This is a genomic window from Aestuariimicrobium kwangyangense DSM 21549 (assembly GCF_000421525.1).
In the GTDB taxonomy this organism is placed as follows: Bacteria; Actinomycetota; Actinomycetes; order Propionibacteriales; family Propionibacteriaceae; genus Aestuariimicrobium; species Aestuariimicrobium kwangyangense.
On the sequence record NZ_ATXE01000001.1, the window covers coordinates 1,149,793 to 1,206,934 of the forward strand.

Annotated in this window: 54 protein-coding genes (2 of these 54 running past the window's edge); 26 read left to right on the forward strand and 28 right to left on the reverse strand. The window is 68.2% G+C overall.

Annotation, left to right across the window (positions count from 1 at the left end):
• The 3 genes from H507_RS0105095 to glnA form a co-directional block, all read right to left on the reverse strand.
• On the reverse strand, window positions 1–399 hold the 5' portion of the coding sequence (locus H507_RS0105095) for a hypothetical protein (RefSeq protein WP_022909643.1). The gene continues 30 nt to the left of window position 1, outside the view; only the first 399 of its 429 coding nucleotides appear in the window; it begins with the start codon at window positions 397–399; its stop codon lies off the left edge, out of view.
• 136 nt (window positions 400–535) lie between these two features.
• On the reverse strand, window positions 536–3,256 hold the full coding sequence (gene ppdK / locus H507_RS0105100) for a pyruvate, phosphate dikinase (RefSeq protein WP_022909644.1): 2,721 nt from the start codon (window positions 3,254–3,256) through the stop codon (window positions 536–538).
• 256 nt (window positions 3,257–3,512) lie between these two features.
• Window positions 3,513–4,934 (reverse strand): type I glutamate--ammonia ligase, encoded by a 1,422-nt coding sequence (glnA, locus tag H507_RS0105105; protein WP_022909645.1) that lies wholly within the window; start codon window positions 4,932–4,934, stop codon window positions 3,513–3,515.
• A gap of 154 nt (window positions 4,935–5,088) precedes the next feature.
• Between glnA and H507_RS0105110 the strand changes: the two genes are divergently transcribed.
• A complete protein-coding gene (locus tag H507_RS0105110) occupies window positions 5,089–5,505 on the forward strand; it encodes an RDD family protein (RefSeq protein ID WP_022909646.1) in 417 nt (138 codons plus the stop codon).
• Entirely contained in the window at window positions 5,502–6,665 is a 1,164-nt protein-coding gene (locus H507_RS0105115; protein ID WP_022909647.1) for a glycosyltransferase, read from the forward strand. Before H507_RS0105110 ends, H507_RS0105115 begins: the two co-directional genes overlap by 4 nt.
• A 22-nt stretch (window positions 6,666–6,687) precedes the next feature.
• On the opposite strand, the gene H507_RS0105120 is transcribed toward H507_RS0105115, so the two are convergent.
• On the reverse strand, window positions 6,688–7,737 hold the full coding sequence (locus H507_RS0105120) for a LacI family DNA-binding transcriptional regulator (protein ID WP_022909648.1): 1,050 nt from the start codon (window positions 7,735–7,737) through the stop codon (window positions 6,688–6,690).
• Window positions 7,738–7,963: 226 nt separating this feature from the next.
• On the opposite strand from H507_RS0105120, the gene H507_RS0105125 reads away from it, so the two are divergent.
• The 6 genes from H507_RS0105125 (at window position 7,964) to H507_RS0105150 (ending at window position 16,608) form a co-directional block, all read left to right on the forward strand.
• On the forward strand, window positions 7,964–9,274 hold the full coding sequence (locus H507_RS0105125; protein ID WP_022909649.1) for an ABC transporter substrate-binding protein: 1,311 nt from the start codon (window positions 7,964–7,966) through the stop codon (window positions 9,272–9,274).
• Window positions 9,275–9,347: 73 nt separating this feature from the next.
• Entirely contained in the window at window positions 9,348–10,295 is a 948-nt protein-coding gene (locus tag H507_RS0105130; protein ID WP_022909650.1) for a carbohydrate ABC transporter permease, read from the forward strand.
• Window positions 10,288–11,097 carry a carbohydrate ABC transporter permease gene (locus H507_RS0105135; RefSeq protein WP_022909651.1) on the forward strand — a complete coding sequence of 270 codons (810 nt, stop codon included), beginning with the start codon at window positions 10,288–10,290 and terminating at the stop codon, window positions 11,095–11,097. Before H507_RS0105130 ends, H507_RS0105135 begins: the two co-directional genes overlap by 8 nt.
• Window positions 11,094–14,165, forward strand: coding sequence for a beta-galactosidase, LacZ type (gene lacZ / locus H507_RS0105140; RefSeq protein WP_211217289.1), 3,072 nt, complete (start codon window positions 11,094–11,096; stop codon window positions 14,163–14,165). Before H507_RS0105135 ends, lacZ begins: the two co-directional genes overlap by 4 nt.
• 260 nt (window positions 14,166–14,425) lie before the next feature.
• The gene (locus H507_RS14870; RefSeq protein WP_022909653.1) at window positions 14,426–16,147 is read left to right on the forward strand and encodes an MDR family MFS transporter; all 1,722 of its coding nucleotides are present in this window, start codon (window positions 14,426–14,428) and stop codon (window positions 16,145–16,147) included.
• Window positions 16,144–16,608, forward strand: a complete 465-nt coding sequence (locus tag H507_RS0105150; protein WP_022909654.1) for a MarR family winged helix-turn-helix transcriptional regulator — start codon at window positions 16,144–16,146, stop codon at window positions 16,606–16,608. Before H507_RS14870 ends, H507_RS0105150 begins: the two co-directional genes overlap by 4 nt.
• Here H507_RS0105150 and H507_RS14875 read toward each other — a convergent pair.
• The 13 genes from H507_RS14875 to H507_RS0105215 all read right to left on the reverse strand — a co-directional run bounded on the left by H507_RS14875 (window position 16,583) and on the right by H507_RS0105215 (window position 29,944).
• A complete protein-coding gene (locus H507_RS14875; protein ID WP_022909655.1) occupies window positions 16,583–17,578 on the reverse strand; it encodes a DNA-3-methyladenine glycosylase 2 in 996 nt (331 codons plus the stop codon). The two genes, H507_RS0105150 and H507_RS14875, sit on opposite strands and share 26 nt — an antisense overlap.
• A 2-nt stretch (window positions 17,579–17,580) precedes the next feature.
• Complete coding sequence (locus H507_RS0105160) at window positions 17,581–18,231, reverse strand: alpha-ketoglutarate-dependent dioxygenase AlkB family protein (RefSeq protein WP_022909656.1); 651 nt, start codon at window positions 18,229–18,231, stop codon at window positions 17,581–17,583.
• Window positions 18,228–18,815 carry a methylated-DNA--[protein]-cysteine S-methyltransferase gene (locus H507_RS0105165; protein ID WP_022909657.1) on the reverse strand — a complete coding sequence of 196 codons (588 nt, stop codon included), beginning with the start codon at window positions 18,813–18,815 and terminating at the stop codon, window positions 18,228–18,230. The genes H507_RS0105160 and H507_RS0105165 overlap by 4 nt, the downstream gene beginning before the upstream one ends.
• Window positions 18,812–19,297 carry an RNA polymerase sigma factor gene (locus H507_RS0105170; RefSeq protein ID WP_022909658.1) on the reverse strand — a complete coding sequence of 162 codons (486 nt, stop codon included), beginning with the start codon at window positions 19,295–19,297 and terminating at the stop codon, window positions 18,812–18,814. Before H507_RS0105170 ends, H507_RS0105165 begins: the two co-directional genes overlap by 4 nt.
• Window positions 19,294–19,590: an MGMT family protein gene (locus tag H507_RS18360; RefSeq protein WP_281166921.1), complete on the reverse strand. Its 297-nt coding sequence runs from the start codon at window positions 19,588–19,590 to the stop codon at window positions 19,294–19,296. Before H507_RS18360 ends, H507_RS0105170 begins: the two co-directional genes overlap by 4 nt.
• A gap of 74 nt (window positions 19,591–19,664) precedes the next feature.
• Complete coding sequence (locus H507_RS0105180) at window positions 19,665–21,494, reverse strand: ABC-F family ATP-binding cassette domain-containing protein (protein ID WP_022909660.1); 1,830 nt, start codon at window positions 21,492–21,494, stop codon at window positions 19,665–19,667.
• Window position 21,495: 1 nt separating this feature from the next.
• Window positions 21,496–22,254 (reverse strand): DUF4191 domain-containing protein, encoded by a 759-nt coding sequence (locus H507_RS0105185; protein WP_022909661.1) that lies wholly within the window; start codon window positions 22,252–22,254, stop codon window positions 21,496–21,498.
• A 2-nt stretch (window positions 22,255–22,256) separates the two neighbouring features.
• On the reverse strand, window positions 22,257–23,204 hold the full coding sequence (lipA, locus tag H507_RS0105190) for a lipoyl synthase (protein WP_022909662.1): 948 nt from the start codon (window positions 23,202–23,204) through the stop codon (window positions 22,257–22,259).
• 113 nt (window positions 23,205–23,317) lie between these two features.
• Entirely contained in the window at window positions 23,318–24,031 is a 714-nt protein-coding gene (gene lipB / locus H507_RS14885) for a lipoyl(octanoyl) transferase LipB (RefSeq protein WP_022909663.1), read from the reverse strand.
• On the reverse strand, window positions 24,031–24,882 hold the full coding sequence (locus H507_RS0105200) for an undecaprenyl-diphosphate phosphatase (RefSeq protein ID WP_022909664.1): 852 nt from the start codon (window positions 24,880–24,882) through the stop codon (window positions 24,031–24,033). The genes lipB and H507_RS0105200 overlap by 1 nt, the downstream gene beginning before the upstream one ends.
• Before the next feature lie 163 nt (window positions 24,883–25,045).
• On the reverse strand, window positions 25,046–26,923 hold the full coding sequence (gene sucB / locus H507_RS14890) for a 2-oxoglutarate dehydrogenase, E2 component, dihydrolipoamide succinyltransferase (RefSeq protein WP_022909665.1): 1,878 nt from the start codon (window positions 26,921–26,923) through the stop codon (window positions 25,046–25,048).
• A 115-nt stretch (window positions 26,924–27,038) separates the two neighbouring features.
• Window positions 27,039–28,430, reverse strand: coding sequence for a dihydrolipoyl dehydrogenase (gene lpdA / locus H507_RS0105210; RefSeq protein WP_022909666.1), 1,392 nt, complete (start codon window positions 28,428–28,430; stop codon window positions 27,039–27,041).
• 2 nt (window positions 28,431–28,432) lie between these two features.
• Window positions 28,433–29,944 (reverse strand): leucyl aminopeptidase, encoded by a 1,512-nt coding sequence (locus H507_RS0105215; RefSeq protein ID WP_022909667.1) that lies wholly within the window; start codon window positions 29,942–29,944, stop codon window positions 28,433–28,435.
• A gap of 141 nt (window positions 29,945–30,085) precedes the next feature.
• Between H507_RS0105215 and gcvT the strand changes: the two genes are divergently transcribed.
• Both gcvT and H507_RS14895 read left to right on the forward strand, forming a co-directional pair.
• Window positions 30,086–31,207 carry a glycine cleavage system aminomethyltransferase GcvT gene (gcvT, locus tag H507_RS0105220; RefSeq protein ID WP_022909668.1) on the forward strand — a complete coding sequence of 374 codons (1,122 nt, stop codon included), beginning with the start codon at window positions 30,086–30,088 and terminating at the stop codon, window positions 31,205–31,207.
• Window positions 31,204–31,527, forward strand: a complete 324-nt coding sequence (locus tag H507_RS14895) for a hypothetical protein (RefSeq protein WP_022909669.1) — start codon at window positions 31,204–31,206, stop codon at window positions 31,525–31,527. The genes gcvT and H507_RS14895 overlap by 4 nt, the downstream gene beginning before the upstream one ends.
• A gap of 58 nt (window positions 31,528–31,585) precedes the next feature.
• On the opposite strand, the gene H507_RS0105230 is transcribed toward H507_RS14895, so the two are convergent.
• Complete coding sequence (locus H507_RS0105230) at window positions 31,586–31,804, reverse strand: hypothetical protein (RefSeq protein WP_022909670.1); 219 nt, start codon at window positions 31,802–31,804, stop codon at window positions 31,586–31,588.
• Entirely contained in the window at window positions 31,804–32,502 is a 699-nt protein-coding gene (locus H507_RS14900; RefSeq protein WP_022909671.1) for a DUF3043 domain-containing protein, read from the reverse strand. Before H507_RS14900 ends, H507_RS0105230 begins: the two co-directional genes overlap by 1 nt.
• A gap of 215 nt (window positions 32,503–32,717) precedes the next feature.
• Here H507_RS14900 and H507_RS14905 point away from each other — a divergent pair, with 215 nt between their 5' ends.
• The 8 genes from H507_RS14905 to H507_RS0105275 all read left to right on the forward strand — a co-directional run bounded on the left by H507_RS14905 (window position 32,718) and on the right by H507_RS0105275 (window position 40,246).
• Window positions 32,718–33,608 (forward strand): PspA/IM30 family protein, encoded by an 891-nt coding sequence (locus H507_RS14905; protein WP_022909672.1) that lies wholly within the window; start codon window positions 32,718–32,720, stop codon window positions 33,606–33,608.
• Window positions 33,605–33,895 carry a PspA-associated protein PspAA gene (pspAA, locus tag H507_RS0105245; protein ID WP_022909673.1) on the forward strand — a complete coding sequence of 97 codons (291 nt, stop codon included), beginning with the start codon at window positions 33,605–33,607 and terminating at the stop codon, window positions 33,893–33,895. The genes H507_RS14905 and pspAA overlap by 4 nt, the downstream gene beginning before the upstream one ends.
• A 54-nt stretch (window positions 33,896–33,949) precedes the next feature.
• Window positions 33,950–35,041, forward strand: a complete 1,092-nt coding sequence (locus H507_RS17210) for a glycerate kinase (protein ID WP_281166922.1) — start codon at window positions 33,950–33,952, stop codon at window positions 35,039–35,041.
• 98 nt (window positions 35,042–35,139) lie between these two features.
• A complete protein-coding gene (locus tag H507_RS0105255; protein ID WP_022909675.1) occupies window positions 35,140–36,573 on the forward strand; it encodes a phosphoglucomutase/phosphomannomutase family protein in 1,434 nt (477 codons plus the stop codon).
• A gap of 155 nt (window positions 36,574–36,728) precedes the next feature.
• Window positions 36,729–37,097 carry a HesB/IscA family protein gene (locus H507_RS0105260; protein ID WP_022909676.1) on the forward strand — a complete coding sequence of 123 codons (369 nt, stop codon included), beginning with the start codon at window positions 36,729–36,731 and terminating at the stop codon, window positions 37,095–37,097.
• Between the two features lie 136 nt (window positions 37,098–37,233).
• Window positions 37,234–38,073 (forward strand): aa3-type cytochrome oxidase subunit II, encoded by an 840-nt coding sequence (ctaC, locus tag H507_RS0105265; RefSeq protein ID WP_022909677.1) that lies wholly within the window; start codon window positions 37,234–37,236, stop codon window positions 38,071–38,073.
• A gap of 17 nt (window positions 38,074–38,090) precedes the next feature.
• Complete coding sequence (ctaD, locus tag H507_RS14915; protein ID WP_040437887.1) at window positions 38,091–39,791, forward strand: aa3-type cytochrome oxidase subunit I; 1,701 nt, start codon at window positions 38,091–38,093, stop codon at window positions 39,789–39,791.
• A complete protein-coding gene (locus H507_RS0105275; protein WP_022909679.1) occupies window positions 39,788–40,246 on the forward strand; it encodes a cytochrome c oxidase subunit 4 in 459 nt (152 codons plus the stop codon). The genes ctaD and H507_RS0105275 overlap by 4 nt, the downstream gene beginning before the upstream one ends.
• 96 nt (window positions 40,247–40,342) lie before the next feature.
• Here the strand turns inward: H507_RS0105275 and H507_RS14920 are convergent, their stop codons facing one another.
• The 6 genes from H507_RS14920 to ctaE all read right to left on the reverse strand — a co-directional run bounded on the left by H507_RS14920 (window position 40,343) and on the right by ctaE (window position 46,997).
• Window positions 40,343–40,864, reverse strand: a complete 522-nt coding sequence (locus tag H507_RS14920; RefSeq protein WP_022909680.1) for an NUDIX domain-containing protein — start codon at window positions 40,862–40,864, stop codon at window positions 40,343–40,345.
• Between the two features lie 6 nt (window positions 40,865–40,870).
• The gene (locus H507_RS0105285; RefSeq protein WP_022909681.1) at window positions 40,871–42,328 is read right to left on the reverse strand and encodes a GuaB1 family IMP dehydrogenase-related protein; all 1,458 of its coding nucleotides are present in this window, start codon (window positions 42,326–42,328) and stop codon (window positions 40,871–40,873) included.
• Between the two features lie 191 nt (window positions 42,329–42,519).
• Entirely contained in the window at window positions 42,520–44,232 is a 1,713-nt protein-coding gene (gene qcrB, locus H507_RS14925; protein ID WP_211217316.1) for a cytochrome bc1 complex cytochrome b subunit, read from the reverse strand.
• A gap of 71 nt (window positions 44,233–44,303) precedes the next feature.
• Window positions 44,304–45,347: a cytochrome bc1 complex Rieske iron-sulfur subunit gene (gene qcrA, locus H507_RS0105295; RefSeq protein ID WP_026377810.1), complete on the reverse strand. Its 1,044-nt coding sequence runs from the start codon at window positions 45,345–45,347 to the stop codon at window positions 44,304–44,306.
• Window positions 45,348–45,421: 74 nt separating this feature from the next.
• Window positions 45,422–46,225 carry a cytochrome bc1 complex diheme cytochrome c subunit gene (gene qcrC, locus H507_RS0105300; RefSeq protein ID WP_022909684.1) on the reverse strand — a complete coding sequence of 268 codons (804 nt, stop codon included), beginning with the start codon at window positions 46,223–46,225 and terminating at the stop codon, window positions 45,422–45,424.
• Between the two features lie 67 nt (window positions 46,226–46,292).
• Window positions 46,293–46,997, reverse strand: coding sequence for an aa3-type cytochrome oxidase subunit III (gene ctaE, locus H507_RS0105305; protein WP_022909685.1), 705 nt, complete (start codon window positions 46,995–46,997; stop codon window positions 46,293–46,295).
• Between the two features lie 167 nt (window positions 46,998–47,164).
• Between ctaE and H507_RS0105310 the strand changes: the two genes are divergently transcribed.
• Genes H507_RS0105310 through trpD form a run of 5 tightly spaced genes read left to right on the forward strand, consistent with a single transcriptional unit; the run spans window position 47,165 to window position 52,140 of the window.
• Entirely contained in the window at window positions 47,165–48,442 is a 1,278-nt protein-coding gene (locus H507_RS0105310) for a YncE family protein (RefSeq protein WP_026377812.1), read from the forward strand.
• The gene (locus tag H507_RS0105315) at window positions 48,439–49,518 is read left to right on the forward strand and encodes a Kelch repeat-containing protein (protein WP_022909687.1); all 1,080 of its coding nucleotides are present in this window, start codon (window positions 48,439–48,441) and stop codon (window positions 49,516–49,518) included. The genes H507_RS0105310 and H507_RS0105315 overlap by 4 nt, the downstream gene beginning before the upstream one ends.
• Window positions 49,519–49,576: 58 nt before the next feature.
• Window positions 49,577–50,656: a cytochrome c oxidase assembly protein gene (locus H507_RS14930; protein ID WP_022909688.1), complete on the forward strand. Its 1,080-nt coding sequence runs from the start codon at window positions 49,577–49,579 to the stop codon at window positions 50,654–50,656.
• Window positions 50,657–50,668: 12 nt separating this feature from the next.
• Complete coding sequence (locus H507_RS0105325; protein WP_022909689.1) at window positions 50,669–51,094, forward strand: hypothetical protein; 426 nt, start codon at window positions 50,669–50,671, stop codon at window positions 51,092–51,094.
• On the forward strand, window positions 51,094–52,140 hold the full coding sequence (trpD, locus tag H507_RS0105330; RefSeq protein ID WP_022909690.1) for an anthranilate phosphoribosyltransferase: 1,047 nt from the start codon (window positions 51,094–51,096) through the stop codon (window positions 52,138–52,140). The genes H507_RS0105325 and trpD overlap by 1 nt, the downstream gene beginning before the upstream one ends.
• Before the next feature lie 70 nt (window positions 52,141–52,210).
• On the opposite strand, the gene H507_RS0105335 is transcribed toward trpD, so the two are convergent.
• Window positions 52,211–52,903 (reverse strand): A24 family peptidase, encoded by a 693-nt coding sequence (locus tag H507_RS0105335; protein ID WP_022909691.1) that lies wholly within the window; start codon window positions 52,901–52,903, stop codon window positions 52,211–52,213.
• Between the two features lie 141 nt (window positions 52,904–53,044).
• Here H507_RS0105335 and H507_RS0105340 point away from each other — a divergent pair, with 141 nt between their 5' ends.
• The gene (locus H507_RS0105340; RefSeq protein WP_022909692.1) at window positions 53,045–54,325 is read left to right on the forward strand and encodes an O-acetylhomoserine aminocarboxypropyltransferase/cysteine synthase family protein; all 1,281 of its coding nucleotides are present in this window, start codon (window positions 53,045–53,047) and stop codon (window positions 54,323–54,325) included.
• Between the two features lie 194 nt (window positions 54,326–54,519).
• Here H507_RS0105340 and H507_RS0105345 read toward each other — a convergent pair whose 3' ends face one another.
• Window positions 54,520–55,434, reverse strand: coding sequence for a sunset domain-containing protein (locus H507_RS0105345; RefSeq protein WP_022909693.1), 915 nt, complete (start codon window positions 55,432–55,434; stop codon window positions 54,520–54,522).
• Between the two features lie 203 nt (window positions 55,435–55,637).
• Between H507_RS0105345 and H507_RS0105350 the strand changes: the two genes are divergently transcribed.
• On the forward strand, window positions 55,638–56,150 hold the full coding sequence (locus tag H507_RS0105350) for a peptidylprolyl isomerase (RefSeq protein ID WP_026377816.1): 513 nt from the start codon (window positions 55,638–55,640) through the stop codon (window positions 56,148–56,150).
• A 47-nt stretch (window positions 56,151–56,197) separates the two neighbouring features.
• Window positions 56,198–56,851, forward strand: a complete 654-nt coding sequence (locus H507_RS14935; protein WP_022909695.1) for a rhomboid family intramembrane serine protease — start codon at window positions 56,198–56,200, stop codon at window positions 56,849–56,851.
• A gap of 21 nt (window positions 56,852–56,872) precedes the next feature.
• Here H507_RS14935 and H507_RS0105360 read toward each other — a convergent pair whose 3' ends face one another.
• On the reverse strand, window positions 56,873–57,142 hold the 3' portion of the coding sequence (locus H507_RS0105360) for an Lrp/AsnC family transcriptional regulator (protein ID WP_022909696.1). Its footprint extends 9 nt past the window's final position; only the last 270 of its 279 coding nucleotides appear in the window; its start codon lies beyond the right edge, outside the window; it ends in the stop codon at window positions 56,873–56,875.

The following is a 57,142-nucleotide window of genomic DNA, read 5'->3' on the forward strand; positions in this document are numbered from 1 at the left end:
GGGCAACTTCAGGTGGCAGCGGGGGCAGGTTCCGTAATCGACGAACACCGGTGCCTTGGGCTGGACACCAGTGGTGGCGCGGGTGACGGGGTGGTCGACGCCCCACAGGTGGGCGCCTCGGTCGCTGGGCCACACCTTGGCACCGGGGCCGACGGCATCGCGGGCCTCCTCCTCGGAGTGGAAGCCGTTCGTCCAGCCGTAGTAGATCTGCAGGGCGGGGCCATCGACACAACGATTGGCCTTGATGTAGCCCGATCGCTTGTCGAAGGTCGACACCCCCACGCGGCTGCAGAAGGCACGGATGAAGGGTTGGTTGCCGACCGGGATCTTCTGGTCGGCGAAGGCTCGGTCGAGGCTTGAATAGCGTCGGGCCAGTGGGTCGGACGATGGTGTGGCCATGGGCTCGCTCTCGTGGATGTCGCGAAGACGCAGGTCGCGAGTCCGTACCTGCCACCCTACGCGCACAACCGAGGGCCGACGGACGTGGGGTCCGCCGGCCCACGGCCAGTCAGCTCGGCCAGGCAGCTCGGGGTGCTCAGCTCGTGCCGACACCTTCCTTGAGGACGACGGCGCGTCCGGCCTCCAGTCGGGCGACCGGCACCCTGAAGGGCGAGCAGCTGACGTAGTCCAGGCCGACCCGGTGGAAGAAGTGGATCGACTCGGGGTCGCCACCGTGCTCACCACACACCCCGATCTTGAGGTCAGGTCGAGTCTCGCGACCCTTCTCCACCCCGATCCGGACGAGCTCGCCGACACCCAGGGCGTCCAAGGTCTCGAACGGGCTGATGGTCAGCACCCCGTTCTGCATGTACTGGGGGAAGAAGGCCGTCTCGACGTCGTCGCGGGAGAAGCCCCACGTCGTCTGGGTCAGGTCGTTGGTACCGAACGAGAAGAACTCGGCCGTCTGAGCGATGCGGTTGGCGGTCAGGGCCGCCCGGGGCAGCTCGATCATGCAGCCGATCGGAATCTCCAGTTCCTGGTCGTTCGTCCGCGAGATCTCGGCGATGATTCCCTCGGCCTGACGCCGGACGATCACCAGTTCGCGGTTGGATCCCACCAGCGGCACCATGATCTCGGGACGGGGGTCCTTGCCCTCGGCCCGCAGCCTCACGACAGCCTCGGCGATGGCGCGGATCTGCAGCGCGAACAGGCCGGGGATCTTCAGTCCCAGGCGAACCCCACGCAGGCCCAGCATCGGGTTCTGCTCGTGGATCGCCCGGACGGCGTCGCGCAGGGCCCGGGTGCGGTCGACCTCGGGGCCGGTCTCACCCTTCGCCTCGGCCAGGGCCACCTCGACCGTGAGGTCGGTGAGGTCGGGCAGGAACTCGTGCAGCGGCGGGTCGATCAGCCGGATGGTCGCCGGCAGGCCGTCCATGGCCGTCAACAGGTCGACGAAGTCCTCGATCTGGGCGGGCAGCAGTTCGGCCAGCGCGGCTTCACGCTGCTCGTCAGTGTCGGCGAGCACCACCCGCTCGATCTGCTGGCGGCGTTCGCCGAGGAACTGGTGCTCGGTGCGGCACAGACCGATGCCCTCGGCCCCCCGGTCACGAGCCCGGCGCGCGTCGGTGCCGGTGTCGGCATTGGCGCGGACCCGCAGACGGCGACGCTTGTCGGCATGGGTGAGCACCCGATCGACGGCGCGGATCAGCTGCTTGGTCTCGTCGTCACCGTCGGCATGGGCCTCGGCCGCTTCCAGGCCCTCGGAGACGTAGGTCATGACGGGGGAGTCGACCACGCGCACGTCACCCAGGTAGACCTCGCCGGTCTTGCCGTCGATGGCCAGGGTGTCACCCTCGTGCACCACGTGCTCACCGACCCTGATCTGCTTGGCGGCGACGTCGACCACCAGGTCCTCGGCACCCACCACGGCACACTTGCCCATGCCTCGGGCCACCACGGCGGCGTGGGAGGTCTTGCCCCCGCGGGCCGTCAGGATGCCGGCCGCGGCGACCATGCCCGGCAGGTCCTCGGGTGAGGTCTCGCGCCTGACGAGGATGACGGACTTGCCACTGGCCGCGGCGGCCTCGGCGCTGGCATTGTCGAATGCCACAGCACCCACGGCCGCGCCCGGGGAGGCGCCCATGCCGGTCGCCAGCAGCGTCCGGTCGGCGGACCGGTCGAACTGGGGGAAGAGCAGTTGGCTGAGCTGCTCGCCGGTGACCCGCTCGAGGGCCTCGTCCATGGTGATCAACTGCTCGTCGACCAGCTGGGTGGCGATCCGGAAGGCGGCACCGGCCGTGCGCTTGCCCACCCGTGTCTGCAGCATCCACAACCTGCCGCGTTCGATGGTGAACTCGATGTCGCACAGGTCGCGGTAATGGGTCTCGAGGCTGCGCATGGCGGCCCGCAGTTCGCGGTAGGCGCCGGCATCACGCTGCTTGAGGTCGGCCAGCGACAGCGTGTTGCGGATACCCGCCACCACGTCCTCACCCTGCGCGTTCGGCAGGTAGTCGCCATACTCGCCGATGTGACCCGACGATGGATCGCGGGTGAAGCACACCCCCGTGCCGGAGGTTTCCCCGAGGTTGCCGAAGACCATGGCCTGCACGTTGACCGCGGTGCCGAGGTCGTCTGCGATGCGTTCACGGCGGCGGTACAACTGCGCCCGCTCGGTGTTCCAGCTGCGGAAGACGGCCTCGATGGCCATGTCGACCTGACGGCGTGGGGTCTGGGGGAACGGGTGACCCGTCTCGCGTTCGACGATCTGCTTGAACTCGGCGACCACCTGCTTGAGGTCGTCCGCGGTGAGATCGACGTCGGCGGTGACACCCGCGCTCTCCTTGTGGGCGTCGAGCACCGACGAGAACTTGTCGGCGTCGATGTCGAGCACGGTCTTGCCGAACATCTGGATCAGGCGGCGGTAGGAGTCCCAGGCGAAACGCTCGTCGCCGGCGAAGGAGGCCAGGGCGTGCACGGTGTCGTCGTTCAGGCCGACGTTCAGCACCGTCTCCATCATCCCGGGCATCGAGAACTTGGCCCCCGAGCGCACCGACAACAGCAGCGGTTCCTCGTAGTCGCCGAGAGTTCGTCCGATCAGGTCCTCGACATTGCGCAGCCGCTGGGTGACCTCCACCCGCACCTGGGGCGGCACGCGTCCCTCGGTCAGGTAGGCCCGGCAGGCCTCCGTGGTGATCGTGAAGCCCGGGGGCACCGGCAGCCCCAACTTGACCATCTCGGCGAGGTTGGCGCCCTTGCCACCGAGCAGGTCCTTCTGGTCGCGATCGCCCTCACTGAACATGTGGACGTACTGAATCATCGGATGCCTCCTAGGAGTGCGTCATTGCACGCCTTCACTGTGGCACTGGGCGAACAGGGTGTTCCGGTGGGGGGTCGAATAAGCCCTGTGCCCCGATCCGGTGTCCCGATGACCCCAAAGAGTCTCACGACCCGCTGCTGACCATCCGGAAGCCAGTTCGGGGCAGCAAAACGCGAGGGGATGCCCGAGGTGAAGAGGAAAGGCCCCGGTTCCTCGCGGAACCGGGGGCCTCGTCCTCGATCAGTGGAGCACAGGCTCAGATCGCGTAGTACAGGTCGAACTCGTAGGGGTGCGGGCGCAGCCGGATGGCGTCGATCTCGGCGCGCTTCAGTTCGACCCAGGTCTCGATCAGGTCGGAGGTGAAGACGTCACCGACGAGCAGGAACTCGTGGTCGGCCTCGAGGGCGTCGAGCACCTCGCCCAGCGAGGCGGGCACCTGGTCGACCTCGGCGTGCTCCTCGGGAGGCAGTTCGTAGAGGTCCTTGTCGATCGGGGCCGGCGGCTCGATCTTGTTCTGGATCCCGTCCAGGCCGGCCAGCAGCATGGCGGCGAAGGCCAGGTACGGGTTCGACGAGGGGTCGGGGCAGCGGAACTCGACGCGCTTGGCCTTCGGGTTCGACCCGGTGATCGGGATGCGCATGCAGGCCGAGCGGTTGCGCGAGGAGTAGACGAGGTTGACAGGGGCCTCGAAGCCGGGCACCAGACGGTGGTAGGAGTTCACCGAGGGGTTGGTGAACGCCAGCAGGGCCGGCGCGTGCTTGAGGATGCCGCCGATGTACCAGCGGGCCATGTCGGACAGACCGCCGTAGCCGTTCTCGTCGTAGAACAGGGGCTCGCCGCCGTTCCAGATGGAGCTGTGCACGTGCATGCCCGAACCGTTGTCGCCGAAGATCGGCTTCGGCATGAAGGTGGCCGTCTTGCCAGCCTCCCAGGCAGTGTTCTTGACGATGTACTTGAACTTCATCACGTTGTCGGCCGAGGTCAACATGGTGTCGAAGCGCCAGTTGATCTCTGCCTGGCCGGCGGTGCCGACCTCGTGGTGGGCGCGCTCGACGACCAGGCCGAGCGACTCCATGGTCTTGACGATCTGGTCGCGCAGGTCAGCGAAGTGGTCAACGGGCGAGACGGGGAAGTAGCCACCCTTGTACTTGACCTTGTAGCCGCGGTTGCCACCGTCCTCGACGCGGCCGGTGTTCCAGGCACCCGCCTCGGAGTCGATCTCGTAGTGGGAGCCGTTGGCCTTGGTGTCGAAGCGCACGTCGTCGAAGACGTAGAACTCGGCCTCGGGTGCGAAGTAGGCGGTGTCGCCGATGCCGGTGCTGGCGAGGTAGGCCTCAGCCTTGCGGGCGATGTTGCGGGGGTCGCGGCTGTAGGGCTCCTTCGTCAGCGGGTCGTGCACGAAGAAGTTGACGACCAAGGTCTTGGCCACGCGGAAGGGATCGAGGTAGGCGGTGGTCGGGTCGGGCAGCAGCGCCATGTCCGACTCGTGGATCTTCTGGAAGCCGGTGATCGACGAACCGTCGAATGCGAGGCCGTCGGTGAACACTGCCTCGTCGAAAGCCCCGGCCGGCACGGTGAAGTGCTGCATCACACCGGGCAGGTCGCAGAAGCGAACGTCGACCATTTCGACGCCCTCGTCCTTGATGAACGCGAGCAGGTCGTCCTGTCCCTTGAACATGTCTTCCTCCATCTGGATGAACCCTTGTGTGCATGAACCTACGGAGCAGGTGTTGCTCATCAGTTGCGTCCATGTTTCGTTCGTGTAACAGCCCGGACGCCCCGCCCGGGGCCGTCGCGATCGCTCGGCCGACCGCCCCCGATAGGCTCCCACCATGAGCGAGGAGACCTACCCCGGGCAGAGCCTCGGCCTGCCGCCGACGGGTCGTGGCTCGCTGGCGAGTTGGCGCTCCCGGGTCGCGGCCCTCATCGCGGACTGGGCGATCTCGATGCTGGTCGCCTACCTGCTCTTCGGTCTGGGCGCGCTGCGCGGTGCCGGCTGGCGCATGTGGACGCCGATGGGTGTCTTCTTCGTCGAGGCGAGTGTGTTCACCACCTTCCTGGGGGGATCGCTGGGGCAGTTGGCCGCCCGGATCGGCGTCACCCAACTCGATCTGACACCCCTGCGCTGGTGGCAGGCGGTGAGCCGTGTGGCCATGAAGTGTCTGGTCATCCCGATGTTGATCGTCGGTGCCGAGCGGCGCGCCCTCGATGACCTGGTGCTCGGCACCGTGGTGGTGTCGCGCCGATGAGCGCTTTCGTGGTGGTGGTGGCCCGCGGGGTACCCGATGCATCGTCCCCGCTCCTGGGCAGGTTCGAGTTCGACCAGGCCCTGGCGCTCCAGCAGGCTGGCTGCCACGTCGTGGTCGCCGTGCTCGACTGCCGGTCACCGCGCCGTCGTCGGGCCGGTCTGCTCACCCCCTGGCGGGTGCGGCACTCGACCTTCGAGGGACTGCCGGTGGCCAGGATCGACATCGGTCTCGGCTCGCTGCCGGTGCGGGCCTTCGTCCCCCTGCTGGGTCGGGCCTGGCGGCGACTGTACGAAGCGGTGGTCGAACACCACGGACGACCCGATGTCGTCCACGCCCACTTCACGAGGTGGGCCGCCGGTGTGGTGCCCACCACCCTTCGCCTGCGCGACGGTGCCGACCAGCCCCTCGTCGTCGTCACCGAGCACAGTTCGAGGCTCCGCCGTGGCTCGGTCACGTCCGAGGACCGTGCCCTCGCTCGTCACGCCTACCGCGCCGACCGGGTGCTGGCGGTGTCGTCGGCGCTCGCCGAGGTGCTGGCCGCTGAGTTCGGCGTCACCGCCACGGTCGTCCCCGACCTCGTCGACGTCGATGCCTTCCAGCCGCACCCCGCTCACCCCACGCACCCCGCGCAGCCCGCCGCGCCGACCCGACTGCTCAGCGTCGGCAACCTGATTCCCCGCAAGGGCATGGACCGACTGCTGCGGGCCTTCGCCGCTGCCTTCGCGACGTCCGACGCCGAACTCGTGATCGTCGGCCAGGGACCCGAGCGCGGTCACCTGGAGGAACTGGTGACGAGCTCGGGTGTCGGTGACCGGGTCAGGCTGACGGGGGGACTGGGTCGCGCCGAGTTGGCTGCCGAGTTCGCGGCCGCCGACGGGTTCGTCCTGTTCAGCGAGTGGGAGACCTTCGGAGTGGTCTACGTCGAAGCGATGGCTGCCGGGTTGCCGGTACTGGCCACCCACTGCGGCGGCCCCGAGGACTTCGTGACCGACGACGTGGGCATGTTCACCGGCACGACCCCGGAGGATGACGTGGCGGCGTTGAAGACCTTCGTCTCCCAACTGGACACCTTCGACCCGGCGGTCATCGCCGCCCTCGCCCGGGTGCGCTACGCCCCCGGTGCTGTGGCGGCCCGACTGCTCGAGATCTACCGCGGCTGACCCGTACCCGGCGAAGGCCCCGTCACCGGGGGGCGACCCGAGGGGGTGGTCCGGTCGATCCCCGCACCATCAGTTCCACGGGCACGACCACCCGCTGCAGGGGCGGTCGCTCACCTCGGGTCGAGGCCTCCAGTTGCTCGAGCAGCATGGCCACCGAATGCTGCCCGATGGCGTGGAAGTTCTGGTTCACCGTGGTCAGCGGCGGGTTCAGGTAGGCCGCCAGGTCGATGTCGTCGAAGCCCACCACCGACACGTCGCCGGGAACAGACTTGCCCGCCCTCTGCAGTGCCCCGATCAGAGCGATGGCCGTCTCGTCGTTGGCGCAGAAGACGGCAGTCATGTCATCGCGCTCCACCAGTCGGTGGCACGCGGCGATGCCCGAGGCCGCCGTCCAGTCGCCCGGCACCACCTCCGGGGGAGTGATGCCGTGCAGCAGCAGGGTGCGCCGCCACGCGGACGATCGGATCCGCGCCACCTCGGAGTCCTCGGGGCCGGAGACGTGATGGACGGTGGCGTGTCCCAGCCCCAACAGGTGTTCCACCGCCAGTCGGGTGCCCTCGACCTGGTCGGTCTCGACCGTCGAGTGGGGGCTGCCGGGCCAGGTGCCGTTGACCACCACCGGCATCCGTGCGGGCAGCGACAGCAGTTCGGGCTGCACGAGTTCGGCCCGGATCACGATGAGGGCGTCCATGGCCAGGTGGGGCAACCGCGTGACGGCGGAGTTCCATTCGTCGGTGGTGCCGGTCGCGACGTTGACGACGTTGACGGAGTAGCCGCGCTCCTGGGCGGCGTCCAGCACGCCGCGCATCGTCAGCACCTCACCGGTACGACTGAAGTCGTGGCCCAGCAACCCGATCGCGCCGAACGAGCCGCTGCGCAGGGCCCGGGCGGCACGGTTGGGGCTGTAGCCCAGTTGGTCCATCGCCTGCCGCACCCGCAGCTTGGTCGACTCGCGAACCTGACTCGACCCGGTCGCCACCCGTGACACCGTCTGCGCCGACACACCGGCCAGCCTGGCGACGTCCGTGATCGACGCACGTCCGCGCCGTGGGGTCTCGGACGCGGTGGACATGAGCGGGAGTGTAGCTCCCGGGCCCGTCCTTGGTGACGTTGCCATCCGCAGATCACAGATCGGTCTCGAAACCCGTGCCCCTCCCCAGTCCTGCCGGGGAGCGTTGCTATGTTGACGTCAACATCACAGCATTCCTCGCATCGCTGCGCGGGTGGCTGATGGACGGGGACGATGTCGCCCCCGGAAGGATCGAACCGCTCTGCGGACGAACGAAGGAGTTCGAGGAATGAACATCAACCGGCGCTCGGTGCTCGGGCTGGGACTTGGGGCCGCTGCGGTGGCCACCCTGGCGGCGTGCAACTCCGGCGGCAAGAACGACCAGGCGGTGGCCGGCGACGTGCCCACCAGCGGCACCCTCACCGTGTGGTGCTGGGACCCGGCGTTCAACATCTACTCGATGAACGAGGCCGCGAAGATCTACCAGAAGGACCACCCCGACGTGAAGGTCAAGGTGGTCGAGACCCCATGGGACGACATCCAGACCAAGCTGACGACGCTGGCACAGTCGGGCAAGCTCGACCAGCTGCCCGACATCTTCCTCTGCCAGAACAACGCCTTCCAGAAGAACGTCATCAACTACGGTGACGCCTTCTCCGACCTCACCAAGGGTGGCGTGAAGTTCGACGAGTTCCCGCCCGCCGTGGTGGGCTACTCCACCGTCGACGGCGCCAACTACGGCGTGCCCTTCGACAACGGCACCGCCGTGCAGGCCCTGCGCATCGACTACCTCGAGCAGGCCGGTCTGACGATGAAGGACTTCACCGACATCAGCTGGGCCGACTACATCGAGCGGGGCACCCAGCTGAAGGCCAAGACGGGCCACGCCCTGATCTCTGGCCAGTCGGGAAGCTCCGACCTGATCATGATGATGCTGCAGTCGGCCGGCGGCAGCCTGTTCGACGCCGACGGCAAGCCCACCATCGCCAAGAACGACATCCTGCTCAAGTCGATCGACGTGCTCAAGCAGCTGCAGAAGGCAGGTCTCTACGTCGAGGTGAACTCGTGGGACGAGTACATCCGCGGCTTCATCTCCGGCAACCACGCCTCGGCGCTCAACGGCGTCTGGATCCTGGGTTCCGTGCAGACCGCCAAGGACCAGTCGGGCAAGTGGGAGATCACCAATGTGCCCAAGCTCGACGGCATCGACAGCGCGACCAACTACACCGCCAACGGTGGGTCCTCGTGGGCCGTCTCGGCCGGCAAGCAGCCGGCTCTGGCCAACGACTTCCTGAAGTCCACCTTCGCGGGGTCGACCCAGCTCTACGACACGATCCTGCCGAAGGCCGGTGCGTTGGCGAACTGGATGCCCGCCGCGAAGTCGGACATCTACCAGGAGAAGCAGGCCTTCTTCAACAACACCGCCATCTACGCCCAGGTGGTCGACTACTCGGCCAAGGTGCCGAAGAACAACACCGGCGCCTACTACTACGAGGGTCGTGACGCCGCCAGTGTGGCGATGACCAAGATCCTCAAGGGTGCCGATCCGACGACCGCCCTCGACGAGGCCCAGAAGACCGTCGAGTTCGCGATGAAGTGATCGATCTCGTGACCGGGGGCTGCGGCCCCCGGTCACGTCCTCGTCCCTTCAGCCCCGACGAACGGAGTCACGCGTGACCACCACCACCGCAGCGCGGGCGGTTCCTTCCCCGCCGACAGACGAGGTCGGCAGGCGCAGGGGCCTGACCAGCGCCCGCCGCAAGAGCCTCACCGGCTGGACCTTCCTGGCCCCAGCCACCCTGCTGATCGTCCTGATGAGTTTCTGGCCCATGTTCGAGGCCTTCCTGCTGTCGTTCCGCACCGGACGAGGCACCCGCATGCGTTGGGCGGACCCCTGGTGGGCGAACTACACCCGCCTGTTCGACGACGGCATCTTCCACCAGACCCTGGCCAACACCTTCATGTACCTGATCGTGCAGGTGCCGGTGATGCTGGTGCTGGCCCTGGTGCTGGCGGTCCTGCTCAACGACCGCACCATGAAGCTGCGCGGACTGTGGCGTACCGCCATCTTCCTGCCCTGCGCCGTCTCGCTGGTCTCGTACTCCATGGTGTTCCGCACCATGTTCTCGACCGACGGGATGGTCAACGACGCCCTGCTGGCCCTGCACCTGACCGACCACCCCGTCAACTGGCTGGGCAACGCGGTCACGGCGCGCATGGTCATCGTGCTCGGTCTGCTGTGGCGCTGGACCGGCTACAACATGGTGTTCTACCTGGCGGCCCTGCAGAACATCGAGCCCTCGACCATCGAGGCTGCCAAGATCGACGGCGCCAGCGACTTCCGCGCCTTCTGGCACGTCACCGTGCCGCAGCTTCGTCCGATGATCCTGCTGACGGCGATCATGTCGACCAACGGCACCATCCAGTTGTTCGACGAGTCCTGGGCGCTCACCGCGGGTGGCCCCGCGAACGGGTCGAAGACGATGTCGCACTACCTCTACGAACTCTCGTTCCAGAACAACCCCAACTTCGGGTACGCCTCGGCGGTGTCATACGTGATCCTGCTGCTCGTCGCCGTGCTCGCAGCCATTCAGATGAAGGTGGGTGACAAGCGTGACTAAGACACCTCTCCGCGTCGCCAAGTACGTGTTCCTGGCCCTGGCGGCCCTGTGTTCGCTGTTCCCGCTCTACTTCATGGTGGTCTCGGCCACCAACACCTCGGCCGACGTGATCGGTTCGAGGTTGACGCCGGGCGGAGCGCTGATGGACAACATCTCCAAGCTCACCACCCAGCAGAACGTCGGGGCGGCCATGGGCCAGTCGACCATCTACGCCGTCTCGAGCGCACTGCTCAGCCTGCTGGTCTGTTCGATCGCCGGATATGGCTTCGAGATCTACCACTCGAAGCACAAGGACAGGCTGATGGGCCTGCTGCTCTTGACCATGATGATCCCGTTCGCGGCCACCATGATCCCGTTGTTCCGCATGTTCGCGAACCTCAACATGGTCTCGACCCTGCCCGCCGTGGTCCTGCCCACCATCGCGACACCGTTCCTGATCCTGCTGTTCCGGCAGTCGGCTCGCAGCTTCCCCACCGAGATCATCGAGGCCGCCCGCCTCGACGGACTGAGTGAGCTGTCGATCTTCTTCCGGATGTTCCTGCCCACCATGCGTGCCACCTACGCCGCGGCCGCGGTGATCACGTTCATGGCCGCGTGGAACAACTTCCTGTGGCCCAAGGTGATCCTGGTCGACCAGACCTTCCGCACCATGCCGATGCTGGTGGCGAGCCTCACCTCGGGTTACGTCACCGACTACGGGGTGCTGATGCTCGCCGTGTTGTTGGCCTCCCTGCCCACCATGTTCCTCTTCCTCGTCCTTCAGCGGAGCTTCGCCGAAGGCATCACCGGAGCCGTCAAGTGACTTCTGAATCCCCCCGTTCCCACGACACCTCACCCACCACGCCCCTTGACATGGCGCGGCTCTCCGATCCCGGGTGGTTCGCCGAGTCGACGCTGGCGCCGCACTCCGACCACCGCGTGTTCGCGTCGGCCGACGAGGCCCAACTGCAGCAGAGCTCGCTGGTGACCAGCCTCGACGGCGTGTGGAAGTTCCACTACGCCAAGAATCCCGCTGGTGCACCCAGCGGGTTCCAGGCGTCCGGGTACGACACCTCCAGCTGGGACGACATCGCCGTCCCCGGCCACATCCAGATGCAGGGCTACGACCGTCCGCAGTACGTCAACACCCAGTACCCCTGGGACGGGCACGAGACCCTCGAGCCCGGGCAGGCGCCGCAGCGTTTCAACCCGGTCGCCAGCTATGTCACCGAGGTGTCCTTGGACGAGCCGTTGGCCCCCGGGGAGCGGGTCTCCGTCACCTTCCATGGCGCGGAGAGTGGCCTGGCCGTCTGGTTGAACGGGCAGTGGATCGGATGGTCCACAGACTCGTTCACCCCCTCGGAGTTCGACCTCACGCCGGCCTGGCATGAGGGCACCAACAAGCTCGCCGTACAGGTGTTCAAGTTCACCTCGCAGTCATGGCTCGAGGACCAGGACTTCTACCGCTTCTCGGGTCTCTTCCGCTCGGTGGAGCTCAACCGACGTCCGGTGGCCCACCTTCGCGACCTGGCGGTCACCACCGAACTGTCGGACTCCTTCGACCGGGCCACGGTCGTCGTCCGGCCCGACCTCGAGGGCGAGGGCAGCCTCGTGCTGACCCTCGAAGGGGTGGGTGAGCTCACCGACCAGGGTGACGGTCGGTGGTCGATCGTCGTCGAGCAGCCCCAGTTGTGGAGCGCCGAGCGTCCCCACCTGTACGACCTGACCGTGCAGGTGCTCGACCCCTCCGGAGCGGTGGTCGAGTACGTGCCCACCACCGTGGGCGTGCGTCGGTTCGAGATCGTCGATGCCCAGATGCTGATCAATGGCCAGCGGATCGTGTTCAACGGCGTCAACCGCCACGACTTCGGCCTCGACGGGCGCGCCGTCTCGCGTGAACAACTCGAGGCCGACGTGCTGTTGCTGAAACGCAACAACGTCAACGCCGTGCGTACCAGCCACTACCCCAACACCAGCGCGCTGTACGAGCTGTGTGACCGGCACGGGCTCTATGTGATCGACGAGATGAACCTCGAGACCCACGGCCTGTGGGACGACATCAACCGCGGAGGACGCACCATCGAGCAGGCCGTGCCGGGGGACGACCCGCTGTGGCTTCCCCCGCTGAAGTTCCGGGCCGAGAACATGCTGCAGCGCGACAAGAACCACCCCAGCGTGCTCATCTGGTCGTGCGGCAACGAGTCCTTCGGGGGCAGCAACCTGCTGCAGGTCTCGCGCCTGTTCAAGGAACTCGACCCCACTCGTCCGGTGCACTACGAGGGTGTGCACTGGGACCCGCGTCTGCCGGAGACCACCGACATCACCAGTCAGATGTACACCCCGGCCGCGACGGTCGAGGAGTACCTCAAGGAGCACCGCGAGAAGCCCTTCATCCTGTGCGAGTACGCCCACTCGATGGGCAACTCGTTCGGTGCGGTCGACAAGTACGTCGACCTGGCGTGGCGCGAACCGCTGTTCCAGGGGTCGTTCATCTGGGACTTCGCCGACCAGGCCATCGCATTGACCGATCGGCACGGCAAGGAGTTCTTCGGGTACGGCGGCGACTGTGGCGAGGCCCCGCACGACTCCGACTTCTCGGGCAACGGCATCGTCTTCGCCGACCGCACCCCGAAGCCTGCGCTGCAGGCCGTCAAGGCGCTGTACGCCCCGTTCGTGGTCGAGGTGTCGGAGGGGGAGTTCACCCTCACCAATCGCAACCTGTTCGTCGACTCCTCGCAGTTCGACATCGTGGTCAGCGTGTTGCGGGAGGGACGGGAGGTGGCTCGAGCCACCGTCGTCACTGCCGTCGCACCCCTGCAGAGTGAGACGTACCCGCTGCCGTTGGAGCTTCCCAGGGTCCCCGGTGAGTACGTGGTCGAGGTGTCGGTGAGGCTGCGTCAGGCCACCGGCTGGGCCGAGGCTGGTCACGAGATCGCGTTCGGCCAGGGCGTGCGGACCGTGGACGGTGCTCCGGCCCCGCGCCGCGGCGACGCCCCTGAGGTGGTGGCGGGCATCCACAACATCGGTGTGCGGGGGAAGCACTTCCTGGCGCTGTTCTCGCGGATCGGTGGGGGACTGTTGTCCTACCGCTACGGGCTCACCCCCGACGGCGGCCACGAACTGCTCGACAGCGTTCCTCGTCCGAACTTCTGGCACGCCCCCACCTCGAACGAGCGCGGCTGGGGCATGCCCTTCCGTGACGGCTGCTGGAAGCTGGCCTCTAGCCATGCTCGTCCCAAGGCAGGCTTGGACAACCCGAGCGTCGAGGTCGTGGACGACCGGGCTGTCGTGACCTACGTGTACGAGTTGCCGCTCGGGTCGGCAGCGGCAGGGGTGGGCGAGTGCACCGTGGCGTATGCCGTCGCGGGTGACGGGCACATCCGCGTGACCGTCGAACTCACCCCTCACGCCGACCTGCCGGACGCCCCGGAGTTCGGCATGCAGCTGACCACCAGTGCCGATTTCGACAGGCTGACCTGGTACGGCGACGGCCCCGACGAGACCCAGGTCGACCGTCGACAGGGTGCACGGTTGGGGGTGCACCGGGCGAAGGTTGCTGACCTGCTGACCCCGTACCTGCGTCCCCAGGAGGCGGGCAACCGCACCGGGGTGCGCTGGGCGACGGTGACCGACGTGCACGGACGAGGCCTGCGGCTCGACGCGGAGGTGCCGATGGAGCTGTCGGTGCTGCCGTGGACGCCGGCCCAGATCGAGGCGAGCGACCATCACGTCGACCTGCCGCCCATCCAGCACACGGTCATTCGTCCGGCGTTGAAGCGTCGCGGAGTGGCCGGTGACGACTCGTGGGGGGCCATGACCCACCCCGAGTACCGACTGCCCGCCGGAGAGAGGCTGAGCTTCACCTTCGGGTTCCAAGGGGTGCTGCGCTGATCTGAGCCGGGTCGATCTGGCCCCGTTGGTGGCTGGTCGCCCGTGATGCATGTGGCTGGCGTTCCTCCGCTTGGCTGGTGTTCTGAACGCCAGCCATGCGGAGGAGCGCCAGCCACGTGTGCGTTTCGGGGGCAGATGCATGGGGGATGAGTGCTTGAGGCTTCATCAGTTGACCCGAGTCAACCATCGGCGTATCGTTGACGCCGGTCAACCTTTGACACGCATCAAATATTGATTCAATCAACGAAAAGAAGAAGCCTGTGTCCCAGACATCCCCGGCGGCCGCCACCAGCGGTGCCCCCACCCCGGACAGTGACATCTCGGCGCCCATGAGCCACCGAGGTGTGCTCGAGGCGCTGACCGGCCTGTTGCTCGGCATGTTCGTCTCGATGCTCGCCTCGACCGTGGTGTCGAGTTCCCTGCCCGTGATCGTGCACGACCTGGCCGGGACTGAGCGGGACTACACCTGGGTGATCACCGCCATGCTGCTCACCAGCGCCATCAGCACCCCGGTCTGGGGCAAGCTGGCCGACCTGTTCAACCGCAAGGTGCTGTTCCAGATCGCCATCATCGTCTTCGTGCTCGCCAGCGCCACCGCCGGATTCGCGCAGAACCCGGGGATGATGATCGCTTCCCGCGCCGTGCAGGGCCTGGGAGCGGGCGGTCTTGCCGCGCTCAGCCAGGTGATCATGGCCGACATCATCAGCCCCCGCGACCGCGGGCGCTACATGGGCCTGTTCGGCGCGGTGATGGCCGTCTCCACCGTCGGCGGACCGCTGCTCGGCGGAGTCATCACCGACAGCCTGGGCTGGCGCTGGAACTTCTTCGTCGCCCTGCCCGTGGCCGTGCTGGCCCTGATCATGGTGCAGCTCACCCTGCACCTTCGTCCCAACCAGCAACGCAAGGTGAGCATCGACCACGCCGGCATCGTGCTGTTGGGGACCAGCGTCTCCCTGCTTCTCATCTGGGTCACCAACGCGGGCCACGACTACGGCTGGTGGTCGTTCACGACCGCCTGGATGGTGGGCGGCGCCCTGATCGCTGCGATCGCCTTCGTGGTCGTCGAACTGCGCTCGTCCGAACCCCTCATCCCGCTCAGCCTGTTCCGCAGCCGCACCTTCTCGCTGTCGGTGCTGGCCTCGATCGCCACCGGCATCGCCATGTTCGGTTCGTCGGTCTTCCTCAGCCAGTACATGCAGTTGGCCCGCGGAGCCAGCCCCACCATGGCGGGCGTCATGACCATCCCGATGGTCGCCGGGCTGCTGCTCAGCTCGATGGTGGTCGGCCAGTTGATCAGCCGCTACGGCATCTGGAAGCCGTACGTGGTCGCCGGTTCTGTGTCCCTCATCGCCGGCCTCTACCTGCTGACGACGATCCACTACGACACCAACTTCTGGCTCGTCTCGATCTACATGTTCCTGATGGGTGCAGGCGTGGGCATGACGATGCAGAACCTGGTGCTCGTGGTGCAGAACACCACCGGGGCCTCGTTGATCGGCGTCGCCAGTTCGGGGGTCACCTTCTTCCGCAGCCTCGGCGGCACCATCGGTGTCTCGGTGATGGGAGCCGCCATGGCAACGCGGACCGCATCGTTGGCGCAATCGCGTCAGTCCGACATCGGGGTTGCCCTGAAGAGTCTGGGTGAGCAGGGCGGCTACTGGGCGCAGCAACTGGCCAGTGGCGCCGTGCCCCGGGTCTCCGAGATGCCTCCCGCCCTGCGGGTGGTCCTCGAGGACATCTACTCCGGCGGGATCACGCACTCCTTCTGGATCGCCGTGCCGGTGGCCGCGGTCAGTCTGGTGGCCGTGTTGTTGCTACCCAACGCCCCGCTGACACGGATGACGGCCGCCGAGCGCCGTGACGCCGGCGAGCGGGACCTCGCCGTGGTCTCGGTTCCCCAGGGCATGGAGGTGCTCGACCATGAGGCGAGCCCCACCCCGGTGCTCGTCGAGGACGACGACTCTGACAGGCTGAAGGTGTGAACACCCAGACCGCGGCGACGGGCGGCCGCGAACGCGCGGTCGCCCGACTCGAGGGCGCCATGGAAGACCTCACCCGCCAGATCCGCACGTACTACGGCGTGGTCGCCCAACGGGTGGCGCCCGGACTGCAGCCAGCCACCTTCAAGGTGCTCACCACGATCGACCGGATGGCTCCCGTCTCGGTCTCCGCCCTGGCCGATGCCCTGCAGGCCGACAAGGGACAGATCAGTCGCGCGATCACCGAGCTCGAGGGACGAGGGCTGGTGCGCCGCGCCTTCGACCCGGGGGACGCGCGGGTGCGCATGATCGCCCCCACCGATGAGGCGAAGCAGAAGTTGGTCGAGGCCCGCAGTCCTTTCCACCTGCTCCTGCAGGAAGCCCTCGAGGAGTGGGGGGTCGAGGAGGTCGACCAGTTCGCCGACCTGCTCGCCAAGCTCAGCGGGACGATCCGGGCTCGCTGAGCGACGTCCCGGCGGGGTTCGGACGACCCCTCGGGGCGGGCACCTCTGGCCGTGGATGGGCCGACGCCCACAGTCGGCAGGCGGCATAACTTCGCCAGGGATGCCACTGCGCCGAGGCACTGGCTGCGTCGAACCGGCCCCGTTCGTCGGTGAAACCCTCGGCCATCAGCAGGCGGCGCAACACGGCGTCGCTGGCCGGGAAGGCATTGACCTCGTGACCCACCCGGATGGCGAGGTAGTCCAAGGTCCAGGGCCCGACCCCTGTGACTGCACCGAGCTGGCCCCGGGACGGCACCGCCCCGGCGGCGGCCGCGAACAGTTCGGCGACGGCCCGGACCGTCCGAGCCCGGGCACCGGTGAGGCCGACGGTCTCGTGGACCTGCTCGACCGGAGCCTCGGCGATCACCGCCGGGTCAGGGAACGGGCGAAGATCACCGCCTCGGACCTCGGGCGAGTACCGCTGCACGAGGCGGCCGGTGAACAGTCGCGCCGCTGCCAGCGACACCTGCTGCCCGACCACGGTCATGCAGGTCGCCTGCCACGGATCGGCGAACCGCGTCACCCGTATCCCGGGCCGGTCTCGTACCTGCTCACGGAACACAGGATGAGCTCCCAGCGCGCCGTCGATGGTGCCGAGGTCGGCGGCCAGGTCGAACCAGTCCGCGACCCGTGAGGTGATCTCCTGCGCCCATCGGTTCTCATCGGGCCGGCTCGGGGCGTCCGCGGCGTCGCCCGACCCGTCGGCTCCGCTCTGGTCAGCGCCCAGCACCCAGGTGGCGCCACCGTCGTCCAGGATCACGCGGAGCGGTCGCCACCGACCGCCGACCCGGTGGAGTCGGGTGAAGCTGCCGTCGGCGAGGTCAACCCGGTCGACACCGGCGACACTGTGGGCGGCGAGCGTCCCCAGTGCGGCATGCCGGTCGAAGGCACCGTTCGCGGGCACCCGCCCCGTGAGCAGGGCAGAGGTCATGGTCAGCCGTCCAGCCCGGTCATGCGCAACGTGATGTTGATCCGTCCTCGCTCGAGCCCGCACCCTTTCGGTGCCGTGCCGGGGTGCACCTTCGTGACGCCGTGGAAGGCCAGTCGGGAGGGCCCACCGAACACGAACAGGTCACCGGAGGCCAGCAGCACGTCGTGATGGGGACGTTTGCGGTTCACCGCCGTGCCGATCCTGAAGGTGCAGGTGTCACCGATCGACAGCGAGACCACGGGAGCGGGGGAGCGTTCGTCCTTGTCCTGGTGCATGCCCATGCGGGCGTCGTCGTCATAGAAGTTCACCAGGGCGGTGTCGGGCTGGTAGCCGTCGCCGGCGCGGGGCTCACCCGTGGCATCGACCAGTGCCTTCTGGCCGAGGCGCACCAGCCAGTCGGGGAAGTCGAGCACCCTGTTGCCGTTCACGTCTACGGCCTCGCGGGTGTACGCATAGGGCCTCCAGTGCCACCCCAGACAGACCGTGCGCACGCTCATCTCGTGGCCCCGGACGGTGGCCGCCCTCGGCGGCACCGGGCCCGCCGTCCAGCGGTCGTACTGCCCCGCCAGCCAGCGTTGCTGGTCGAGCGTCAGCCAGCCCGGCACATGATGGGCCCCGTCAGGCAGGACGGGGCCCAGCAGGCTCTCGCTCATCGGCGCTCCAGGTCGAGCAGCCATCGCTTGGCCTCGAGGCCACCGCGGTAACCGCCCAGCGAACCGTCGGTGCGCAGCACTCGGTGGCAGGGCACCACCACGGGAATCGGGTTCGTGGCGCAGGCGGTTCCGACGGCGCGCACCGCTGCCGGGTTGCCGACGTGCTCGGCCACCTGCTTGTAGGTCTCGGTGCGCCCGTGGCCGATGCTGGGAAGGTAGCGCTGCACCGTCTGTCTGAACCCCGACGACAGCGAGTGGTCGAGCTCCAGGTCGAACTCGTGTCGGGTGCCGCAGAAGTACTCATCGAGTTCGGACGCGGCCCGGTCGAGCCGGGCGGGGGCGGCGAGCACCCGTGGACCGAGCCGGTCCGCCAGGACGGTGAGCACCGCGTCGAAGTCCTCGGTCGCGAAGGCGACCCGGACGAGCCCCCGGGCGGTGGCCGCCAGCAGCAGCGGACCCAGGGGGGAGTCCACGGTGCGGTAGGCCACCTCGATCATCTGGCGTCGATCGGCCTCGTCGGCCAGGCGGGCGAGCAGCCCGTCGAGTTCGTGGTCGACCGGGAAGAGGGTGCTGTCGAGGGTCATGAGGTGCCTGTCTGGGGTAGCTGCGTCTGGCGCAGTCGTCGGATGCCGTCGGCAGCAGCACGGCGCACGGACTCAGGGCTGCCACCGATCAGCGCCGCTGTCTCCGCGTGTGGCAGACCACCGAGGTGGTGGTAGGCCACGGCCAGCCGTTGTCGTTCCGGAAGGGCTGCGACGGCCTGCCAGAGCAGGTGGTCGTGCTCTCCCGGATTGCCCCAGGACGACGTCTGTTCGGGCAGGGCCTCCGTGGGGACTGGTCGCCGCGCCCGGGCACGGGTGATGTCGATCGCCTTGCGCTGAGCCACCCGCACGAGCCATGCCTGCAGGTTGGTGCCGTCGTCGAGGGTCGGCCACACCTCGAGGGCGGCCAAGAAGGTTGCTGACCAGGCGTCCTCGGCGTCACCGCCGGGGCCGAGCACGGCGCGACAGACCCGCAGCACGGTGGGACCGTGCTCACGGACGGCGTGGTCGAAGGGCTGTCTCATGGGCCCTCAGAAGAGCGTGCTGCCGCGACGTCGGCGGGTTCCTCGAGCTCGAGCAGGAAGACCTTGCGGTCGATTCCCCCCGCGAAGCCGGTGAGCGAGCAATCCGCACCGATCACGCGGTGGCACGGGATCGGGATGCCGATCGGGTTGCGTCCGACCGCGTGCCGGACCCGTTGGGCCTGTCGCCGGTCACCCAGCTCGGCGGCCACGGCCGCGACACTCGTGGCCTCGTCACCGTCGTCCGCGATCGTGAGCTCACCGATCGGCGAGTCGATCCGTGTGTGTCGCAGCACGGCGATCACCTCCTCACCCCAGTAGACGCCACAGCTCCGTCAATTGTGAGGTCTGGGTCCGCAGGTTCCGCCCGTCAGGATGCAGCGCTCTCGAGTTCCTCGCCCAGCTCCATCCAGCGCTCCTCGAGGGAGCTCAGTTCCGCCTCGTGGGCGGTGATCTTCTGCATGGCCACGCCCAGGCCCACGTAGTCGGTCGGGTCATGGTCGGCGAGGGCGGTCCTGGCGCTGTCGATCAGCTGGTGGAGTCGCCCCATCCGGCGCTCCATGGCGACCAACTCCTTCTGGGCGGCTCGCAACTCTGCTCCCGACAGTCCAGGGCGGGTCGACTCGTTCGGGCCCGCGTCGGCCGCGGGACGAGTGGCCGTCCCCGCGGTGCCGGCGCGACGACGTTCGAGGTACTCGTCGACACCCCCCGGCAGCAGGACGCACGACCCGTCACCCAGCAGCGCGTAGGTGACATCGCAGACGCGTTCGAGGAAGTAGCGGTCGTGACTGACCACGACCAGGGTTCCGGGCCACGAGTCGAGGTGGTCCTCGATGACGTTGAGCGTGTCGATGTCGAGGTCGTTGGTCGGTTCGTCGAGGAAGAGCACGTTGGGCTCGGCCAGCAGCAGGCGCAGGAACTGCAGCCGGCGCCGCTCGCCGCCGGACAGCTCCCCGATGCGAGTGACCAGCTTCTGACCCGTGAAACCGAAGTCCTCCAGCAGGGTCGAGGCGGTCAGCTGCTTGCCGGTGGCATCGGTGGTCTCCTGCTTGAGCCGGTTGACCGAGTCGAGCACCCGCTCGCCGTCGTCCAGCTCACCGACGAGCTGGCTGAGATGACCCAGCCGCAGCGTCTTGCCGTGTTTGACGCGTCCGCCCGTGGGCTGCTGCTCGCCGGCGAGCAGGCGCAACAGGGTCGACTTGCCGGCACCGTTGACGCCGACCAGGCCGATCCGGTCACCGGGTCCGATCGACCAGTCGAGCTGGTCGAGCAGGACCCGACCGTCGGGCAGCACCACGCTGGCCCGGACGGCGTCGACCACGTCCTTGCCCAGTCGCGCCACCGCGAACTCCTGCAACTGCATGCGGTCGCGCGGAGCCGGGACGTCCTGGATCAGGGAGTTGGCCGCGTCGATGCGGAACCGCGGCTTGCTGGTGCGAGCGGGCGGGCCGCGGCGCAACCACGCCAGTTCCTTGGTGGCCAGGTTCTTGCGGCGCTGTTCGGTGGCCTGCGCCTGCCGGTCACGCTCGACCCGCGCGAGCACGTACGCCGCGTAGCCGCCCTCGTAGGCGTCGACGCTGGCGTCGTGCACCTCCCAGATGCGGGTGCAGACCGAGTCGAGGAACCAGCGGTCGTGGCTGACGACCAGCATGGCGGTGCCTCGTTGCTGCAGGGTGCGCAGGTGCTGCGCCAACCAGGCGACGGCCTCGACGTCGAGGTGGTTGGTGGGCTCGTCCAGCACCAGCAGGTCGTGGTCGCCCAGCAGCATGGCGACGAGGGCCGCACGTCGACGCTCGCCACCCGACAGCGTCGCCAAGGGCTGGTCCAGCCCGATGCCGTCGAGCAGTTCGGTCACGACGGTGCGGCGGTAACTGTCGGCCGCCCAGACGTGGTCGGGCTCGCCGTGGACGATCAGGTCCCGCACGGTCGGCAGGTGCCCCGGTGTGGTCGGTGGCACCTCGACCTCTGCCTGGGTGAGCACACCGATGGAGACATTCCCGGTCTGGGTGATCCGTCCGGAATCCGGTTCGACCGTGCCGGTCAGCAGTCCGAGCAGGGTGGACTTGCCGTCCCCGTTGCGTCCGACGACACCGATGACGTCACCGGCACCGATGCCGAGCGACACCTCGTCCAGCAGGGTGCGGGTGCCGTAGGTCTTGGTGACCTTCTCGGCGTTGACCAGGTTGGGACCCGCCGCCACCTCAGCGACCGCGCAGGGAGGAACGTGAGCCGCGGGTCGGCAACGGTCCCTTGGGGATCGGCAACTTGTTGCGCATGGTGTCGAGTGCCCGCAGTCGTGACTGCAGGTCGGCCAGGCGGGCGGCGTCCAAGGTCTTGGGCTGTTTCTTGAGGTGGTCCGCCAGCTTGTTGAGCGGAACCTGCCCGGGCTTGCTGCCCATCTGGATCGTGATGACCTTGACCCCGTTGGTGGCCTGCTCGTGGCGGCGCACCTCGGTCGAGAGCAGCGACTTCAGCCGGTTCGGATCACCCTCGGCGATCAGGAACAGACCCGACGGCCCGAGGGCCCGGTGAATGACGTCGAGCTGGCGGGTGCCGGTGATGGCGGGCGTGGTCGTCCACTTCTTCTTGTCGAGCATAGACAGGGCGACCTCGCCCGACCCGGCCTGGCCGTCGAAGCGGGCGTAGGTGGCCTTGCGCACCCGCCACAGCAGCACGAGCATCGCGGCCACCAGCCCGAACGAGATCCCCAGGAGCAGCCACATCCACCACGGCTGCACGATCAGGCCGACGACGAGGAAGACCACCAGGGCGACCAGGAAGGCACCGAGCAGCATCCAAGGCAGGGCCTTGTCGTACTCCTGGGTGCGCTTGTACGTCTCGGTCAACTGGCGGACGGTGCCCCAGTCGCGCGGATTGTCGGAGTGCTTGCGGCGCTCCTTCTCGGCCCGCGCCTGTTCCTTCTGCTTGCGTGCCAGTTCCTTGGCGGCTTCGGATGCCATGGTCAGACCTTCTGGGTGGTGAGCGCGTCGGCGCGGGTTTGCATCGCCTGACGGTACAACTTGCCCGCCCGGTACGACGAACGGACGAGGGGTCCCGAGAGCACACCGGAGTACCCGATCTGCAGGGCCTCCTGCTCGAGTTCCTTGAACTCCTCGGGGGTGACCCAACGGTCGATGGGGTGCAGGTGGGCGTTGGGGCGCAGGTACTGGGTGATCGTGATCAACTCGGTCCCAGCCTCGTACAGGTCGCGGAGCGCCTGGCTGATCTCGTCACGGGTCTCGCCCATGCCGAGGATCAGGTTCGACTTGGTGACCAGACCTGCCTCGCGGCTCATGGTCAGCACGTCGAGCGAGCGCTCGTAGCGGAAGCCCGGACGAATGCGCTTGAAGATGCGCGGCACGGTCTCGACGTTGTGCGCGAACACCTCGGGACGGGTCTCGAACAGCTGCTCGAGCAGTTCGCGGCGGCCCGAGAAGTCCGGGGCCAGCATCTCGACACCCACGCCGGGGTTGAGCTCGTGGATCTTGCGGATGGTCTCGGAGTAGAGCCAGATGCCCTCGTCCTCGAGGTCGTCGCGGCAGACACCCGTCACCGTCGCGTAGCGCAGCCCCATGGTGCGCACCGACTCGGCCACGCGCAGGGGTTCGCCGGTGTCATAGCCCGAGGGCTTCTTCGACTCGATCTGGCAGAAGTCGCAGCGTCGCGTGCACGAGTCACCACCGATGAGGAAGGTGGCCTCGCGGTCCTCCCAGCACTCGAAGATGTTGGGACACCCGGCCTCCTGACAGACGGTGTGCAGGTCTTCCTCGCGCACCAGTTTCTGCAGGTCCCGGTACTCCGGACCCATCCTCGCCGTGGTTTTGATCCACGGTGGCTTGCGCTCAATGGGGGTCTGGGCGTTCTTCACCTCGACCCGGAGCAGACGACGTCCTTCGGGTGCAACAGTCACCTGAGGGAGTCTACTCGTGCGGGCGCTGGGGACGTACCCGGGTCGGGGGGCTCGGCTCACGGCGGAACCCTGCTGGCGTGGGGTTGGAACAGGTGAGCATCCCAAGGAACGCGTCAGCCGAAGATGCCAACCCCGGGTGTCCGCTCAAGGTCGGGGCTCATGCGGTACGGCTCGAAGGCCAACAACTCGGCCAGCAGGGGTTCGAGGCCGTCGGCTGTCTCGTCCAGACTCGGCACCGGGCCGGTGATCTCGTCGGCCAGCCTGCCCACCCCGGCGTCACTGATCCCGCAGGGAATGATGTTGCCGAAGTCCTGCAGTTCGTTGCTGAGGTTGAGCGCGAACCCGTGCAGGGTCGTCCGCTTGCTGACCCGGATGCCGATGGCGCAGATCTTGCGTTCGGGCTTGCCGTCGCCGGCGGCCAGCCAGACGCCCGTGCGTTCGGGGATGCGTCCCGAGACGACATCGAGGCCAGCCAGCCATCGGATCACGGCTTCCTCGACCCGGCGCACGTAGTCGACGACGCCGATGCCCTCGGTCAACTTCACGATGGGGTAACCGACCAGCTGTCCGGGCCCGTGCCAGGTGATCTTGCCCCCGCGGTCGACGTCGACGACCGGGGTGCCGTCGAAGGGGCGCTCCTCGGGGAGGGTGCGTCGTCCCGCGGTGTAGACGGGCTCGTGCTGCACGTACAGGCACTGGTCAGGCACTTCGCCAGCCGCCACCAAGGCGTGCACCTCACGCTGGAAGTCCCATCCCTGGCGGTACTCGACCAGGCCGGGGAAGCGGTCGTGGTGGTCCCCGAATCCGTGCCTCTGGAACTGGAGCATCAGGCGGTGACCACCTTGGCGATGACCAACACCGCGAGCACGGCGGCGAGCACCACGCGGTAGATGATGAAGGCGGTGAAGGAGTTCTTCGAGACGTACCGCAGCAGCCAGGCGATCGAGGCGTAGGCGACGACGAAGCTGATCACGGTCGCGATCACGGTGTTCCCCCAGCCCACGGTGGTGGCGACCTGGTGGTAGTTCTCGGTGGCCTGCAGGCCACCGGCGGCGACCAGGGCAGGGATGCCGAGGAAGAACGAGAGTCGGGTGGCGGTCACCCGGTCGAACCCACGGAAGAGCCCGGCAGAGATGGTGGCGCCGGAGCGGGAGATGCCGGGAAAGACGGGCGAGAGTGCCTGGAAGAGGCCGATCACGATGGCGTCGACGATGGTGACGTCCGACATGCCGCGCAACGACTGGGGCTCACGCCTGGCGGCGTACCGGTCGGCCACCCACATCACGACCGACCACAGGGCCAGCGCAGCGATGATCACCCAGAGGTTGCGCATCGTGGTCTCGATCGCCCCCTGGAAGAGAAGGCCCACCACGGCCACGGGGATCGATCCGAGGATGACTCCCCAGCCGAGGCGGTAGTTCGGGTCGCGACGGGCCTCGGCGTTGGCGAGGCCCTTGCCCCAGGCGGCCGCGATGGCCACGATGTCCCTCCAGAAGTAGGCCACCGCAGCGATGATGGCGCCCACCTGGATGATGGCGGTGAAGGCCGTCATGCCCACCGAGTCGATCTGGTACCCGAGCAGCTTCTCGACCACGTTGAGGTGGCCGGTGCTCGAGACGGGCAGGAACTCGGTGATCCCCTCGACGATGCCGAGCAGAATCGCATGCAACCAGTTCACAGGGTGACTTCCTCTCCGTTTGCCCCCGCACGAGGGCCGAGCTGAGCCTACTGCGCCGCGCAGCGGCAGGTCCGCCGTCCACCGGCGACGACACCGTGCACCCCCCGAAAACGGACGAGGGGCCGACCCTCAGGTCGGCCCCTCGTCGTAGTTGAACCAGCAATCAGAGCTCGGCGGCGAAGTCGCCCTCTTCCAGACGAGCCTTGACGGCGCTCAGGAACCGGGCCGCCTCGGCACCGTCCACCAGTCGGTGGTCGTAGCTGAGCGACAGGAACATCATGTCGCGCACGGCGATGGTGTCGCCCATCACCTTGTCGGAGATGACCACCGGACGCTTCACCAACGCACCGGTGCCGAGGATGGCGACCTGGGGCTGGTTGATGATCGGCGTGTCGAACAAGGTGCCGGCCGAGCCGTAGTTCGTGATCGTGAACGTGCCACCGCCCAGCTCGTCCGGAGTGACCTTGCTGGCACGGGTGCGTGCAGCCAGATCACCGATCTTCTTGGCGATGCCGGCGAGGTTGAGGTCACCCGCATCCTTGATCACCGGGACGAGCAGGCCCTTCTCGGTGTCGACGGCGATGCCGATGTGTTCGGCGGCCGCATAGGTGATGGTGCCGGCGTCGGTGTCGATGGTGGCATTCACCTTCGGGAACTGCTTCAGCGCCTCGACCGCCGCCTTCGTGATGAACGGCAGGTACGACAGCGATGCGCCGTTGCGTGCCTTGAAGGCGTCCTTGTGCTGGGCCCGCAGCCGCGAGATGGCGGTCAGGTCGACCTCGACGGTGGCGGTCAGCTGCGCCGACACCTGCAACGACTCGACCATGCGCTTGGCGATGGTGGCGCGCAGGCGCGAGATCTTCTCGGTGGTGCCGCGCTTGGCAGCTGCATCCGGCGAGACGGTCGTCGGACGAGGTGCCTCGGCAGCGGGGGCAGGCGCAGCGGCGGCCTGCTTGGCAGCCTCCGCAGCCTTCTGCTTGGCTTCCGCCGCGGCGATCACGTCCTGCTTGCGCACCCGGCCGCCCACCCCGGTACCGGTGATCTCGGAGAGCTCGACGCCATGTTCGGCCGCCAGCTTGCGCACCAGGGGGGTGACATAGCCGGCACCCTCGCCCTCGGACGATGCCTCCGCCCGACGCGGGGTCTCCGCGGCAGGAGCAGCGGCGGCAGGTGCAGCGGGCGCGGGAGCAGCGGGCGCGGGAGCAGCGGGCGCCTTCGGCTCGGGGGCGGCGGGAGCCTTCGGCTCGGGTGCGGGGGCAGCCGCCTCGGGCTCGGGCGAAGTCTGAACAGCCTCTGGCTCAGGCTCGACGGCAGGCGGTGCGGCCTCGGGCTCGGGAGCAGCGGCGGGTGCGGCGGATGCATCGCCGATGATGGCGAGCACGGCGCCGACGTCGGCGGTCTCGTCCTCCTGCACGCGGATCTCGAGGATGGTTCCGGCCACGGGGGAGGGGATCTCGGTGTCGACCTTGTCGGTGGAGACCTCGACGATTGCCTCATCGACCTCGACGGTGTCACCCACCTCCTTGAGCCAGCGCGAGACGGTTCCCTCGGTGACGGACTCCCCGAGAGCGGGCAGCGTGACCTCTGTTCCCTGGGCGGGGCCCGACGAGGCCTGGGCCGGGGGGGCCTGCTGGGCTGCAGGAGCCTCTTCGGCGGCGGGCGCCGCCTGCTGAGCGGGCGCCGGCTCCTCGACCGGGGCGGTCTCCTCGACCGGAACCGAGTCCGAGGGGGGGACCGAGTCGGATGGGGCGTCCTCGGAAGCATCGCTCGAAGGAGCGGTCTGGTCGCTGCCGGGCGCCTCACTGGCGTCGCCGATCACTGCCAGCACGGCGCCGACGTCGGCGGTCTCGTCCTCCTGCACGCGGATCTCGAGGATGGTTCCGGCCACGGGGGAGGGGATCTCGGTGTCGACCTTGTCGGTGGAGACCTCGACGATTGCCTCATCGACCTCGACGGTGTCACCCACCTCCTTGAGCCAGCGCGAGACGGTTCCCTCGGTGACGGACTCTCCGAGAGCGGGAAGGGTGACTTCGGTCGCCATGGGGCGTGCTCCTTTGCTCTTTCAGCGTTCCCGGTCAGCCTAGCCCCACCGGGTGCGGGCTGCAGGCCACGGGGGTGTGAGGCCCCCACCGGAACAATGCCTGCGTGTCGATTCGTCAGCGATGCACGTGCAACGGGGTACCGGCCAGGGCCAGGAGCGCCTCTCCGAAGGCCTCACCCTGCGTCGGATGGGCATGGATGAGCCCGGAGAAGTCGTCCGGGGTGGCCTCCCAGGCGACGCTGGCCTGTGCCTCGCCGATCAGCTCCGAGACACCCTGGCCCACCATGGTGACGCCCACCACCGGGCCGTGGACCATGCGGATGACCTTCACGAAGCCTTGGGTGCCGAGGATCTGGGACCGACCGTTCCCGCCCAGGTTGTACTCGACCACCTCGACGGCGCCTCGTGCCTCGGCCTGCGCCTGGCTGATCCCCACCGTGGCGATCTCGGGGTTGGAGTACGTGACCCGCGGGATCAGGTGTTCCGGGACGAGCCTCGGACGGGTCGGCAGACGGCCTCCCAGGTGGGCGATCCGCTCGGCCACGAACATGCCGTGCGCGAATCCACGGTGGGCCAGCTGCAGTCCGGCCACCAGATCGCCGACGGCGAAGACGCCGGGTACGGCCGTCGCCAGGTTCTCGTCCACCACCACGTACTCACGGTCGAGGGCGACTCCGGCCTCGGCGAAGCCCATCCCGGACGAGACCGGGCCTCGACCCGGGGCGACGAGCATCACGTCGGCGCTCAGGGACGTGCCGTCGGCCAGTTCGACCGTGACCTGGTCGGTGGTGGCCTCGGCCGAGGCGACCCCGACTCCGGTGCGGACCCGGACGCCCCGCTTGGTGAGGGCGCGCTGGAGGGCCTTCGACACGGCCGGGTCCTCGGCCGGGACGAGCCGGTCCAGGGCCTCGACCAAGGTCACCTCGACGCCGAAGGATCGCCAGACCGAGGCCATCTCGACCCCGATCACGCCCCCGCCCAGGACGATTGCCGTCCCCGGGAGCTCAGCCATCGACAGCGCGTGGTCGCTGGTCAGGATGCGGGTGCCGTCGATCGGCAGCCCGAGGGTGCGGGGCTTCGAGCCGGTGGCGAGCACGACGTTGCGGGCCCTCACCAACCGGCCGTCGACCTCGACGGCCAGACCCTCGGCATCCCGGACGAGACGTCCGAACCCGCTGACCAACTCGATGTCCCGGCTCCTCACCAGACCCTGCAGGCCCTGGTGCAGGCGGTCGACCACGGTCTGCTGCCAGGCGACGACCCCGGCAAGGTCGATGCCTTCGAGCGACGAGCGCACGCCCACCTTGCTTCCCTCGCGGGCGCTGTCGGCCACGTGGGCTGCGTGCAGTTGGGCCTTGGTGGGGATGCAGCCGCGGTGCAGGCAGGTGCCACCCAGCTTGTCGGCCTCGACCAGGGTGACCGTCAAGCCGAGTTGGGCGGCCCGCAGGGCGGCCGCGTAGCCGCCGGAGCCGCCGCCCAGCACGACCAGGTCACGGAGCTCGTCCATCGTCAGCGTCCCAAGGAGGCGGCGAGAGCCACCAGCGTCGAGACGGCGGCACCGGTTCCGCCGGTGGACACGTGGCCGTAGGGCTCGTCGTCATTGAAGGCCGGTCCGGCGATGTCGAGGTGGGCCCACGGGATGGAGCCGCCCACGAAGCGATGCAGGAACGCCGCCGCCGTGAGCGCGCCACCGTAGCGGGGTCCGCCCGACTTCAGGTCGGCCACCTTCGAGTCGAGGCTCTTGCGCAGGTGCTGCGGGATCGGGAGCTGCCAGAACTCCTCACCGGCCGCCTCGGCGGCGTCGAGCACGGTCTCGGCCGTCTCGTGGTCGGAGGCCATCACTCCGGCCGTCCGCAGACCGAGCGCGATCATGCAGGCCCCGGTCAGTGTCGCCACGTCGACCAACAGGTCGGGGGAGTCCTGGCTGGCCCGCGCGAGGGCATCCGCCATCACCAGACGTCCCTCGGCGTCGGTGTTGACGTTCTCGACCGTCGTGCCGCCGAACATGGTGAGCACGTCCGAGGGGCGGTAGGCCGACCCGCTGGGCATGTTCTCGGCCATGGACGCGTACCCGATCACGTGCACGGGCAACTGGAGTTCCGCGATCACCTTCACGGCTGCGATCACCGCGGCGGCGCCCGACATGTCGCACTTCATGGTGTACATGCCGTCAGCCGGCTTGATGTCCAGGCCGCCCGAGTCGAAGGTGATGCCCTTGCCGACCAGGGCGAGTGTCCGCTTGGCGCCGCGTGGCTTGTACTCCAGCCGGGTCAGCCGCGGTGCGCGGGACGACCCGCCACCGACGGCCAGGATGCCGCCGTAGCCCTGCTTGGTGAGTTCCTTCTCGTCCAGCACCTCGACCTGCACCGAGCGCAGGTGACCCACGGCTGCGCGGGCCTCGGCTGCGAAGGTCTCGGGGTAGAGCAGGTTCGCGGGGGCATTGATCCAGTCCCGGGCGAGGGTGACACCGCCGGCCACGTGCTTGCCTCGGGTCACCGCGTCCTGAACCGCTCCGGTCGAGGCACCCACCACGATCTCGACGGCCCGGACACCCGGAGCACCCTGCTCGGAGGAGACCTTGTCGAAGGTGTAGCTGCCCAACAGGGCGCCCTCCGTCGCGGCCTGCACCAGTTCGGGGTCGGCCAGGTCGAGGGAGATGGCCACGGTCACGGCCGTGTCCTTGACCAGCGAGGCCGCCCTGCGTACTGCCGCGCCGGCGGCGGCGCGGACCACCTGGGGGGTCACCTCGGGGTTGCCGAGGCCGACCGCGAGCAGTCGGGTCCCGCCCACCCGGGGCAACACCGTCACCGTGTTCTCCGTGCCGCTGCCACCCAGGTCGAGGACGAGCGTCGCCAGGTCACCGAACTGCTTCGAGGACGCCTTTGACCAGGCGTCGGGGAGCCCCACGGGAACGGGCCCCCTGGTGCCGTCGGCCAGACCGACGACGAGCACGTCGACCTGTTTGGAGGGCTGCTTCACCACGCTGACCGAGGGAGCCTGGTGGGGGGCGAGAGCTGACATCGTCGTCCTTTCCGGCGGGTGGGCCATTCGTGGGTGGCCCGGTGCCAGAGGTCTGGGAGGGTTCTCCCAGCAGGCTAGCGGCTGGGCCCGCGGCGGGCATCCCCGGCGGCGGTGAAGCAGCCGCTGCGATAGCCTCGCCGCATGCCCGAGTTGAAGCATTCGCCCCTGCACGACCGGCACGTCACCGCTGGCGCCAAGTTCGCCGAGTTCGGGGGCTGGGAGATGCCGTTGGAGTACCTCGGCGGCGGGGTGCTGGCCGAACACCGCGCGGTTCGTGAGGGGGTGGGCATCTTCGACGTCTCCCACTTGGGCAAGGCCACCGTCACCGGGCCGGGGGCGCGGGAGTTCCTCAACCACACACTCACCAATGACCTCGACAGGATCGTCCCCGGGAAGGCGCAGTACTCGATGCTGTGCAATACCGAGGGAGGGGTCGTCGACGACCTGATCTGCTACCTCAAGGGCGACGACGAGGTCTTCCTCATCCCCAATGCGGCCAACACCGCCGAGGTCTGCCGCATCCTGACCGGACTGGCCTCGTCCTCGGCCGAGTACCAGGGCGTCGAGGTGACCAACCGCCACGACGACTACGCCGTGCTGGCCGTGCAGGGTCCCCACTCCGACGAGGTGCTCGAGGCCATGGGCCTGCCGAGCGAGTTCGACTACATGGGCTTCACCGAGGCCGACCACGACGGCGTCACCTACACCGTCTGCCGTACCGGGTACACCGGCGAGAAGGGCTATGAGTTGGTCGTGCCCTCCGAGATCGCCCCGGGGGTCTGGGACGAGGTGATGAGGGTGGGGGAACCGTTCGGCATCCGTCCCTGTGGTCTCGGAGCGCGTGACACCCTGCGCACCGAGATGGGTTACTCGCTGCACGGTCTCGACATCTCGCCCGGGATCAACCCCGTCGAGGCGGGACTGTCCTGGGCCATCGGGTGGAAGAAGCCATACGAGTTCGAGGGCTCGGTGGCACTGCGACGTGTCCGGGACGAGGGCCCGGCACGCCGGATGCGGGGCCTCAGGGCCATCGGACGAGGGATCCCGCGTCACGGCATGAGTGTCGTCGACGCCGAGGGTGCCGTGCTGGGGGAGGTCACCTCCGGAACCTTCAGCCCGACCCTCAGGTACGGAGTGGGGCTTGCGCTCCTCGATGCCTCGGTCGAACTCGGTGACACCGTCTGGGTGGTGGTGCGCAACCGCCGGGAGGAGTTCGAGGTGGTCAAGCCCCCGTTCGTGACCCCCGGGGTGCGGGCAGCGTGAAGGGGCGCTGGGCACTGGTGCTGCACGCCGCCCTGGTGGTCGTGGGTCTCACCGCGATCGCCGTCGGGTTCTTCGTCATCGGACGAGGCCCCGTGACCTGCCGCGGCCTGGAGATGCACCCCGGCGACACGTGCATGAAGTCGACCTACACCAGCACCTCGTCCGACCAGGTGCAGTCCTATGAACAGAGGCAGGCAGCAGCCAAGGCCTCGCGTCCGTCGGTGATCGGTGCCGGCGTGGCGATCACGGCCTTCGGTGGGATGCTCTGGGCCGCGGAGGTCCGCAAGCGCCGCCGGGGCGGTCAGTCCGCCCCCCGATGAGCCCCACCGCAGTTCACCGGCAGGCCACCGGCAACCCTGTGACGGAGCTCCTGCCGACTCAGCCGGCGGACAGGCTCATCGGGCCGTAGACGAGGCGGTCCTCCTCGAACAGCGAAACGGTGGTCACGCCGAGGTCTGCCATCTCGGCCCAGGTCTCCGACAGCCACCGCTCCGCGGCCGTCTGGTCGGCGAAGGCCTGGTCGATGCCGAGTCCCTCCAGGTCGTCGGCCCCCGACTCCGAACCCGGGGCCGGTTCGGCCACCCAGCGGTAGGCCATCAGTAGGCCTCGCCGCGATTGATGCGGGCGGGGGGCTGGCGGAACCTGCGGATCTGCAACATGCGGTTGTTCGCGTACATCAACAGACCCCGGAAGTTGGGCTGGGACAACCGCTCGTGTGCCTGCTTCTTGAAGCCGCGCCAGACCACCCAGACATTGATGATCCAGCCGATGAACAGGGCGAGCATGGCCAGGGAGAAGACCTGCTGGGCGAGCAGGAACCGCCCGAACCCGATCGACAGGGCGGCGAGCAGGATCATGGTGGGCATCAGGAACTCGGTGAGCGTCCACCGGTGGTCGATGTAGTCGCGCAACAACGCCTTGGTCGGCTCGTTCTCGGCCTCGGCCATCGCCTTCATCCGAACGGTGCGGTTGCGTTCCCGCAGCGCCCGCTTGGCGTCCTTGCCCGACAGCTGCGGGTTGACCCGGGCCTTGCGAGCGGCCTCCGCCTCGGCCCTGGTGGGGGTGGGCCGGTCCTTCTTGGGGGTCAACCGGGGCGCGGTTCGTTCCGCATCGACCACCGGGGGGGCCACTTCGGGCGCCGGCGGCTGCTTCGTCCTCCGGGGCGAGACAGAAGTGTCCGCGCCGTCGTCGACGGCCTCGGTCCTCGACTGGCTGACCCTGGCTTGGCTCAGCTTGGCCTTCGCCTCGGCGCGCTCGTCGGCCGTCGTCTGCTGGTAGGGGCGGAACAGCGCCACGATGGGGTCCTTCGGTGTCGACGTCGGCTCCGAGTCGGCCCCGGAGTTCGTCCCATCGTAGTCGCGGGACCACCCTGATTCATCCCCGGGTCACCCACCCGGCGGGGCGGCCGGTTGGGATCCACCCTCGAAAGTGACGCCTGCGGTAACTAGGGTGGACCCCGTACGTCGACGCCTGACCACAGGCCTTGACCCCACCCATTGGAAGGACCCGTATGTCTGGCATCTTCTCGCGCATCTCGACCATCTTCCGCGCCAAGGCCGACAAGGCCCTGGACCGCATGGAGGATCCTCGCGAGACCCTCGACTACTCCTACCAGCGCCAACTCGAACTGCTGCAGAAGGTGCGTCGCGGTGTCGCCGACGTCGCCACCAGTCGCAAGCGGGTCGAGCTGCAGGCGAACCAGCTCAACAGCGAGGTCGAGAAGCTGACCCTCTCGGCGCAGCGCGCCCTGGAGGCGAGCCGTGAGGACCTTGCCCGTGAGGCCCTCACCCGCAAGTCCGGACTGCAGGGGCAACTGGCCGACCTCCAGCAGCAGCACGCCACGCTGCAGGGGGAGGAGGAGAAGCTGGTGCGGGCGAGCACGCGGCTGCAGGCGAAGGTGGACGCCTTCCGGACCCGCAAGGAGACCATCAAGGCCACCTACTCCGCGGCTGAGGCGCAGACGCGCATCTCCGAGGCGTTCACCGGCATCAACGAGGAGATGGGCGATGTCGGCCTCGCGATCCAGCGGGCCGAGGACAAGACGCTGCAGTTGCAGGCCCGCGCGTCGGCCGTCGACGAGCTGCTGGCGTCGGGGGCACTCGAGGATCCCTCGGGCACCTACAAGGACGACATCACCCGCGAACTCGACGCCCTCGCCTCGACCTCACAGGTCGAGAACGAACTCGCGGCCATGAAGGCCCAGTTGTCGGTGGGTTCCGCTCCTGCCCAGTCCCACGGCCAGTTGACTGCCGGCCAGTCCGCCCAGGGTCAGCCAGCGCAGGGTCAGCCAGCGCAGGGTCAACAGTTCCAGGGTCAACAGTCCCAGGGTCAGCAGTTCCAGGGCCAGCAGGGCTCCGGCCAGCCTGCTGGAGGGGACCCGGTCCAGGAGGGTCAGGCATGATCATCCGGATCATGGGGGAGGGCCAGTACACGGTGCCCGAGGAGTCCTTCCCCGCGCTCAATGAGCAGGACGACCTGATCGAGCAGGCCATGGCGGCCTCAGACCAGGAGGCCCTCACCTCTGCGGTGGAGAGGCTGCTGACGATCGTGCGCGAGCAGGGGGTCGAGGTTCCCGACGACGTGCTCGCGGACTCGGAGTTGATCCTGCCGGAAGCCTCGGTGCGGCTCGAGGAGATGCGTGCCTGGCTCGATGACTCCCCTGAGTACGACGGCCTCATTCCCAGCTGACGGGAACGGCTGACAGACTGGACCCGTGACCCAGTCCTCCGCCCGGTGGCGATGATGCGTGTCGTCATCGCCACCGATTCATTTCCTGCCGTGTCCTCCGCGCTGGCCGGCGCTGCCATGGGCGAGGCCTTCGCCCACCGGGGTGCCGAGGTGGCCGTGGTGCCGATCGGGGCGGCAGGACGAGGCTTCTCGCAGGCGGCGAGCGACCTGTTGCGCGCCCCTGTCGAGCTGATGACGGTCGCTGGGCAGGTGTTCACGCTCACCCGGCAGGGCGGCACGAGTGTGCTGTCGGTGGCCGGCGACCCAGACCTCCTTCCCACTCGCAGGATCGACCGTCACTCGACGTCGGTGGTGGTCGGACGAGCCGTCGCGCTCGTGCTCGCCGACTCCCCGGACGAACTGGTGCTGGAGATGCCCGCCACCGCGATCCATGACGGGGGAGCAGGTCTGCTGGCGGCCCTGGGGGCGGTCGCGGACAAGCCCTTGGATGCGGGGGTGGAAGGGTTGCGAGGCGTCACGTCGGTTGACCTCGGCGCCGTGCGGGCCCTGGTGGGTCGGACCCGAATCAGCCTGGTCGTCGAGGCGGACGAGGTGGCCCGCCACCTGGTGGGACTGCGTGGCATCACCTCGGTGCGCGGTCACGCCGCCGGAGTGGTCAGTGATCCCGCCGACCTGCTCGCCCTCGACCAGAACCTGGTCGACCTGGCGGCCTCCTGCGGCTCCGTCGAGAGTGTCAGCGCCGGCTCCGGGGCCGGGGGAGGTCTGGGCTTCGCCTGCCTGCTGCTGGGTGGCCGGGTGCTGACCGGCAGCCAGTGGTGCAGTGAGCACGCAGGTCTGCCCACCACCGCCAAGGCGGCCGACCTGGTCGTGTCGGGCGGGGGAAGGCTCGACTTCGGCAGCATGGGTGGCGAGGTGCTGACCCACGTCACGCAGGTGGCCGGGGACGCCCTTCGTCCGGTGGTGGTCGTGGCCGGGGCCAACTTCATCTCCGCTCGGGAACTGCGCAGCGTCGGGGTGGAGGCGGCGTATTCCGTCAGGCCGGGAGCGGACGACGTCGACACGATCACCGTCGAGGAGATCACCGAGGCCACCCGCGCGGTGGCTGCCTCGTGGACGTGGCCACCGCTGGGCGGCGGCCACGAGTGAACGGGCCCACTGAGTGATCGCGCACTGGCGCCGAGCATCTGACTGGTGAGGGTGCGGGAGCCTTGGAGGGCGGCGTCGCCGCGGCATAGCGTCGGGGCATGATCGAGTTCGGAACCGGCGGATGGCGCGCCATCATCGCTGACGGCTTCACCCGCGAGAACGTCCGACTGCTCAGCCAGGGGCTGGCCGATCGAGCCTGGCGCGAGCACCCCGGCGGACGTGACGCCGCGCAGCCCCCCGTGATCGCCATGGGCTACGACCGCCGCTTCCTCTCCCGTGAGGCGACCTACTGGGCTGCCGAGGTACTGGCAGGCAACGGTGTCCAGTGCCACCTGATCGACCGTTCCGCCCCCACCCCGTTGGTGATGTTCACCACCCGGGAGTTGGACTGCGCCTATGGGATGGCCGTCACGGCCAGCCACAACCCCGCCCTCTACAACGGCATCAAGGTCTTCACCCGGGGAGGACGCGACGCCGACGCGGACACCACGGCCCAGTTGCAGGACGAGATCAATGCCCTCACCCACGACGACGTGTCGTCGGTGGCCACAGAGGTGGGCGTCGAACGCGGCCTGATCCGCGTCTCCACCTCGTTCAACGACTACATCGACGCGATCATCGAACAGGTCGACATGCAGGCGATCCGCGATTCGGCGCTGTCGATCATCCTCGACCCCATGTTCGGGGTGGCACGCACCTGCCTCGAGACCATCCTGGTGACGGCCCGCTGCCAACTCGAGGTGATCAACGACCGCCGTGACACCCTGTTCGGGGGCAAGCTTCCCTCGCCCAACGTCGACACCCTGCGGGTGCTGCGCCAGACCGTGCTCGACCGGGGCGCGGACCTGGGCATCGGCACCGACGGGGACGCCGACCGGCTCGGGATCATCGACGACCGGGGCAACTTCCTGCACCCCAACCAGATCCTGGTGCTGCTGTACCACTACCTGCTGACCGTCAAGGGCTGGAAGGGACCGGTGGTGCGGAACCTGGCCACGACACACCTGCTCGACCGGGTCGCTGCCGCTCACGGTGAGGAGTGCTTCGAGGTCCCGGTCGGGTTCAAGCACATCTCGGCCGGTATGGAGGCACACGGAGCGATCATCGGCGGCGAGTCGTCGGGTGGTCTGACGGTCCGTGGCCACATCCCCGGCAAGGACGGCATCTACGCCGCCTCCCTGCTGGTGGAGGCGATCGCAGTCAGTGGCAAGAAGCTCTCGGAGCTCTACGCCGACATCGTCGACGAATACGGACGACTCGAGATGGTCGAGACCGACTTCGCCTTCTCGGATGCGCGCAAGACCGAACTGGTCGCACAACTGATGCAGGCCCACGACCTGCCACCGTTCGGCGCGGCGGTCGAGAAGGTGAGCTGGCTCGACGGATGCAAGGTGCGCTTCACCAACGGTGGCTGGGTGGTGATCCGCTTCTCGGGAACCGAACCGGTGCTCAGGGTCTTCGCCGAGATGCCGACCCTGGACGAGGCCCAGGCCGTGGTCGACGAGGTGACCGCCTACTACCGTCTGGGCTGATGGTCGGCGCTTGGGAGTGATGGGCGTCGGCGGTAGACTCTTGCGCAGCCCAACACGTCACCCCCCGGGAATACGCGGGACCGGCGGCGGGTTGAGCGATTGAGGTGGAGGCCGGACGCATCGGCCCACCACAGTTGTCACCCGAGAGGACATCCATGACCACCACCACCGAGTCCCAGGTCGATACCGAGTCCCAGGTCGCCGGCATCGCCCTCACCGACGAGGCCGCGGCCAAGGTGAAGGCACTGCTCGACGGCGAGGGTCGTGACGACCTGGCACTGCGCGTCGCCGTGCAGCCCGGCGGCTGCTCCGGCCTGCGCTACCAGTTGTTCTTCGACGAGCGTCAGCTCGACGGCGACGTCACCAAGACCTATGGCTCCGTCAGTGTCGTGACCGACCGCATGAGCGCCCCATACCTGTCGGGCGCCACCATCGATTTCGTCGACACGATCGAGAAGCAGGGCTTCACCATCGACAACCCCAACGCGCAGGGCTCGTGCGCATGTGGCGACTCGTTCCACTGAGTCGGCAGCCCCCCAACACAGCCGTGCCGGCCGCGCAAAAAGCGCGGTCGGCACGGCTTTCCCATCCTACGACCGCACCCGTTGGCGGGCGAGACCGGGAAGGCCTATATGCGTTAGTGTGCGGGGTGTGAACCGTATGCGTAGCGCGAAGCGCCTCGCCACCGTGGGCGGGGCCCTGGCCCTGCTCGCCCTGGCAGGTTGCAGCCAGGAGACCCAGCAGCAGGCCGCCCGCTTCGGTCTGCTCCCGCCCGCGTCCGACCGTGCACCCCACATGGGCAACCTCTGGGTCGGCGCCTGGATCGCCAGCCTCACGGTCGGCGTCCTGGTCTGGGGCCTGATCTTCTACGCCATCATCCGGTTCCGTCGCACTCGCACCAACCAGGTGCCCCGGCAGTCGAAGTACCACCTGCCGATGGAGCTCCTCTACACGCTCGTGCCCTTCCTGATCATCGGCGTGCTCTTCTTCTTCACGATCCGGGCGCAGAACGACACCCTGGCCAAGGTCGACCAGCCCGACAAGACGATCAACGTCGTCGGTCAGAAGTGGTCGTGGACCTTCAACTACATGGAGAAGGACAACCCGGCCGTCGGTGAGACGGTCCACACGGTCGGCACCATGTCGCAGATCCCCACCCTGTACCTGCAGGAGGGCAAGACGGTCCGGTTCAACCTCAAGTCCGCCGACGTCATCCACTCCTTCTGGATCCCGGCGTTCTACTTCAAGCTCGACGTGATCCCGGGGCACCCGAACTCCTTCGACGTGACCCCCACCAAGATCGGGGAGTACGACGGCAAGTGCGCCGAATTGTGCGGCACCTACCACGCCCACATGATCTTCAAGGTCAAGGTCGTCGACGAGAAGACCTACAACCAGGAGATGAGCAAGCTGAAGGCAGCCGGCAACACCGGTGAGATCGTTCCGCCGGTCTCGGCCACTGCTCTTCCGTCCGAAACTCCTCAGGAGGAGGGCAAGTGAGTGCCGTCACCCGCAACGTGGTAAACGAGGTCGCACCTCGCACCCACGGCTTGGGATCCAAGGTCCTCGAGTACATGACCACCACCGATCACAAGAAGATCGGCAACCTGTACTTCGTCACCACCATGTTCTTCTTCTGCTTCGGTGGTCTGCTCGCGCTCGGCATCCGCCTCGAGCTGGCTGCCCCGGGTCTGCAGTTCATGCACCAGGAAGTGTTCAACCAGCTGTTCACGATGCACGGCACGATCATGCTGCTGATGTTCGCGACCCCGCTGTTCGCAGGCTTCGCCAACGCGATCATGCCGCTGCAGATCGGTGCCCCTGACGTCGCGTTCCCGCGGTTGAACATGTTCTCGTACTGGCTGTACCTGTTCGGGTCCATCGTGGCCTGCTCGGGCTTCCTCAGCCCCTCGGGAGCGGCCTCGTTCGGCTGGTTCGCCTATGCCCCGCTCTCGGACGCCATCAACTCACCCGGCGTCGGCGGCAACCTGTGGATCGTCGGCCTCTACGTGCTGGGCCTCAGCTCGATCATGGGCGCGGTCAACTTCGTCACCACCATCATCACGATGCGTGCCCCCGGCATGACCATGTTCCGGATGCCCATCTTCACCTGGAACATCCTGATCACCTCGATCATGGTGTTGCTGGTCTTCCCCGTGCTGGCCGCCGGCCTGCTGGTGCTGCTGGCCGACCGTGTGCTCGGCAGCCACATCTTCGACGCGGCCAATGGTGGCCCGATCTTGTGGCAGCACCTGTTCTGGTTCTTCGGCCACCCCGAGGTCTACATCGTCGCCCTGCCGTTCTTCGGCATCATCACCGAGGTGCTCCCGGTGTTCAGCCGCAAGCCCGTGTTCGGCTACGTCGGACTGGTCTTCGCCACCTTGGGTATCGGCATGCTGTCGGTCGCGGTCTGGGCCCACCACATGTTCGTGACCGGTGCCGTGAGCCTGCCGTTCTTCAGCTTCATGACGTTCCTGATCGCGGTGCCCACCGGCGTCAAGTTCTTCAACTGGATCGGCACCATGTGGGGCGGGTCGATCAGCTTCGACACCCCCATGCTCTGGGCGCTTGGCTTCCTGACCACCTTCCTGTTCGGCGGACTGACCGGCATCATCCTCGCCAGCCCCCCGCTCGACTTCAACGTCTCCGACACCTACTTCGTGGTCGCGCACTTCCACTACGTGCTGTTCGGCACCGTGGTGTTCGCGATGTTCGCGGGCTACTACTACTGGTGGCCCAAGTTCACCGGCCGCATGCTCGACGACACCTGGGGCAAGATCCACTTCTGGTTGCTGTTCGTGGGCTTCCACACCACCTTCCTGGTGCAGCACTGGCTGGGCGTCGAGGGCATGCAGCGACGCATCGCCGACTACGGCGCGTGGGAGGGTTTCACGACCCTGAACCAGGTCTCGACCTTCGGCGCGTTCCTGCTCGGGGTGAGCTTCATCCCCTTCTTCATCAACGTGTGGATCTCGCGGCGGGGCCCCAAGGTCACCGTGGACGACCCCTGGGGCTGGGGCCGGTCGCTGGAGTGGGCCACGTCGTGCCCTCCGCCCCGGCACAACTTCAGCCGACTTCCCCGCATCCGTTCGCCCTACCCCGCCTTCGACGCGGCGCACCCGGAACTGGCCGGTGAGCCCGAGGGAACGGCCGACAAGCCGGCGGTGGCCCAGATCATCGAGGGCCAGCAGATTCTCGACAAGGAGCAGGCACTGTGAGCCGGACCGACTACCGCAAGAGGGCTGAGGGCAAGGGCCAGCGCGTTCGCCGGGCCCTCTCGGCCGAGGCGTGGGTGTTCGGCACCATGATGATCTTCTTCATGCTCACCGCGCCCATCTACTACTTCTCGTCCCACGAGGTGGCGGGCACCACTGCCCTCAGCCTGGCCATGTTGCTGAACATGACCCTGTTCGTCTACCTGGCGATCATCGGCCGTGAGATCGGTGGGCCACGCCCCGAGGACGATCCCGAGGGCGAGATCGTGCACGGCGCGGGCACCCTGGGGTTCTTCCCCCCGAGGAGCATCTGGCCCTTCTGGTGCGCGCTGTCGATCACGGTGATCTTCCTCGGGCCGGTGTTCGGCTGGTGGATCTCGCTGATCGGCATTGCCGTCGGCTACTGGGCTGCCAGCGGGCTCATCTTCGAGTACTACCGCGGCGACTACGCCCACTGAACTCGGTGCGGTCCCCGGGCCTGGGCGGGTCCGGGGCGCTGATGGTGCCAAGGGGCTGAGGCCGACATGGGATGGCCTCCCGAGCCGCCAGGGGCCTCAGAGCAGGCGCGGCTCGTCCAGCCCGAACCTGACCCCGGGGGTCCCGCCGCCGGTCCTGTGATCGATGGCCCACTGGAGTGAGAGTCGATGCCGCTCCGGCATCGGCGGCAGGTCGCCGACCGGGCGCCACTCGATCGCCAAGGACTCCTCATCGGCCACGTGGGCGTCCTGGCCGTCACCCACCGGTCGTCCGACGAAAGCCAGATCGAGGTACTGCACCTGGTGGCCGTTGCCGGCGATGGTGTGGTGGGGGAGCGCCCTCACCGCCAACAGCGCGTCGATGGTGATGGCGATGCCCGCCTCCTCCATCGCCTCCCTGACGGCGCACACGTCGGGGTCCTCGCCGGGATCCACCGAACCGCAGATGGGGTTCCAGCCACCGTCGTCGGAGCGTTGCTGCACCAGCACCTCGAGCACCCCGTCGCGTTCGCGCAGGATGTGCACCGAGACGCCGGGAGCCCAGATCAGGTCGTTGCCGATCTTCTCGCGCAGTCGGGCATGGTATTCAGGGATGGGCACAGCCGTTCACCAGCTCGCGTGCAGCGGTCGTCCCTCGTCGTAGCCCGAGGCCGACTGCACACCGACGACGGCCTTCTCCGCGAACTCGGTCAGATTGGCCGCACCGGCGTAGGTGCACGACGACCGGACACCCGAGGTGATCCAGTCGACCAGGTCTTCCACGCCGGGACGAGCGGCGTCGAGGTACATCCGCGACGAGCTGATGCCCTCCTCGAAGAGGGCGGCGCGGGCACGGTCGAAGGCCGACTGGTTCATCGTCCGGTGCCTGACGGCACGCGCGGAAGCCATGCCGAAGGACTCCTTGTACTGGCGCCCCTGGTGGTCGACCTGCATCTCACCGGTGGACTCATGGGTGCCGGCGAACCACGACCCGATCATCACCGAGCCGGCCCCGGCCGCCAGGGCAAGGGCGACGTCGCGGGGATGGCGCACACCACCGTCGGCCCAGACGGAGCCGCCGAGTTCGCGGGCGGCCTCGGCACATTCCAGGACAGCGCTGAACTGCGGACGACCGACGCCGGTCTGCATGCGGGTCGTGCACATCGCGCCCGGCCCGACCCCGACCTTGATGACGTCGGCGCCGACCTCGATCAGGTCCTGCACTCCCTCACGGGTGACGACATTGCCGGCGACCATGGGAATGCGGCGACCGGTCTCGGAGCGGAAGGCGTCGCGCACCTCCCGCACCCTGCTGAGGGCGTCGATCATCTTCTCCTGGTGCCCGTGGGCGGTGTCCATCACCAGCACGTCGGCGCCGGCCTTCAGCAGTGCCCGGGCGCGAGCCTGGACGTCACCGTTGATCCCGACGGCGGTCCCGATCATGAGGTGTCCGAGCGGGTCGAGGGCTGGGGTGTAGAGGGCGGCGCGCAGGGCTCCGCGCGAGGTCATCAGTCCCACCAGTCGTCCGTCCCCGTCGACGGCGAGCGCCACCTTCTGGTGGTGCTCCTTGAGCACGTTGAAGACGTCCTCGGGGCTGTCATCGGGTGAGACGAGCGTGAGGTCGGTGGTCATCACCTCGTGCACCTGCGCGAAGCGGTCGACACCGTCGGCCTCCAAGGGCGAGACCTGGCCCACGGGGCGTCCGTCCTCGACGACGATCACCACTCCGTGGGCGCGCTTGTGCAGGAGCAGCATGGCTTCGCCCACGGTGGTGTCCGGGCCCACGGTGATCGCGGTGTCGAAGACGGTGTGGGCGGCCTTCACGCGCGCGATGGACGAACCCACCACGTCGGTGGGGATGTCCTGGGGGAGCACGGCGATACCGCCTCGACGTGCGATGGTCTCGGCCATCCGTCGTCCCGAGATCGCGGTCATGTTGGCGACCACGAGTGGCAGCGGCGTGCTGAGCCCATCGGTCGAGGTGAGGTCGACGTTGAGGCGGGAACCAACCACGGACCGGTTGGGTGCCATGAACACGTCGTTGTAGGTCAGGTCGTACCCGGGCCGCTCAGTCAGAAAACGCACGTGGTTGATTCTCTCACGAATCCAACGATCCGCCGCTTCGGCCGGGACTGCCAGTGCGGGGATCGACTGGTGGCGCGGGGATGGTCGGACCGCAGGGGAGTGGGGTGGACCGGGGCGGGAAAGCCAGGAGGTCTGGGAAAGGCATCGGCGGGACCCCTGTGGGATCCCGCCGATGGTTGCTGTGACCTGGCTCAGTGGCGAGCCGAGAGTTCCCGCGGATTCTGGGCCGACTCGACGGCGCGATCCGCCCCGTCCTGGTCGACGCCGTTCTGGTCGACGCCGTTCTGGTCGGGCCCGTGCGGGTCCACCCCGTCGACGTCGTCCCCGTGGTGGTGGGCAGCCTCGATCTCGGCCCGGGTGGGCTTGGGGATCTGGTGGCCCGCGAACCAGTGCGACAGGGTGGCGCGCAATCGGCTCACCTTGCGGGACGGATCGGGGACGCCGTTCTCGTCCAGACCGGGAGTGGCCTGGGTCACCGGGATGACCGGGTGCTGGGTGAGGGTGTACGCGGCATCGATGTCGATGGGCGCGTGCGGTTCGGAGTAGCTGCCATCGATCGAGCGTTCGATGATGCCTGTCTCCGACCCGTGCAACACCCGCTCGCGGTCGCTCCGCTGAAGGGCCAGGCAGATGCGCTTGGCGATCAGGAAGGCGATCACGGGCGCCACGAAGACGGCCACCCGCATGACGTGGGTGACCACGTTCAGGCTGACATGGAAGTGCGTGGCGATGATGTCGTTGCCCCCGGCCAGCCAGAACATGGCGTAGCAGGTCATGCCGGCGACTCCCAGCCCGGTGCGGGTCGGGGCATTGCGCGGACGATCGAGCAGGTGGTGGTTCCGCGTGTCGCCGGTGATCCAGCGTTCCACGAACGGCCACACGCCTAGGGCGGTGAACAGCAGCCCCATCAGGCCGACACCGGGCAGGAAGATGTTCCAGGACCAGGTCGTCGAACCCAGGTGCCATTCCCAGTTGGGCATGATGCGGATGGCGCCCTCGACCCAGCCCATGTACCAGTCCGGCTGCGAGCCGGCGGTCACCTGGGCGGGGTTGTACGGGCCGAACTTCCAGACGGGGTTGATCTGCATGAACCCGCCCATCAGCATCAGGATGCCGAAGACCACGAAGAAGAAACCGCCTGCCTTCGCGGCGTAGACCGGGAACATCGGGTAGCCGACGACGTTCTGCTCGGTGCGCCCCGGGCCGGGGTACTGGCTGTGCTTGTGGTAGACGACCAGGCCGATGTGACCGGCGATGAGTCCCAGCAGGATGGCGGGCACCAGCAGGATGTGCACCATGTAGAGACGCGGGATCACCAAGGTGCCCGGGAACTCGCCGCCGAAGACGAAGAACTCCGCCCACGTGCCGATCAGCGGGATCGAGCGGATGAGCCCGTCCACGAACCGCAGGCCGGTTCCCGACAGCAGGTCGTCGGGCAGCGAGTACCCGGCGAAACCCTCGATGGTGGCCAGCGCGAACAGGCCGACACCGATCAGCCAGTTCACCTCGCGGGGCTTGCGGAAGGCTCCGGTGAAGAAGACACGCAGCATGTGTGCAGTGGCGGCAGCCACGAACAGGATGGCGGCCCAGTGGTGGATCTGGCGGACCAGGAGGCCGCCACGCACGTCGAAGGAGATGTCGAGGGTCGAGGCGAACGCTTCGGACATCTGGATGCCCTTGAGCAGCTGGTAGGAACCCTCGTAGTCGATCTCGGCCATCGACGGCTTGAACCAGACGGTCAGGAAGACACCGGTCAGCAACAGCACGATGAACGAGTACAGCGCGACCTCGCCCAGCAGGAAGGACCAGTGGTCGGGGAACACCTTGCGCAGGCCACCCTTGCCGGCGGTGGCCAGACCGAGGCGGTCGTCAGCCCAGCCGAGGACTCCCGACAGGGGCTTCATGGCATGAGGTTTGCCCGGGGTCTGCACCTCGGTTGCCTCGGAGCGATCGGTCACTCCAGCACGGCTGGCCATCAGTTGTCGCCCTTCTTGTAGTCGTGGCGCGAGTCACGCTCGAAGTACGAGGGGCCCACCGGGACGGTGAAGTCGGACTTCGCCACCAGGAACCCGTCACCGTCGACGGCGATCGGGAGCTGCGGCAGCGAGCGGGCTGCCGGGCCGAAGACGACCACACCGGAGTCACCGAGGTCGAAGGTCGACTGGTGACAGGGGCACAGCAGGTGGTGGGTGGTGCGTTCCCACAGCGAGATCGGGCAGCCCACGTGGGTGCAGATCTTGGAGTAGGCGAGGATCCCCGCGACATGCCAGTCCTTGCGCGAATCGGGGATCTTGATGCGTTCGGGTTCCATGCGCACGATCACGATCGGCGACTTGGCCTTCTCCCGCACGAACTGGGCGCCGTGTTCGTCCTTGAGGTTCTCCGGCTCGGCGTTGACCAAGGAGCCGATCTCGAGCTCGGAGGCCTTGATGGGTTCGTAGGTGACGTCGTTGACCAGCTTGACGCCCTCGGCCCACAGGGTCTTCTCGATGGTTGCGGCGCGCAGTCCGGAGCCCGGGTGCGGTCCCATGTCGGCGAACATCACCACCACGGGCAGCAGGATGGTGCCGACGGCGCCCACGAGCGCACCACCGATCAGCTTGCGGCGACCGAGACCGGAGTCGGCGGCCCCCTCGTCCCACATCTGGGCGACGGCAGCGCGATCCTCGGCCGGGGAACTGGCCGGATGGCGCATCTCGACCATCTCGTGGTCGTTCATGATCTGCTTGGCCCAGTGGATGCAGGCGAGCCCGATCAGGAGCACCGCCAGGCCGCCCGTGAGACCCAGTGACAGGTGCAGGGCGTTGGAGTGCAACGGCCCGTAGTCGAAGACCCAGTCCTTGGGGACGGCGAAGTAGCAGACCACGAACGCGATGGCCAGCAGCGGCACGAGGGCCAGCATGCCGAGCACCTGGACGTAGGCACGGTTGCCGGCGGAGGTGTTCACATCGGTGTAGCGGGGGCCCTCGTGGGGCAGGCCCGGGTCGGCGATGGGGCCGACGTGTTCGACGGTCGCCATTGCGGTGCTCGCGTCATGCGCGCCCGCACCGTTGTCACCCGAGTGGGGGCGGGGAGTGAGTCCGTTGTGCTCGCTCATCGTGCTCGAGCTCCCTTCTTGGCCAACCACAGGGCCACTGTCACGCAACCACCCAGACCGATGATCCAGCCCCAGAAACCCTCACCCACGGGGCCCAGGCCTCCCAGGGTCAGGCCGCCGTTGTCCTCCTGCGCGTGCAGGGTGTTGAGGTAGCCAATGATCTCCTTGACGTCCTGGTCCTTCAGGGTGCCCTTGGCGAAGACGGGCATCTGCTGCGGACCGGTGCGGAGCGCCTCGTAGATGTGCTTGTCGGAGGTCTTGGTGAGCGGGGGTGCGTACTTGCCGTTCGGAAGTGCGCCGCCGGTGCCCTCGAAGTTGTGGCAGGCGGAGCAGTTGGTCTTGAACAGTTCGCCACCGCGGGCGAGCTCCTCGGCGCTGAGGCCCTCGCCGGAGTACTGGTCGGCGGACGGGATGGCCGGGCCCTCGCCGAGCGTGGCCACGTAGGCGGCGATCGCCGAGATCTCCTCATCGGTGTACAGGGTCCGCTTGGCGGGCGCCTGTGCCTCGGGACGAGCCATCGGCATGCGGCCGGTGCCCATCTGGAAGTCGACCGAGGCCGCGCCGACACCGCGCAGGGTCGGCGCCTCGGTGGTGCCCTCACCGTTCATGCCATGGCAGGAGGAACAGGTCTGCTGGAACAACTCCTTGCCGCGCGCCACCTGCTCGGCCGAAGCCGTCTCGGCGCGTGACTGGGTGGCGGGGGAGACGAGCGAGTACAACGCACCCATCAGGAACAGCGCCAGCACGATGGCCAGCGGCTTGGCGGCCTTGTGTCGGCGTCGCTTGGACAGAAATCCCACGATGTGTCCTTACCTCTCGACTGGGTGGTTGCGTCGACCGGTGTCCTGGTCGACGGGGTTGGTTGGGTCAGCGCAGCACGTAGATGACCGTGAACAGGATGATCCAGACCACGTCGACGAAGTGCCAGTAGTACGAGACGACCATCGCCGTGACGGCCTGCTCGCGGGTGAAGGTGCGCGCCATGTAGGTGCGCCCGAGGCAGAAGAGGAAGGCGATCAGGCCGCCGAGGACGTGGAGACCGTGGAACCCGGTGGCGAGGAAGAAGGCCGAGAAGTACACGTTGGCCGAGATGGTGTGTCCCTCGCTGATCAGCGTGGCGTACTCGGTCACCTGCCCGGCGATGAAGATCGACCCCATCACGAAGGTGAGGATGTACCACTCACGCATGCCCCACTTGGCCAGGTTGAAAGCCCCACCGGAACGCTTCACCTTGCCGTGCTCGGCAGCATGGACCCCGATCTGGCAGGTCACCGACGAGAGCACCAGCACCAAGGTGTTGACCGCCGCGTACGGGAAGTCGAGGTGGTGGGACTGGGTCTGCCACAGGGTCGCCTGGCCCGCCGGGGCCAGACCGGTGGTCGTCTCGCGAATCATGAAGTACGCGGCGAACAGCGCAGCGAAGAACATCAGTTCACTGGCCAGCCAGATCCAGGTGCCCAGGGGCACCGTCTCCGGTCGTCCGACGGGCTTGTTCAGGCGAGCGGGAGCGATCGGGTGCACGGCCCCGTGCGGGATCGCCAAGGCGCTCGGGTTCTGCTGCGTAGTGGCCACGGGCTCATTATGGCCGGAAATGAGGGATTGGTCATGTTTCGTCGGCCGGAGTGGACGTGGCAGCCGCCGTCAGGCTTCGTGGACCAGGGCCCGGCGGGTTGGGGTCGGCTCCTACGCTTCGGGTGGCGGTTCCTCCGCACCGCTGATCCACCTGAAGGGCAGGGCACATGCGAAATCCGAGCGCAGCGGCACTCGTGGTGATGGGACTGATGATCACTGCGGCGTGTGGCACGTCGACCGCGACCGGGGACCCCGCCCCGTCCACGTCCGGACGAGTCACGACTGCCGCGCCGGCGTCCGGTTCGGCTCGGCCCGCCTCGAGTGCCTCGGCGTCCTCGTCCGGGCCCTCGGCCGACGCCCAGGACCCCTTCGCGGACCCGCTGCCGGGGATGCCCCCAGTGGTCGGCCGCGATGTCTACTCCCGCACCCGCGCAGGAATGCTCTCGCCGGCCGTGGCCCACGACCCGGCGATGTTGTACGTGCCCGATGCCAAGGGCAGCACCGTCACCGTGATCAGCCAGACCACCCGCAAGGTGGTGGAGGTGCTCAAGGTGGGCTACCTGAGCCAGCACGTCGTCCCCTCCTACGACCTCAGCCGGTTGCTGGTGAACTCCTCGCAGGCCAATCGGTTGACCTCGATCGACCCGGTCACCACCCACACGGTGAAGGACCTGCCGGTGCCGCGGCCCTACAACCTGTACTTCACCCCCGACGGAAGGTCGGCGGTGGTGATGGTCGAGGAGCACAACACGATCGAGTTCGCCGACCCGCAGACGTTCAAGCCGACCACCCGCATCCAGGAACCCACCTGCAAGGGACCGAACCATGCCGACTTCTCGGCCAACGGTCGCTTCTTCGTGGTCACCTGCGAGTTCTCGGGTGAACTGCTGAAGATCTCGACGACCGAGCACCGCATCGTCGACCGGATGAAGCTCGATCCCACCGCCTCGGCCCGAGACGCCGCACCCTCCGACATGGGCATGTCGATGCCCCAGGACGTACGACTGTCGCCCGATGGTCGAACCTTCTACGTCGCCGACATGGGGACCAATGAGCTGCGCCTGATCGATGCGCTGACCTTCCGGCAGGTGAGGACGATCGGCATGCCCAAGCACCCCCACGGCCTCTACCCGTCGCGTGACGGGAAGCTCCTCTACATCTCCGACCGGGGCGCCGGGAAGGTGAGTGTGCTCGACTTCGCCACCCACGCCATCGTCGACACCTGGACGATCCCCGGGGGCGGCAGCCCCGACATGGGTGGGGTCTCCGCCGACGGGAGGACGTTGTGGCTGTCGGGTCGCTATGACGGGGTGGTGTACGGCTTCGACACCGCCACCGGCACCCTCGTCGCCCGGATCAAGTCCGGGTACGTGAACCCGCACGGTCTCTGCGTCTGGCCACAGCCCGGTCGTTACTCCTTGGGCCACACCGGGAACATGCGGTGAGGCAAGCCCTGCCCCAACTGCGCCCCCGGGCGGTGGGCGTCCTCACCGTGGTGACGCTGGCGCTCGCCTCGAGCCTGATGGCGGCTTGTTCCACCTCCGGGCCGTCAGGGCCGGGCACCAGCCCTCGCCCGCCCGTGAAGAACACGACGACCGGTCGTCCCAGCGCCCGGACGACCAGCTCCGCCGGTCCCCACAGCCGGGAGCCCACCCGCTCGGGAGGTCCCCTCCCGGGCCACACGGTGAGGGCAGCAACCCTGGGCTGGCGGCTGCCGTACCCCATCTCACGGACCGCCCTGATCAGTTCAGGGGCCACCGTCACCCTCGCCGGCGGCATGCCACCCGACAACAGTTCCTCGGACCTGGTCGTGGCCGTCGACCTCCGGACCGGGTCCACCACCCCGCGACCCCGGCTGGCCGTGAAGGTGCACGACGCTGCCGGGGGCAACGGTCCCGGTGCTCCGACCGTCTACGGCGGGGGCAACAGCAGGGAGCAGAGATCTGTCCAACGCCTCGAGGGGTCGGCGTGGCGAGTGGTCGCACCCCTGTCGGGTACCCGCTCCGACCTGACCACGGTGCCGACGCCGGGCGGCGACCTCGTGATCGGCGGCTATGACGGAACCCGCGCGGTCACCGACGTGTTGCTGTCGGGGCCTTCGGGTCTGCACATGCTGGGCCACCTCGTGCGGCCGGTGCGCTACGCAGGTGGTGCCCTGATCGGCCAGACCGCCTACGTCGTGGGCGGTGAGGTCGACGGGCACGAACTGTCCGTGATCCAGTGCGTCGACGTGGCCACCGGGGTCGCGCGCATCTGCGGTCACCTGCCCCGAGCCCTGGGCCACAGCCAGGTGATGGCCTCGGGGGATTCGCTGCTGATCGCCGGCGGACGGCTCGCGCCCCACACGCTCACCGACCAGATGTGGTGGTGGAACCCGGGTACCGGACGCTTCGTCGACGCCGGAACCCTGCCGACGCCGCTGGCCGACGCCTCGGTGACCGTCTGGAATGGCGCCGGCTACCTGCTGGGCGGCGAGAGTCCGCAGGTCACCGATGCGGTCGTCAGGGTCCCGTTGGGCTGAGCCTGACCCGCTCGGGCCCCAGAGGACGAGGCTGGTTCGCGGTGGGACAATGAGGGCCATGCCCCCCTTCCTGGCGCTCCTGCCCCTGCACACCGACCCGGGGGAGGCCGTCGCCCCGCTCGCGGGTTGGCGCTACGCGACTGCCTGGACGTGGAACTGGCCGGGGGGCGTCCTCATCGTCCTCGCGCTCACCCTCTACGTGGCCGGTGTGGTGCGACTGCGCCGACGGGGCGACCACTGGCCGGTGTTCCGCACGCTCTCGTGGCTGGTGGCCATGGCGCTGCTCGCCTTCGCGACGATGGGCTTCCTCGGGGTCTACGACACCGTGCTGTTCTGGGTGCACATGGTGCAGCACATGATCCTGACGATGTTCGCAGGCGTGAACATTGCCCAGGCCGCACCGGTCACGCTGGCCCTGCGCGCTCTGCCCACTCGCCCGCGCAGGTGGCTGGTGGCAGTGCTCCACTCCTGGGTGGCGAAGGTGCTGCTGTTCCCGCCGTTGAACACCCTGGCCATGGTGGGGTATCCCTTCGCCCTCTACATGACCGGTCTCTACGAGATCACGCTGCGCCACGACTGGGCCCATGACCTGCTGCACACCTGGATGGTGTGGATCGGGGTCGCCTTCTTCGTGCCGATCCTCGGTGTCGACCCGCTGCCGAACAAGCTCCCGCACCCGCTGCGGTTGTTGCTGGTGATGCTGCAGATGCCTGGACACGCCTTCATCGGTGTGACCATCATGGGGGCGACCCGACTGCTGGCCAGCGACTGGTACCTGTCCTTCCACCGCGACTGGGGAGTCAGCCCCCTGCGTGACCAGAACTGGGCCGGCGGCATCCTGTGGGCGACGGGAGACTTCACCATGGTCACGGTGATGTCGGCGCTGGCCATCAGTTGGTACCGCGACTCCCAACGTGAGGCGGCTCGGGTCGACCGAGCGCTTGACCGTCAGGAGGCGCGCGAGGCCACCCTGGCCGGTGGTGCCCCCGGGTCCTCCAGGGCGGACGAGAGCACACCGTCGAGTGGCGGGCCCGGTGGTGAGCGGTACGATGCAGCCGAGGGCGTCTCGTCCGATGCAACGGCCATCAACGACACGACCCCCACGAACCCCCAGCCGAGCAGCCCCGCTGCGCACTGAACAGGACGATGGATGTCAACTGAGGCGACGCCCGACACGCTCAAGGTTCTGGTCTACTCCGACGACCGGACCATCCGCGACCAGATCCGACTGGCCCTGGGCCGGCGTCTCGGTGCGGACCTGCCCGACCTCGAGATCTTCGACACCGCCACGCCCGACGCCACCGTCCGCGCCGTCGACCAGAACGCGTACGACCTGCTGATCTTCGACGGTGAGGCTGTTCCCCACGGCGGCATGGGCCTGGCCTACCAACTCAAGGACGAGGTGCCCAACTGCCCTCCGGTGCTGGTGCTGGTGCAGCGGGTGGCTGACGCCTGGTTGGCGACCTGGTCGAAGGCGGACGCCATCCAGGCCCTGCCCGTCGACCCGATACGGCTGCCGCAGGCCGCCGCCGACCTCGTGCGCCGCCATCGGGCGGGCCTCGAGGTCACCCACTGATGGGCATCGCCCACACCTGGCCGGACGTGCTGACCTCCCTGGTCAGTGGTCAGGACCTGGACCTGCCAGCAGCGCGCTGGGCGATGGACCAGGTGCTGTCGGGTGACTCCACGCCGGTGCAGATCGCCGGATTCGCCGTCGCGCTGCGCAGCAAGGGCGAGACCATCGACGAGGTCTCAGGGCTGGCCGACGCCATGCTGTCGCGCGCCGCCCAGATCGATCTGAACCGTGAGGCCGTCGACGTCGTCGGCTCCGGCGGCGACCGCGCCAACACCGTCAATGTCTCGACCATGGCTGCGATGGTTGCTGCCGCGGCCGGCGCGAGGGTGGTCAAGCACGGGAACCGAGCAGCGAGCTCACAGTGCGGCACCGCTGACTGCCTCGAAGCCCTGGGCGTCTGTCTGGACGTTCCCGTCGAGGCACACGCCGGCATCCTGGCCGAGTTGGGCATCACCTTCCTGTTCGCGGCGAAGTTCCACCAGGCGCTGCGATACGCGGCCTCGGCGCGCAAGGAGCTGGGGATCCAGACCACCTTCAACTTCCTGGGCCCGCTGGCCAACCCGGCGCGCCCCCTCGCCCAGGCCGTGGGCGTGGCGCACGAACGGATGGCACCCCTGATGGCGGGAGTGCTCGCCGGCCGCGGCGGTCGGGGACTCGTGTTCCACGGCGGTGACGGCCTCGACGAGCTCACCACCACCACCGACTCACAGGTGTGGCTCTTCCGCGACGGTCGCATCGTCGAGAGCGCCCTCGACCCCGTCGAGCTCGGACTGCAGCCAGCGCACAGCCAGGACCTGGTGGGCGGCCCGCCGCAGCACAACGCGCAAGTCGTCCGGGACCTGTTCGCCGGCACCACCGGGCCCGTGCGCGACATCGTGGTGCTGAACGCGGCGGCTGCGCTGCTCGCCTTCCACGGCCCCGATCTCGATGCCCCGCTGGTGGACCAGTTGCGGGTGCGGCTCGACGAGGCCCGCGCCGCCATCGACTCCGGAGCCTGCTCGCGACTGTTGGACCGATGGGTCGAACTGAGTCAGGCCAGCGTCTGATTCCCTGCTGAGTGGCAGTCAGGCCGGGTCGGATCCGCTCGGGCCCGATGTGTTCAGCTCAGGTGACTGCTCAGGTCAGGGCGAGGGCGACCCAGGGGCCCACCCACAGCGCCGGTCCGTAGGGGAAGGCCGAGCCCAACCCGGAGGGGTGGCGACGCCGCCACAACGAGACCAGCAACCCGTGCACCGCCCCCAGCGCCGTGCCCGCCAGGAGCGCCCCGAACCAACCCGACCAACCCAACAGGCCGGCCAGCGCGCCCAGCGGCACCGCCAGACGCACGTCCCCGAACCCGAACGCACCGGTGATGCGCCACACCAACCAGAAGAAGGCGGTCGCCAGCGCCGCTCCCGCCACCACGGTCAGCACTCTTCCCGGGGCTGGGTCGCGGATGAGCACCGCCGCCACCCCCACCACGGTCATCCCGGCCGCCCACCAGTGGAGCCGCACCGGAAGATAGGTCGTCGCGAGGTCGACCGTGACCAGCACCAGCCCCGCCGAGCCCCAGGCCAACCACGGCCAAGGTTCGGCGAGGGTGCTGGCCCACGCTCCGAGCAGCGCAGCGACCAGCAGTGTCGACACCACCCAGCCCCGCCGGCGAGCGACGCTGGCGTAGCTCGGCTTCGTCCAGGCCGGGGACTGCGGAAGGTGGGGCAGCTCATCGACCTCGTCGGGTTCGGGGAGTCGCGAGACCGCCCACCACGCCGCCAGGGCGATGCCTGAGCAGCTGAGGGCTCCAGCCGCTGCAGTCCATGCCCCGTTCACGCCCTGAACCCTAGGGCCGTGCGGGGGTCACAGCCGCAACGGGGGGCGTCTGTGAGGGGACGATTTTCGTCGTCCGCGAACCTGCAAGCCGATTTCGTGGGCGCCTGCCCAACTGACGCGTGGGTGGGCTGCAATGTGGTCATGAACCCACGCCCCGAAACCCTCGCCGTGCACGCCGGCCAGGAGCAGGCCGACCCGGCCACGAACGCCCGTGCCGTGCCGATCTACCAGACCACCAGCTACGTGTTCGACTCGACCGAGCACGCGGCCGACCTGTTCGCCCTGCGCGCCTCCGGCAACATCTACACCCGCATCATGAACCCGACCCAGAACGTCTTCGAGGAGAGGGTCAATGCCCTTGAGGGCGGCGTCGGGGCCCTGGCGACGGCATCGGGGGCGGCCGCGGTCACCTACGCCGTGCTCACGCTGGCCGGCGCGGGCGACAACATCGTGGCCCTGTCCACCCTCTATGGCGGCACGTACGCACTGTTCGCGCACACCCTGCCGCAGTTCGGCATCGAGACCCGGTTCGTCGACCCCGCCAAGCCCGAGGACCTGGCGGCGCACGTCGACGACCGCACCAAGCTGGTGTTCGGCGAGACCGTCGGCAACCCCAACCTCAACGTGGTCGACCTCGATGCGTGGGCCGAGGCGGCACACGCTGCCGGACTGCCCTTCGTGGTCGACAACACCGTCCCGACGCCCATCCTGACGCGCGCCTTCGACCACGGCGTCGACATCGTCGTGCACGCCGCCACCAAGTACATGGGCGGCCACGGCACCAGCATGGGCGGCATCATCGTCGACTCGGGCAAGTTCGACTGGGCGGCCCACTCCGAACGCTTCCCCTCACTCACCGGACCCGACGGCGCGTACCACGGCGTCGTCTGGACGGAAGCGGCAGGTCCTGCGGCCTTCATCATCCGCGCCCGCACCGTGCTGCTGCGCAACACCGGGGCGGCCATCGCCCCTCTGAACGCCTGGCTGATGCTGCAGGGGCTCGAGACCCTGCACCTGAGGATGGAACGGCACTCGTCCAACGCCCTCGCCGTTGCCGAGTACCTGTCGCAGCACCCGGCGGTCGCCTGGGTCACCTATCCGGGTCTGCCCGGCGACCCGTCCCATGAGGTGGCCAAGCGCATCCTCGACGGCGGTTTCGGTGGTCTGGTGGCGTTCGGTCTCAAGGGCGGACGAGAGGCCGGCGCTGCCTTCATCGAGGGTCTCAAGCTGTTCAGTCACCTGGCGAACATCGGCGACGCGAAGTCCTTGGCCATCCACAACGCCACCACCACCCACTCCCAACTGACCGAGGAGGAGTTGGTGGCGGCAGGTGTCCGCCCCGAGATGGTGCGATTGTCGATCGGCATCGAACACGTGGACGACATCATCGCCGATCTCGCCCAGGCGCTCCCGACCGCCTGACCGGGCCCGTCCTGCCCAGGGGTCGACCCCAAACGCGAGACGACCCACACACGAGACGACCCACACACGAGACGACCCACACACGAGACGACCCACACACGAGACGACCCAAACACGAGACGACCCAACACGAGACGACAAGGGCCGGTTCCCACGCGGGGAACCGGCCCTTGCCGTCGGTGTCGAGCTGCGGGTCAGCGCTGGGCGCGGGTGAACCCGGCCTTCTCTGCCGCCTCCTCGTTGGCGAACCAGACATCGGCGATCGTCCGGTCGTAGCCACCCGAGTCGGGCAGGTGGAACTTCATCGAGCGCTCATTGCCCTTGATGGTGAAGCCCTCGGGTGGGTTCTCCCCCACGTACGAGCCCTCACCGTAGGACGGAGCCTCGGCGGTGGCCTCCGAGGCAACATCGGAGTCCGGCGAGAAGGCTGCATCAGCATCCTCGAAGGCTGCGTTCGCGGCTTCGTCCTCGGTCAGGTCAGAGGCCGAGAAGGTCTGCACCGGCTCCTCCTCGCTGGCCCGGGCACCAGGGGTGTAGGCGGCGGAGGGCTCATGTGCCGTCCAACCCGAGTCCTTCGAGGTGAGGAACTGGCGCACGGCGACGGCAGCGCCGGCCAACAGGGCAGTGGCTGCGACCAAGCCGGCGATCGTCTTGCCGACCTTGCGCTTCTTCTTGGGATGCACCACCTCTGCCAGGCTCGCCTCCCCCTTGGCCGCGGCCAGAGCGGCGGCGCCTCGCTTGCTCGCCTCCTGCACCGCGGGGTGCTTCTCGGCCTCGTGCAAGAGCGCGACCAGCTTGGGCACCAGGTCTTCCTGGACCCGGCTCCGGGCCTGATCGGTGTAGGGGGAGACCTGCTTGAGCACGGAGTCGGCGTGCGGTGCCAGCGACTCCTTCGCCTTGGTGGCGGCTTCTGCCGCGTGGCCCGCGGCGGACTTGGCAGCCGTCAACGCGACAGGCCCGTACTTCTCCGCGGACTCTGCGGCCAGCTCCTGTGCGGTGTGCACATAGGGGGCCAAGAAGGCGACGGCGGCATCGATCGCGTCGTGCGCGCGCTCGGTCGGCGTGGGCACCTCGATGACGATCTTGTTCTTCTTCTTCTTGAGTGACAAGGGAGTTCCTCCGTTGTGTGGGTACGTGGCGTGATCGCCAGGTCAGCTCGTGGTCGAGCATCGTCCACGCTAGCGCGACAAGGAGCAACGCTTCCCAAGGCGGGAAGAGTTCTCAGGGGGGACTCCGGGTCAACGGTGACGGTGTGGACGACCCGATAGGCTCGGGACGATCGTTCCGGACCATCCATCCCAACCCGAGGAGAATCGTGGCGACTGCCATCCTGCACACCAACCACGGCGACATCAGCATCGACCTGTTCGAAGACCAGGCGCCCCAGACGGTGAAGAACTTCGTCGGACTCGCCACCGGCATTCAGGAGTACGCCGACCCGAAGACGGGCCAGCCCACCACCGGCAACTTCTACGACGGACTGACCTTCCACCGCGTGATTGACGGTTTCATGATCCAGGGAGGGTGCCCGCTGGGCACCGGCACCGGCGGCCCCGGCTACAAGTTCGGCGACGAGATCCACCCCGAGCTGTCGTTCGATCGTCCGTACCTGCTGGCCATGGCCAACGCCGGACCCGGCACCAACGGCTCGCAGTTCTTCATCACCGTCGTTCCCACCCCTCACCTCAACCGTCGCCACACCATCTTCGGCGAGGTCACCGATGAGGAGTCCAAGGCCGTGGTCGACAAGATCGCCCACGTGCGCACCGGATCCCAGGACCGCCCCGTCCAGCCCGTCGTGATCTCATCGGTCGAGGTCAACTGACCTCGTCCTCAGCCAGACGACCCCACCAGCACCCCGACGGAGCACACGTGAGCCACCAGCGCCAAGACTTCAGATTCTCGACGGCACCCGCTGAGAACCGGGTCACCCTGGCGCTGGTCGGCGCAGTGGTGCTGGTGGCGGTCGCCTGTTCCTTCACCCCCCTCGCCCAGTACCTCGTGGTCGGGAGCCATCCTGCCCTCGCGTGGGAGTTCTGGCGCCCGGTGCTGTACGCGTTCACCTCGTCCGGTCTGATCCAGGCCGCCATCAACGGGGTGATCCTGTACCTGATGGGCCGTGGCCTGGAGAACGAGTTGGGCGGCGCCCATCTCGCCGGCGCCTTCGTGCTCTGCGGATTGGGCGGCGCCACGGCGATGACGGTGCTCGGCCCCCCGGTGGCTCTGGACGGGGCGATCTGCGGGGTGTTCGGCATCGTGGCCGGCTACGCGGTGCTGAAGTACCGCGCCCAGCACGACATTCGTGCCGACATCATCCTGCTCACCCTGATGGTCGTCTACTCGATCGTGGTCGGGTCGCAGAACTGGATCGGTGAGCTGGGTGGTATCGCCGTCGGCGTGGGTCTGGGTGCCCTGTTCGCCTATTCGCCCTGGTCGAAGCGCGCATCCCGACTCAAGCTCGGTGCGATCGGTGTTGCGCTTCTGTGTCTGGCGCTGATGGGCGCCACCTGGGCGCTCGGCGCCTGAGCCCAAGGGCTGCGGATCGAGTCAGCTACCGCCGAGGGAGAATGCGGCCTCGAGGTCGTGCTGGGAGAACGAGCGGAACGCAATGTGCGTCTCGGTGTCGATCACGCCCGGCACCTTGTTCAGACGGTCGGCGATCGTGGTCGCCACCTCGTCGTGTGAACGAACCCGAACGATGGCGATCAGGTCGATCTGCCCCGTGACCGAGTACACCTCGGTCACCCCCTTGATCTCGGCGATCTGCTGGGCCACCTCCGGGATGCGGGAGGTCTCGGCGTGGACGAACACGATGGC

Bases quoted from the DNA above. Each gene is read 5' to 3' on its own strand.
- ppdK (WP_022909644.1), bottom strand. From the start codon at position 3,256: ATGATTCAGTACGTCCACATGTTCAGTGAGGGCGATCGCGACCAGAAG.
- glnA (WP_022909645.1), bottom strand. From the start codon at position 4,934: ATGTTCAAGGGACAGGACGACCTGCTCGCGTTCATCAAGGACGAGGGC.
- H507_RS0105110 (WP_022909646.1), top strand. From the start codon at position 5,089: ATGAGCGAGGAGACCTACCCCGGGCAGAGCCTCGGCCTGCCGCCGACG.
- H507_RS0105115 (WP_022909647.1), top strand. From the start codon at position 5,502: ATGAGCGCTTTCGTGGTGGTGGTGGCCCGCGGGGTACCCGATGCATCG.
- H507_RS0105120 (WP_022909648.1), bottom strand. From the start codon at position 7,737: ATGTCCACCGCGTCCGAGACCCCACGGCGCGGACGTGCGTCGATCACG.
- H507_RS0105125 (WP_022909649.1), top strand. From the start codon at position 7,964: ATGAACATCAACCGGCGCTCGGTGCTCGGGCTGGGACTTGGGGCCGCT.
- H507_RS14875 (WP_022909655.1), bottom strand. From the start codon at position 17,578: ATGACCTCTGCCCTGCTCACGGGGCGGGTGCCCGCGAACGGTGCCTTC.
- H507_RS0105160 (WP_022909656.1), bottom strand. From the start codon at position 18,231: ATGAGCGAGAGCCTGCTGGGCCCCGTCCTGCCTGACGGGGCCCATCAT.
- H507_RS0105165 (WP_022909657.1), bottom strand. From the start codon at position 18,815: ATGACCCTCGACAGCACCCTCTTCCCGGTCGACCACGAACTCGACGGG.
- H507_RS0105170 (WP_022909658.1), bottom strand. From the start codon at position 19,297: ATGAGACAGCCCTTCGACCACGCCGTCCGTGAGCACGGTCCCACCGTG.
- H507_RS0105185 (WP_022909661.1), bottom strand. From the start codon at position 22,254: ATGGCATCCGAAGCCGCCAAGGAACTGGCACGCAAGCAGAAGGAACAG.
- lipB (WP_022909663.1), bottom strand. From the start codon at position 24,031: ATGCTCCAGTTCCAGAGGCACGGATTCGGGGACCACCACGACCGCTTC.
- sucB (WP_022909665.1), bottom strand. From the start codon at position 26,923: ATGGCGACCGAAGTCACCCTTCCCGCTCTCGGAGAGTCCGTCACCGAG.
- lpdA (WP_022909666.1), bottom strand. From the start codon at position 28,430: ATGGACGAGCTCCGTGACCTGGTCGTGCTGGGCGGCGGCTCCGGCGGC.
- H507_RS0105215 (WP_022909667.1), bottom strand. From the start codon at position 29,944: ATGTCAGCTCTCGCCCCCCACCAGGCTCCCTCGGTCAGCGTGGTGAAG.
- gcvT (WP_022909668.1), top strand. From the start codon at position 30,086: ATGCCCGAGTTGAAGCATTCGCCCCTGCACGACCGGCACGTCACCGCT.
- H507_RS0105230 (WP_022909670.1), bottom strand. From the start codon at position 31,804: ATGGCCTACCGCTGGGTGGCCGAACCGGCCCCGGGTTCGGAGTCGGGG.
- H507_RS14905 (WP_022909672.1), top strand. From the start codon at position 32,718: ATGTCTGGCATCTTCTCGCGCATCTCGACCATCTTCCGCGCCAAGGCC.
- pspAA (WP_022909673.1), top strand. From the start codon at position 33,605: ATGATCATCCGGATCATGGGGGAGGGCCAGTACACGGTGCCCGAGGAG.
- H507_RS17210 (WP_281166922.1), top strand. From the start codon at position 33,950: ATGCGTGTCGTCATCGCCACCGATTCATTTCCTGCCGTGTCCTCCGCG.
- H507_RS0105255 (WP_022909675.1), top strand. From the start codon at position 35,140: ATGATCGAGTTCGGAACCGGCGGATGGCGCGCCATCATCGCTGACGGC.
- H507_RS0105260 (WP_022909676.1), top strand. From the start codon at position 36,729: ATGACCACCACCACCGAGTCCCAGGTCGATACCGAGTCCCAGGTCGCC.
- ctaC (WP_022909677.1), top strand. From the start codon at position 37,234: ATGCGTAGCGCGAAGCGCCTCGCCACCGTGGGCGGGGCCCTGGCCCTG.
- qcrB (WP_211217316.1), bottom strand. From the start codon at position 44,232: ATGAAGCCCCTGTCGGGAGTCCTCGGCTGGGCTGACGACCGCCTCGGT.
- qcrA (WP_026377810.1), bottom strand. From the start codon at position 45,347: ATGGCGACCGTCGAACACGTCGGCCCCATCGCCGACCCGGGCCTGCCC.
- H507_RS0105310 (WP_026377812.1), top strand. From the start codon at position 47,165: ATGCGAAATCCGAGCGCAGCGGCACTCGTGGTGATGGGACTGATGATC.
- H507_RS14930 (WP_022909688.1), top strand. From the start codon at position 49,577: ATGCCCCCCTTCCTGGCGCTCCTGCCCCTGCACACCGACCCGGGGGAG.
- H507_RS0105325 (WP_022909689.1), top strand. From the start codon at position 50,669: ATGTCAACTGAGGCGACGCCCGACACGCTCAAGGTTCTGGTCTACTCC.
- trpD (WP_022909690.1), top strand. From the start codon at position 51,094: ATGGGCATCGCCCACACCTGGCCGGACGTGCTGACCTCCCTGGTCAGT.
- H507_RS0105340 (WP_022909692.1), top strand. From the start codon at position 53,045: ATGAACCCACGCCCCGAAACCCTCGCCGTGCACGCCGGCCAGGAGCAG.